Source organism: Nocardiopsis synnemataformans, assembly GCF_965343085.1.
Lineage (GTDB): Bacteria > Actinomycetota > Actinomycetes > Streptosporangiales > Streptosporangiaceae > Nocardiopsis > Nocardiopsis alborubida.
Genome location: NZ_CBDRFA010000049.1, coordinates 1 through 55,975, shown reverse-complemented (window position 1 = coordinate 55,975; position 55,975 = coordinate 1). Strand labels below are relative to the sequence as shown.

General features: G+C 71.8%; 50 protein-coding genes, 1 tRNA gene and 1 pseudogene (1 of these 52 cut by a window edge). 30 read left to right on the top strand and 22 right to left on the bottom strand.

What is annotated here, in order from left to right; genetic code table 11:
* Positions 1-91: the 5' end (the start) of a Fur family transcriptional regulator gene (locus tag ACSIH6_RS25335; RefSeq protein ID WP_435110817.1), read on the bottom strand. 305 nt of this gene lie to the left of the window's left edge; 91 of the gene's 396 nt are visible here — the first part of the coding sequence; its start codon is at positions 89-91; its stop codon lies beyond the left edge, outside the window.
* 351 nt (positions 92-442) lie between these two features.
* Here ACSIH6_RS25335 and ACSIH6_RS25330 point away from each other — a divergent pair, with 351 nt between their 5' ends.
* Entirely contained in the window at positions 443-871 is a 429-nt protein-coding gene (locus ACSIH6_RS25330; RefSeq protein WP_435110816.1) for a hypothetical protein, read from the top strand.
* A gap of 21 nt (positions 872-892) precedes the next feature.
* Here the strand turns inward: ACSIH6_RS25330 and ACSIH6_RS25325 are convergent, their stop codons facing one another.
* Positions 893-1,693 (bottom strand): TetR/AcrR family transcriptional regulator, encoded by an 801-nt coding sequence (locus tag ACSIH6_RS25325; protein WP_435110815.1) that lies wholly within the window; start codon positions 1,691-1,693, stop codon positions 893-895.
* Between the two features lie 100 nt (positions 1,694-1,793).
* Between ACSIH6_RS25325 and ACSIH6_RS25320 the strand changes: the two genes are divergently transcribed.
* The 4 genes from ACSIH6_RS25320 to ACSIH6_RS25305 all read left to right on the top strand — a co-directional run bounded on the left by ACSIH6_RS25320 (position 1,794) and on the right by ACSIH6_RS25305 (position 6,318).
* Positions 1,794-4,091, top strand: coding sequence for a glycoside hydrolase family 3 C-terminal domain-containing protein (locus tag ACSIH6_RS25320; RefSeq protein WP_435110814.1), 2,298 nt, complete (start codon positions 1,794-1,796; stop codon positions 4,089-4,091).
* A gap of 199 nt (positions 4,092-4,290) precedes the next feature.
* On the top strand, positions 4,291-5,154 hold the full coding sequence (locus tag ACSIH6_RS25315) for an alpha/beta fold hydrolase (RefSeq protein ID WP_435110813.1): 864 nt from the start codon (positions 4,291-4,293) through the stop codon (positions 5,152-5,154).
* A 115-nt stretch (positions 5,155-5,269) separates the two neighbouring features.
* On the top strand, positions 5,270-5,653 hold the full coding sequence (locus tag ACSIH6_RS25310) for a hypothetical protein (RefSeq protein ID WP_435110812.1): 384 nt from the start codon (positions 5,270-5,272) through the stop codon (positions 5,651-5,653).
* A gap of 194 nt (positions 5,654-5,847) precedes the next feature.
* The gene (locus tag ACSIH6_RS25305; protein ID WP_435110811.1) at positions 5,848-6,318 is read left to right on the top strand and encodes a hypothetical protein; all 471 of its coding nucleotides are present in this window, start codon (positions 5,848-5,850) and stop codon (positions 6,316-6,318) included.
* A 69-nt stretch (positions 6,319-6,387) separates the two neighbouring features.
* Here ACSIH6_RS25305 and ACSIH6_RS25300 read toward each other — a convergent pair whose 3' ends face one another.
* A complete protein-coding gene (locus ACSIH6_RS25300) occupies positions 6,388-7,167 on the bottom strand; it encodes an alpha/beta hydrolase (protein WP_435110810.1) in 780 nt (259 codons plus the stop codon).
* Positions 7,168-7,694: 527 nt separating this feature from the next.
* On the opposite strand from ACSIH6_RS25300, the gene ACSIH6_RS25295 reads away from it, so the two are divergent.
* A complete protein-coding gene (locus tag ACSIH6_RS25295; protein WP_435110809.1) occupies positions 7,695-7,922 on the top strand; it encodes a hypothetical protein in 228 nt (75 codons plus the stop codon).
* Between the two features lie 151 nt (positions 7,923-8,073).
* On the opposite strand, the gene ACSIH6_RS25290 is transcribed toward ACSIH6_RS25295, so the two are convergent.
* Positions 8,074-9,240, bottom strand: a complete 1,167-nt coding sequence (locus ACSIH6_RS25290) for a helix-turn-helix domain-containing protein (RefSeq protein ID WP_435110808.1) — start codon at positions 9,238-9,240, stop codon at positions 8,074-8,076.
* A 205-nt stretch (positions 9,241-9,445) separates the two neighbouring features.
* Between ACSIH6_RS25290 and ACSIH6_RS25285 the strand changes: the two genes are divergently transcribed.
* Complete coding sequence (locus ACSIH6_RS25285) at positions 9,446-10,747, top strand: M20 family metallo-hydrolase (protein WP_435110807.1); 1,302 nt, start codon at positions 9,446-9,448, stop codon at positions 10,745-10,747.
* A gap of 209 nt (positions 10,748-10,956) precedes the next feature.
* On the opposite strand, the gene ACSIH6_RS25280 is transcribed toward ACSIH6_RS25285, so the two are convergent.
* The gene (locus tag ACSIH6_RS25280) at positions 10,957-12,291 is read right to left on the bottom strand and encodes an MFS transporter (RefSeq protein ID WP_435110806.1); all 1,335 of its coding nucleotides are present in this window, start codon (positions 12,289-12,291) and stop codon (positions 10,957-10,959) included.
* Positions 12,292-12,410: 119 nt separating this feature from the next.
* Here ACSIH6_RS25280 and ACSIH6_RS25275 point away from each other — a divergent pair.
* Positions 12,411-13,685, top strand: a pseudogene (locus tag ACSIH6_RS25275) (RNA-guided endonuclease InsQ/TnpB family protein).
* 185 nt (positions 13,686-13,870) lie between these two features.
* Here ACSIH6_RS25275 and ACSIH6_RS25270 read toward each other — a convergent pair.
* Both ACSIH6_RS25270 and ACSIH6_RS25265 read right to left on the bottom strand, forming a co-directional pair.
* A complete protein-coding gene (locus ACSIH6_RS25270) occupies positions 13,871-15,517 on the bottom strand; it encodes an amidohydrolase (RefSeq protein ID WP_435110805.1) in 1,647 nt (548 codons plus the stop codon).
* 470 nt (positions 15,518-15,987) lie between these two features.
* Positions 15,988-17,004 carry a LacI family DNA-binding transcriptional regulator gene (locus ACSIH6_RS25265; protein WP_435110804.1) on the bottom strand — a complete coding sequence of 339 codons (1,017 nt, stop codon included), beginning with the start codon at positions 17,002-17,004 and terminating at the stop codon, positions 15,988-15,990.
* A 140-nt stretch (positions 17,005-17,144) separates the two neighbouring features.
* Here ACSIH6_RS25265 and ACSIH6_RS25260 point away from each other — a divergent pair, with 140 nt between their 5' ends.
* From ACSIH6_RS25260 to ACSIH6_RS25245, 4 genes are all read left to right on the top strand, one after another.
* Positions 17,145-18,284 (top strand): Gfo/Idh/MocA family protein, encoded by a 1,140-nt coding sequence (locus ACSIH6_RS25260; RefSeq protein ID WP_435110803.1) that lies wholly within the window; start codon positions 17,145-17,147, stop codon positions 18,282-18,284.
* Positions 18,277-19,197, top strand: coding sequence for a DUF6807 domain-containing protein (locus tag ACSIH6_RS25255; RefSeq protein WP_435110802.1), 921 nt, complete (start codon positions 18,277-18,279; stop codon positions 19,195-19,197). Before ACSIH6_RS25260 ends, ACSIH6_RS25255 begins: the two co-directional genes overlap by 8 nt.
* Positions 19,194-19,958 carry a cupin domain-containing protein gene (locus ACSIH6_RS25250; protein WP_435110801.1) on the top strand — a complete coding sequence of 255 codons (765 nt, stop codon included), beginning with the start codon at positions 19,194-19,196 and terminating at the stop codon, positions 19,956-19,958. The genes ACSIH6_RS25255 and ACSIH6_RS25250 overlap by 4 nt, the downstream gene beginning before the upstream one ends.
* A 776-nt stretch (positions 19,959-20,734) precedes the next feature.
* Positions 20,735-22,357 carry a right-handed parallel beta-helix repeat-containing protein gene (locus ACSIH6_RS25245; protein WP_435110800.1) on the top strand — a complete coding sequence of 541 codons (1,623 nt, stop codon included), beginning with the start codon at positions 20,735-20,737 and terminating at the stop codon, positions 22,355-22,357.
* 182 nt (positions 22,358-22,539) lie between these two features.
* Here the strand turns inward: ACSIH6_RS25245 and ACSIH6_RS25240 are convergent, their stop codons facing one another.
* The 3 genes from ACSIH6_RS25240 to ACSIH6_RS25230 form a co-directional block, all read right to left on the bottom strand.
* Positions 22,540-23,604, bottom strand: coding sequence for a fatty acid desaturase family protein (locus ACSIH6_RS25240; RefSeq protein ID WP_435110799.1), 1,065 nt, complete (start codon positions 23,602-23,604; stop codon positions 22,540-22,542).
* The gene (locus ACSIH6_RS25235; protein ID WP_435110798.1) at positions 23,591-23,860 is read right to left on the bottom strand and encodes an STAS domain-containing protein; all 270 of its coding nucleotides are present in this window, start codon (positions 23,858-23,860) and stop codon (positions 23,591-23,593) included. Before ACSIH6_RS25235 ends, ACSIH6_RS25240 begins: the two co-directional genes overlap by 14 nt.
* A 288-nt stretch (positions 23,861-24,148) precedes the next feature.
* Positions 24,149-25,123 carry an alpha/beta fold hydrolase gene (locus ACSIH6_RS25230; RefSeq protein WP_435110797.1) on the bottom strand — a complete coding sequence of 325 codons (975 nt, stop codon included), beginning with the start codon at positions 25,121-25,123 and terminating at the stop codon, positions 24,149-24,151.
* Positions 25,124-25,177: 54 nt separating this feature from the next.
* On the opposite strand from ACSIH6_RS25230, the gene ACSIH6_RS25225 reads away from it, so the two are divergent.
* The 3 genes from ACSIH6_RS25225 (at position 25,178) to ACSIH6_RS25215 (ending at position 27,740) form a co-directional block, all read left to right on the top strand.
* Positions 25,178-25,849, top strand: coding sequence for a TetR/AcrR family transcriptional regulator (locus ACSIH6_RS25225; protein WP_435110796.1), 672 nt, complete (start codon positions 25,178-25,180; stop codon positions 25,847-25,849).
* A 276-nt stretch (positions 25,850-26,125) separates the two neighbouring features.
* A complete protein-coding gene (locus ACSIH6_RS25220) occupies positions 26,126-27,196 on the top strand; it encodes a helix-turn-helix domain-containing protein (protein ID WP_435110795.1) in 1,071 nt (356 codons plus the stop codon).
* 4 nt (positions 27,197-27,200) lie between these two features.
* Entirely contained in the window at positions 27,201-27,740 is a 540-nt protein-coding gene (locus tag ACSIH6_RS25215; protein WP_435110794.1) for a PIN domain-containing protein, read from the top strand.
* Between the two features lie 78 nt (positions 27,741-27,818).
* On the opposite strand, the gene ACSIH6_RS25210 is transcribed toward ACSIH6_RS25215, so the two are convergent.
* Complete coding sequence (locus tag ACSIH6_RS25210; RefSeq protein ID WP_435110793.1) at positions 27,819-28,196, bottom strand: MerR family transcriptional regulator; 378 nt, start codon at positions 28,194-28,196, stop codon at positions 27,819-27,821.
* A 113-nt stretch (positions 28,197-28,309) separates the two neighbouring features.
* Here ACSIH6_RS25210 and ACSIH6_RS25205 point away from each other — a divergent pair, with 113 nt between their 5' ends.
* On the top strand, positions 28,310-29,383 hold the full coding sequence (locus ACSIH6_RS25205; RefSeq protein WP_435110792.1) for an alkene reductase: 1,074 nt from the start codon (positions 28,310-28,312) through the stop codon (positions 29,381-29,383).
* Between the two features lie 95 nt (positions 29,384-29,478).
* Here ACSIH6_RS25205 and ACSIH6_RS25200 read toward each other — a convergent pair whose 3' ends face one another.
* Both ACSIH6_RS25200 and ACSIH6_RS25195 read right to left on the bottom strand, forming a co-directional pair.
* Complete coding sequence (locus ACSIH6_RS25200) at positions 29,479-29,910, bottom strand: hypothetical protein (protein WP_435110791.1); 432 nt, start codon at positions 29,908-29,910, stop codon at positions 29,479-29,481.
* Between the two features lie 136 nt (positions 29,911-30,046).
* The gene (locus tag ACSIH6_RS25195) at positions 30,047-30,616 is read right to left on the bottom strand and encodes an ATP-binding protein (RefSeq protein WP_435110790.1); all 570 of its coding nucleotides are present in this window, start codon (positions 30,614-30,616) and stop codon (positions 30,047-30,049) included.
* Between the two features lie 226 nt (positions 30,617-30,842).
* Here ACSIH6_RS25195 and ACSIH6_RS25190 point away from each other — a divergent pair, with 226 nt between their 5' ends.
* The 3 genes from ACSIH6_RS25190 to ACSIH6_RS25180 all read left to right on the top strand — a co-directional run bounded on the left by ACSIH6_RS25190 (position 30,843) and on the right by ACSIH6_RS25180 (position 33,147).
* Positions 30,843-31,709 carry a helix-turn-helix domain-containing protein gene (locus ACSIH6_RS25190; protein WP_435110789.1) on the top strand — a complete coding sequence of 289 codons (867 nt, stop codon included), beginning with the start codon at positions 30,843-30,845 and terminating at the stop codon, positions 31,707-31,709.
* Complete coding sequence (locus ACSIH6_RS25185; protein WP_435110788.1) at positions 31,696-31,947, top strand: DUF397 domain-containing protein; 252 nt, start codon at positions 31,696-31,698, stop codon at positions 31,945-31,947. Before ACSIH6_RS25190 ends, ACSIH6_RS25185 begins: the two co-directional genes overlap by 14 nt.
* A gap of 264 nt (positions 31,948-32,211) precedes the next feature.
* Positions 32,212-33,147 carry an alpha/beta hydrolase gene (locus ACSIH6_RS25180; RefSeq protein ID WP_435110787.1) on the top strand — a complete coding sequence of 312 codons (936 nt, stop codon included), beginning with the start codon at positions 32,212-32,214 and terminating at the stop codon, positions 33,145-33,147.
* A 79-nt stretch (positions 33,148-33,226) separates the two neighbouring features.
* Here ACSIH6_RS25180 and ACSIH6_RS25175 read toward each other — a convergent pair whose 3' ends face one another.
* Both ACSIH6_RS25175 and ACSIH6_RS25170 read right to left on the bottom strand, forming a co-directional pair.
* On the bottom strand, positions 33,227-33,850 hold the full coding sequence (locus ACSIH6_RS25175) for a TetR-like C-terminal domain-containing protein (RefSeq protein ID WP_435110786.1): 624 nt from the start codon (positions 33,848-33,850) through the stop codon (positions 33,227-33,229).
* A gap of 149 nt (positions 33,851-33,999) precedes the next feature.
* Positions 34,000-34,824, bottom strand: coding sequence for an SDR family oxidoreductase (locus ACSIH6_RS25170; protein ID WP_435110785.1), 825 nt, complete (start codon positions 34,822-34,824; stop codon positions 34,000-34,002).
* Positions 34,825-35,059: 235 nt separating this feature from the next.
* On the opposite strand from ACSIH6_RS25170, the gene ACSIH6_RS25165 reads away from it, so the two are divergent.
* Positions 35,060-36,001: a GntR family transcriptional regulator gene (locus ACSIH6_RS25165; RefSeq protein WP_435110784.1), complete on the top strand. Its 942-nt coding sequence runs from the start codon at positions 35,060-35,062 to the stop codon at positions 35,999-36,001.
* Between the two features lie 109 nt (positions 36,002-36,110).
* Here the strand turns inward: ACSIH6_RS25165 and acnA are convergent, their stop codons facing one another.
* Complete coding sequence (gene acnA / locus ACSIH6_RS25160; protein ID WP_435110783.1) at positions 36,111-38,861, bottom strand: aconitate hydratase AcnA; 2,751 nt, start codon at positions 38,859-38,861, stop codon at positions 36,111-36,113.
* Positions 38,862-39,260: 399 nt separating this feature from the next.
* On the opposite strand from acnA, the gene ACSIH6_RS25155 reads away from it, so the two are divergent.
* From ACSIH6_RS25155 to ACSIH6_RS25135, 5 genes are all read left to right on the top strand, one after another.
* The gene (locus ACSIH6_RS25155; RefSeq protein WP_435110781.1) at positions 39,261-40,262 is read left to right on the top strand and encodes a Bug family tripartite tricarboxylate transporter substrate binding protein; all 1,002 of its coding nucleotides are present in this window, start codon (positions 39,261-39,263) and stop codon (positions 40,260-40,262) included.
* Positions 40,259-41,029: a tripartite tricarboxylate transporter TctB family protein gene (locus ACSIH6_RS25150; RefSeq protein ID WP_435110780.1), complete on the top strand. Its 771-nt coding sequence runs from the start codon at positions 40,259-40,261 to the stop codon at positions 41,027-41,029. Before ACSIH6_RS25155 ends, ACSIH6_RS25150 begins: the two co-directional genes overlap by 4 nt.
* A 4-nt stretch (positions 41,030-41,033) precedes the next feature.
* Positions 41,034-42,566, top strand: a complete 1,533-nt coding sequence (locus ACSIH6_RS25145) for a tripartite tricarboxylate transporter permease (RefSeq protein WP_435110779.1) — start codon at positions 41,034-41,036, stop codon at positions 42,564-42,566.
* A gap of 94 nt (positions 42,567-42,660) precedes the next feature.
* Positions 42,661-43,845: an MFS transporter gene (locus ACSIH6_RS25140; RefSeq protein ID WP_435110778.1), complete on the top strand. Its 1,185-nt coding sequence runs from the start codon at positions 42,661-42,663 to the stop codon at positions 43,843-43,845.
* 280 nt (positions 43,846-44,125) lie between these two features.
* Entirely contained in the window at positions 44,126-45,019 is an 894-nt protein-coding gene (locus ACSIH6_RS25135) for an alpha/beta fold hydrolase (protein WP_435110777.1), read from the top strand.
* A gap of 155 nt (positions 45,020-45,174) precedes the next feature.
* On the opposite strand, the gene ACSIH6_RS25130 is transcribed toward ACSIH6_RS25135, so the two are convergent.
* Together ACSIH6_RS25130 and ACSIH6_RS25125 are read right to left on the bottom strand one after the other, a co-directional pair.
* The gene (locus ACSIH6_RS25130) at positions 45,175-45,447 is read right to left on the bottom strand and encodes a hypothetical protein (RefSeq protein WP_435110776.1); all 273 of its coding nucleotides are present in this window, start codon (positions 45,445-45,447) and stop codon (positions 45,175-45,177) included.
* Between the two features lie 53 nt (positions 45,448-45,500).
* Entirely contained in the window at positions 45,501-47,183 is a 1,683-nt protein-coding gene (locus ACSIH6_RS25125) for a sodium:solute symporter family protein (protein ID WP_435110775.1), read from the bottom strand.
* A 569-nt stretch (positions 47,184-47,752) separates the two neighbouring features.
* On the opposite strand from ACSIH6_RS25125, the gene ACSIH6_RS25120 reads away from it, so the two are divergent.
* Entirely contained in the window at positions 47,753-48,316 is a 564-nt protein-coding gene (locus ACSIH6_RS25120) for a TOPRIM nucleotidyl transferase/hydrolase domain-containing protein (protein WP_435110774.1), read from the top strand.
* Positions 48,317-48,414: 98 nt separating this feature from the next.
* Here the strand turns inward: ACSIH6_RS25120 and ACSIH6_RS25115 are convergent.
* Positions 48,415-48,474, bottom strand: a tRNA-Leu gene (locus ACSIH6_RS25115).
* 295 nt (positions 48,475-48,769) lie between these two features.
* On the opposite strand from ACSIH6_RS25115, the gene ACSIH6_RS25110 reads away from it, so the two are divergent.
* Positions 48,770-49,147: a hypothetical protein gene (locus tag ACSIH6_RS25110; protein WP_435110773.1), complete on the top strand. Its 378-nt coding sequence runs from the start codon at positions 48,770-48,772 to the stop codon at positions 49,145-49,147.
* A gap of 191 nt (positions 49,148-49,338) precedes the next feature.
* Positions 49,339-50,025, top strand: a complete 687-nt coding sequence (locus ACSIH6_RS25105; RefSeq protein WP_435110772.1) for an integrase core domain-containing protein — start codon at positions 49,339-49,341, stop codon at positions 50,023-50,025.
* 243 nt (positions 50,026-50,268) lie between these two features.
* On the opposite strand, the gene ACSIH6_RS25100 is transcribed toward ACSIH6_RS25105, so the two are convergent.
* Positions 50,269-52,401: a HelD family protein gene (locus ACSIH6_RS25100; protein WP_435110771.1), complete on the bottom strand. Its 2,133-nt coding sequence runs from the start codon at positions 52,399-52,401 to the stop codon at positions 50,269-50,271.
* Between the two features lie 279 nt (positions 52,402-52,680).
* On the bottom strand, positions 52,681-53,646 hold the full coding sequence (locus ACSIH6_RS25095) for an ADP-ribosylglycohydrolase family protein (protein ID WP_435110770.1): 966 nt from the start codon (positions 53,644-53,646) through the stop codon (positions 52,681-52,683).
* Between the two features lie 271 nt (positions 53,647-53,917).
* On the opposite strand from ACSIH6_RS25095, the gene ACSIH6_RS25090 reads away from it, so the two are divergent.
* A complete protein-coding gene (locus tag ACSIH6_RS25090) occupies positions 53,918-54,121 on the top strand; it encodes a DUF2795 domain-containing protein (protein ID WP_435110769.1) in 204 nt (67 codons plus the stop codon).
* Between the two features lie 323 nt (positions 54,122-54,444).
* Here ACSIH6_RS25090 and ACSIH6_RS25085 read toward each other — a convergent pair whose 3' ends face one another.
* Complete coding sequence (locus ACSIH6_RS25085) at positions 54,445-54,687, bottom strand: hypothetical protein (RefSeq protein WP_435110768.1); 243 nt, start codon at positions 54,685-54,687, stop codon at positions 54,445-54,447.
* Positions 54,688-55,284: 597 nt separating this feature from the next.
* Between ACSIH6_RS25085 and ACSIH6_RS25080 the strand changes: the two genes are divergently transcribed.
* Complete coding sequence (locus tag ACSIH6_RS25080; protein ID WP_435110767.1) at positions 55,285-55,692, top strand: MerR family transcriptional regulator; 408 nt, start codon at positions 55,285-55,287, stop codon at positions 55,690-55,692.
* Positions 55,693-55,975 lie beyond the last annotated feature (283 nt).

Here is a 55,975-nt window from a genome sequence, read left to right as displayed (position 1 = left end):
GGGCGAGGTGGATCTCCTGGCAGCTGCGGAAGCGCGTGCTCCGCCCCAGGGTCTTGAGGACGACGTCGTCGTACTGGGACACCCGGGGCATCTCAGACAGCCGTCCGATCGGTCCTCACCGCGAACGGCGTGCCCGCCGCCCCCGGCGCTCGGCGCCGTCGCCTGCCTCCAGACACGTCACGGGCCTCCGGTCATGTGACACAGACTGCATGGAAATGATTTTCATAACCGTACCACGCTCGCGCCCGTATCACCTCAAAACCTCCCTAACCGCACCGGAACCCGCTCCCCCGGACCCCGCCGAAACCACCGCCCGACCGGACCCGGCACGCGTATCGCGGAATCCGCGAGGAACCCGGGGCCCGCCCCCGGAAACCGGGACGTCGGTGCACGGCCCTACGCTCGGTCCCGCACGTTTCCCTTCCACCGCAGAGGCAGGACCATGGGCGTCTCGCTCTACTACAGCGCCGCGCGCGCCACCCCCCTGGACGCGCGCGAGCACGCCCTGGCCGCCGAGGTGCTCGCGGAGGGCGAGAGGGCGCTCATGGAGGAGGCCGCCGCGCTGCTGCCCCGGTGGCACGCCGTGGGCGAGGTGCCCGGGTCCCACCAGCGGCCGGAGGAGGTGTTCGAGGGGCTCGGCCTGTACGACGGCCGCCACCTGTCGGAGGGCGAGGTACTGGCTGGCTCCAGCAAGCTTCCCCACCACACCTGCGGAGTCGAACCGCTCCTGTGCCAGCTGCGGCACTACCTGGGTGCGCTCACCCGGCTGCGCGGGGCCCTGCCAGACGCGCGCTGGAGCGTCCGGGTCGAGGACGCCGAGGTTCCCTGGACCGAGGAGGGCGGGTACGACATGGGCGGCGCGCCCGCCTGAGGCCGCGCCGCGGCCAGGCCCTCAGGGGCCGGTCCCCTCCCCCAGCGGGTTCGGCGCGGCGGGCCGCAGGCCGACGAGGCCGAGGAAGTAGGCCATGTGGTCGGCCATGTCGACGCCCGAGTCGTAGGCCCACTGCGCCTGTAAGCCGTCCATGAGGGCCACGCCCAGGACCGCCAGGCGGTCGGCGTCCTGCTCGGCCGGAAGCTCCCCCTTCCCCTGGAGGCGCCGGATCTCCTCCGCGATGGTCTCGCGGGCCGTGGCGTAGCGCTCCCGGAAGAAGTCGTGGGCGGGGTGCCCCTCCTCGGCGGCCTCCGTGGACAGGCGCGAGTACAGCTGCACGAGGCCGGGCACCTCGGCGTTGTGCCGGACCAGCCGGACTAGCGACTCCGCGATGCCGGGGCGCACGTCAGCGACCCCAGGACGCTCGCCAACGGCCTCGGGACGCCCGTCGTCGGCGCCGGAGCCCTGGCCGACGGCATCGGAACCCCGACCGGGAGCACCGGGGCGCTGGTCATCGGGGTACTGGCCATCAGGGAGCTGGTCAACGACGTCAGCCCCCTGGCCGACGGCGCCGGAGCGCTGCCGCACACCCTCCCCGTAGACCAGCAGGTCGAGCTCGTCGCGGTGGCGCAGGACCTCCACGAAGAGCCGCTCCTTGCTCCCGAAGTGGTGCAGCAGGCCGTTCTGGCTGAGTCCGACCGCGTCGGCGATCTCGCGCACCGTCGCGCGGCTGTACCCGTCACGCCCGATGACGGTGAGCGCCGCGTCGAGGATCTCCCCGCGCTTGGCCACGCCCTTCGCGTAGGAACCTCGTCGTGCCATGGCGCGACTCTAGCACTTGCCGCATGAAAACCGCATGACGTACTGTTTTCGCACGGACGCGCCACCGCCCTCCGTTTCCTCTGGACAGGAGCGAGCACCCATGACCCATGACCCGACCCCCGGCCCGAGCGGACTCACACTGGCGGAGAAGGCCTCGCTGAGCAGCGGCGCCGACTTCTGGACGACCAAGGCCGTGGGGGACGTCCCCTCGCTCGTGCTCACCGACGGGCCGCACGGCGTGCGCCGACAGGCCGGTGCCACCGACCACCTCGGCCTGTCCGAGAGCCTGCCCGCGACCTGCTTCCCGCCCGCCGTCGGCCTGTCCCAGAGCTGGGACCCCGACCTGGTCGGGCGGGTGGGCGCGGCCCTGGGCGCCGAGGCCGGGGCGCTGGGTGTCGACGTGCTCCTGGGCCCGGGGATCAACATCAAGCGCGACCCGCGCGGCGGGCGCAACTTCGAGTACTTCTCCGAGGACCCCCTCCTCACCGGCGTCCTGGGCGGCGCCTGGGTGAGCGGACTCCAGAGCACCGGCGTGGGCGCCTCGCTCAAGCACTTCGCCGCCAACAACGCCGAGCACGACCGGATGCGCTCCAGCTCCAACATCGATCCGCGCACGCTGCGCGAGATCTACCTGCGCGCCTTCCAGAAGGTCGTGCGCACGTCCGCCCCGTGGACCGTGATGTGCTCCTACAACCGCATCAACGGCGTCTACGCCTCGGAGGACCACTGGCTGCTCACCACGGTGCTGCGCCAGGAGTGGGGCTTCGACGGCGTGGTCGTGAGCGACTGGGGCGCGGTGCAGGACCGGCCCGCGGCGGTCGCCGCCGGGCTGGACCTGGAGATGCCCGGCGACGGCGGCGCGAGCGACGCGCGGCTCGTCGCGGCCGTGGAGGGCGGGGCCTGCTCGGCGGAGGACGTGGACACGGCCGCCTCCCGCGTGGCCGCCCTGGCCGCCAAGGCGCGCTCCTCCCGCCAGGACCGCGCGGCGGACTCCGCGCGAACCCTTGAGGTCGGCGCGCACGACGTCGAGGCCCACCACGCCCTCGCCCGCGAGGTGGCGGCGCGGTGCGTCGTCCTGCTCAGGAACGACGGCGCGCTCCTGCCGCTCGCGCCGGACGGGTCCGTCGCGGTGATCGGCGGGTTCGCCCAAAGCCCGCGCTACCAGGGCGGCGGCAGCTCCCACGTGAACCCCACGCGCGTGGACGTCCCGCTGGAGGAGATCCGCGCCCTGGCCGGTTCCGGCACGGTCACCTTCGCCCCCGGGTACACCACCGAGGCACAGGGCGGCGCGGAGTCGGGCGGTGCGGAACCGGGCGACGCGACGGGCCTGCGCGAGGAGGCGGTGCGCGCCGCGACCGCGGCGGACACCGCCGTGGTCTTCCTGGGCCTGGCCGAGCACCAGGAGTCCGAGGGCTTCGACCGGGAGCACATCGAACTCCCCGCCGAGCAGCTCGACCTGCTCGCGGCCGTCGTGCGGGCGCAGCCCCGGACGGTCGTCGTGCTCTCCCACGGCGGCGTGCTGCGGCTCGCCCCGGTCGCCGAGCTGGCCCCCGCGGTCCTGGACGGGGCCCTCCTGGGCCAGGCGGGCGGCGGCGCGATCGCCGACGTGCTGTTCGGCCGGGTCAACCCGTCCGGGCGGCTCGGCGAGACGGTGCCGGTCCGGTTGCAGGACACCCCCGCGTACCTGAACTTCCCCGGGGAGAACTCCGCGGTGCTCTACGGCGAGGGCCTGTACGTGGGCTACCGCTGGTACGACGCCCGCGACATGGAGGTGGCCTTCCCCTTCGGGCACGGCCTGTCGTACACGAGCTTCGCCTACTCCGACCTCGAACTGGAGCAGGACGGCACCGGCGTCACGGCGCACCTGACCGTCACCAACACCGGGGACCGGGCCGGGCGCGAGGTCGTGCAGTTCTACGTCGCCAAGCCCGACTCGGCCGTGTCGCGGGCCCCGCGTGAGCTGAAGGGCTTCACGGGCGTGACCCTGGAACCCGGACGGAGCGAGCGCGTCAGCGTCCTGCTGCCCCGCGAGGACCTGGCGTACTGGGAGGTGCGGGCCGACCGCTGGGTGGTCGAGGGCGGCGAGTACGTGGTGTCGGCGGGCGCTTCGAGCCGTGACCTGCGGGCCACGGCGGCGATCGCCGTCGAGGGCGACGCGCCGCGCCTGCCGGTGACGCTCGACTCCACGCTGGGCGAGGTGATGGCCGACCCCAGGGCCGTGGCCCTCCTCGCGGAGGCCTTCACGCCGCCGGTGGCGGCCGACGGCTCCGCCAACGCCATGGGGATGGACATGGTGCGCATGATGGCCTCGATCCCGATCCGCCGCCTGGCGAGCTTCGGCCCGGTGGGGCTGGACGACCTCGAAGAGCTCGTCGCGAAGGTCAACGCCGAGGACTGAGCGGCCGACCCGGCCGGGCGCGGGGCCCGGCCGGGCGACGGGTCCCACGGGCCGTCTCCGCGCGCGGCTGCGCGGGTCGGGTGCTGGCGCACGTACCCGCCCCAGAGGCGAGCCGTCTCCGCGCGGCTGCGCCCTCCCTCTTCCCCTCCCCTGCTCCGGGGCCCTGTACCGGCGGGGCGGCGGCGGGGATACTGGGGCGATGTTCGAGGGTTTCACCTCCCAGTCCGTCCCGCTCGGCGACGCGACCGTCTTCGTGCGCCACGGCGGCCGGGGCCCAGCCGTACTGCTGCTGCACGGTCACCCCCGCACCTCGGCGACCTGGCACCGCGTCGCTCCCCTCCTGGTCGAGCGGGGCTTCACCGTGGTCTGCGCCGACCTGCGGGGTTACGGGCGCTCCCGCGGCCCCGCGCCCTCACCGGACCACACCAACCACTCCAAACGCGCGGTCGCCGCCGACATGGTGGCGGTGATGCGTCTGCTGGGCCACGACCGGTTCGCGCTCGTCGGCCACGACCGGGGCAGCTACGTGGCCCTGCGGTTGGTCCTGGACCATCCCGACCTGGTCTCCCGGGTGGCGCTCATCGACTGCCTGCCCATCAGCGAGCACCTGTCCCGGATCACGCCCGAGTTCGCCACGCGGTGGTGGCACTGGTTCTTCTTCGCCCAGCCGGAGGTCCCCGAGCGCGTGATCAACGCCGATCCCGACCGCTGGTACACCGGTGACCCCGGGAGTATGGGGCGGGAGAACCACGAGGAGTGGCGGCGGGCGGTGCGCGACCCCGAGGTGGTGCGGGCGATGCTGGAGGACTACCGCGCCGGTCTGACCGTCGACAGGGCGCACGAGGAGGCCGACCGCGCCGCCGGGGGTCGGCGCGTCCGGTGCCCCACGCTGGTCCTGTGGTCGCTGCGGGACGACCTGGAGGAGCTGTACGGCGATCCGCTGCGTGTCTGGCGGACCTGGGCGGACGACGTCCGCGGCCACGGCATCGACTCGGGCCACCACGTCGCCGAGGAGGCCCCCGAGGAGCTGGCCGCGGCCCTGGGCGACTTCCTCACCGGGTGAGCCGCCCACGGGCTCCGCGCCCCGCCCAGCCGGGACGGACCCGCTGCCCCGGTGCCCCGCTGCCCCGTCCACGCGGATCGAACCGCCGAGCCGCCTGTTTCCAGAGAGGCCCCTGATGCGCACCCACATCGTCTGGTGGGACCTGTCCCGGTCCGCCCAGACCATCGAGTCCCTGCGCGCGTACCTGGTCGACCGGTCCGTCGCCGCGTTCGCCGACGTACCCGGGCTGCGGTTCAAGGTGTGGATCGCCGACCCGGAGACGAACCGGTGGGGCGCGGTCCTGGTGTGGGAGTCCGCCGAGGCGGCCGCGAGACCGGTTCCCAGTCGGGCCGCCGCCCTGATCGGCTACCCGCCAACCGAGTCGCACTCCTTCGACGTCGAGGCCACGATCGAGGGGCGCTACGAGGACGCCCGGCTGGCCCTGCGCGGGCTCGCCTTCATGGACGCCGCCCCCGGCGCCGACGGTGCTGCCGGAGCCGACGCGCACGACGAGGCGTAGGTCCCCGGCACGGGGATCGGTCCCGGAACACCACCCGCACGGCGTCCGCAGGAACCCGGCCCGAGTCCGGGTCGTTGCACCTCCGTAGTACCCGCCGGAGTTTTTCGACAAAAACGCGGGGAATGCGTTCGGGAAGTAACGGATGACTGGGTAGAGGGCTGGGGATGTGCCAAAGCAGACAGCCGGAGGTTGAGATGACGCAGGGTATCGGCGACCCCGGACCGATCGTGCGCGCGCTGACCGCTCTGGGTCTCCCTCCCGTGTTCGATCCCCAGCACCGCAGCGGCGGCGCGAGCGAGGAGGACGTGCCCGCGCTGACGCAGAGCCTGATCGCCGCGGCGGAGATCCAGGCCGGTCCGGATTCGGTGCGCCCCGGCGAGGGCGCACCGAACGCGTGGGCCCACGCGGTACAGGATCGGGAGGTGGGTCAGGCACTGCTGTACCGCAGGATGGAGCGGACCGTCAGCGACTGGCAGTGGGCGACCGACCCGGCCCCCTCGCGGCCGGGTGCGGCGGCGGAGGCGGCGATGTGCGCGGCGCACGCGCTCATCGCCGTGCACTCCGCCCCCGACGGGCACCATGTCCGGGCCGCGCTGGAGGAGGCGGAGGACGCCCTGTTGGCCGCCGTGGTGCTGGTACGCGGTTCCCGCTCCGCGGCCGCGTAAGGCGCACGTCCCCCTCGTGCCAGGAGTCCGTACCGCCTCGGGGGTACGGGCTCCTGGCACGTGCGGGTCCTACCGTTCCAGGAAGTCGGCCATCACCGCGGCGAGGCGGCGGTGGGCCTCGGCGTCGCCGATGTCGGCGGGGAGGTCTCCCGCCTGGGCCCCGTAGGCGCCGAACTGGGCGTGGTTCATCCCCTGGATCTGGTGCGTGTGCGCGCCGGGCGGCAGGTTCACGCGGTTCTCCTCGACCGTCGCCGGGTCGGACAGGCCGTCCCGGCTGCCCGAGACCGAGATGACCGCGAGGTCCTCGCGTTCGGCCAGGCCCGCGCCCTCCGTGGCGTAGGAGCCCCACAGGACCAGCCCGACGACCGTGTCGTCCGTGCGCCCGCCGAGGTGGGAGGCGGCCATCGCGCCGCCCAGCGAGTGCCCGCCCACGTACCACGTGTCGGCTCCGTCGCCGTGGTCGGCGATGGCGCGGTCGGCGCGGTCGGTGTCGAACACCGCGAAGTTCAGCGGCATCCGCGGGATGACCACCCGTACGGCGCTGTCGGCGGCGATCCGCGCCCAGGGCGCGACGTAGGCCTCGGGTGCGACGCGCGCGCCCGGGTAGAAGACGACTCCGGCCTCGGGTGGGGCGTGGGTGGAGGCGACGACCACGGCGTCGTCGGTCGCGGCCACCTCCACGCCGGGGGTGGCGACCGCCTCCCGCAGCGCCCGCGGCTGCGCCTGGTAGGGGTTGAGCGCCCAGACGGCGAAGCCGCCGACCGCGAGGACGAGCAGGAGCGTCAGGGCGAGCGCGGCGATCCCCAGCGCCTTCTTGGCGCGGCCGCGTTCCCGGTTCTTTTTCTTCACGCTTTCCAAGATACTTGTTTAATGAGGAAAGATCGGAGGTAGCGGTACGGGCACACGGGCCGGGCGCCCGCACCGACCAGACGCCGACCTCCGACCACGGGGATAAGCCATGACCGCCGCGACCGCCTCGCATACCCCGTCCACCCGCGCGTCCCTGCTGGGCCTGGACGGCGTTCGCGACCGCGCTCGACCTCTCCGTCCGGTGGCTCAACGCGGGCGGCTGAGGGCGGACACACCGCGGGCGCAACCACAGGACGGTTTTCGGTCGGAAAAGAAACCCCTTTGTGGCCCTGGGTAGATTGCCCGACTCGGGGCCCGGCCCCGACCCGACCGCGGCAGGGCGTTTCCGCAGTTCACATGCTCCTTTCGCCACGTTCACCCCGGTTCGGCGCACCCCCTCGGAGCGACACGGAGCACACGAAAATCGCTGTCCTGATTTTTATCGTTCCGTTATGGGGAATGACCTGGGCACCAGACGGAGAGTGCTGCCGTCACACAGGAGGAGTACCGAGCAAGAAAGAGGAAGCATGCGGATCACCCAGCCGAGCATGAAGCGCATCAAGCTGGTCGTCCCCGACACCGTCGACTTCGTCGGCATCCGCGACCTCGACGGGACCTTCACCAAGGTGGCCTCACCGAAGAAGAGCTACCGCTTCAAGCGTGAGGACGCCTCCTTCGACTTCGCCGCCACCGGCCGAACGGTGGACGAGGACGGGGACAAGGCCGAGATCTTCACGGCGGTGCGCGTGAACTGACGGCGTCCCCACCCGCCTTCCTCGAAGAGCCCCTCAGCGCACGGAGGCCGCCACGGGCGGCCCGGGACCACCTCCCGGGCCGCCCGTGCTGCACGCGGGGGCTTCAGGGGACCTCACCGACCTCAGGGGACCTCACCGACCTCAGGGGACCTCACCCGCGCCCGGCGCCGCCGCGGCCCGAGAACAGCACCAGGGCCTGGGCGGCCTCGGCCGGAACGGTCAGGTCCAGGCCCGTGGTCTCGCGGAACGCCTGGAGCCGGTTGACCACCGTGTTGCGGTGGCAGTACAGGGCCTCGGCGGTGGCCTTGACCGACCCCGTGGCGGCGTAGTGGGTCAGCGTCTCCAGCAGCCGCGCCCGGCTGTCCCCGTCGAGCCGCTCGAAGCGCTCCACGCGGTCGCGTCCGAAACCGGGGATCAGACCGCGCAGCTGGTCGTGGGCGATGGCGGACCAGACGTCCTCCTCCCGGACGAACCCGCCGCCGGTGTCGGCGTAGCCGGACAGGACGCGGGCCGCCTCGACGGAGGCGGGGACCGCGGCCAGCCCCCGCACCCGCGCGACCAGTCCCCCCGAGGCCCCCGGGGCCAGGTCCGGCCACGGCGTCCGGCCGCTCTCGCGCACCAGGGCGACGCCGTCGTCGAACTCCCACGCCAGGCCACCGCCGCGTTCGCGGACGCGGGCCGCGGACCGCTGCTCCCGCTCCGGGGGCGGCACGACGAAGGCCACGTCGAAGGTCCCGTGCTCAGGGAGCCCCAGGGTGCCCGCCACCTCGGACGCCACGGCGGCGGCCCGGCTCCCGGAGTTGAGCAGCCGGGAGAACGCCTGGGCCGCCGCGGCCCGGGAGTCGCGTTCCAGGGCGGCCCGCTCCTCCAGGAAGGCGGCCTGCACGTCGCTGATGTACTGCTCGACCGTGGTCAGGATCTCCTCGGCGTGCAGCACGAGGATCTGCGAGGAGCCGGGCCCGCCCGCGCGCACCAGGCCCGCCCAGAGCACGCGGAAGTCGAGCCGGACCGCCTCCAGCAGGTGCTCGCGCGCCACTCCCTGGCGGGCCCGGCGCACACCCAGGCGGGTGGAGAGGTCGCGCAGGTGGTCCGGTAGGGGCACTCCGGCGATCCGCCGGGTGAGCATGTCGAAGGTCTCCGTCGCGCTCTGGCGCAGGTCGGAGTCGGAAACCATGCCGTCGGTGTAGTTGCCCAGGGCCGCCAGGCGCTGGAGGAAGTCCTCGACGAGGTTCTCCCGGTCCTCGGCGAGCAGCTCGACCATGCCCGCCCAGGAGCGGGGCTCGTCGGCGGGCGGGGCCTGCTCCGCGGGGTCCGTCACGACCGCCTCCCTTCGTGCGTCTCGGCGGCGTTCGGCTTCCGGCGTCCGGCGCGCGACATGCGGCACCGAGTCTATGTGCACATGCACAGCACCCCGGGGGAATCTTGTGTGGATGACGATTGAGCGGCGCGGGGCGCGTGGCGAGGATGGACGTGGCCCACGCCCGACCCCCCGCGACCCGACGTTCTTCGAGAGGAACACCGCCATGACCGCACACGAACAGGGTCCGTCGCAGGACGCGTCGTCCGCCGACACCCGCTTCCTGGAGGACTTCCGGGCCATGAGCGCCTTCGGCGCCACGCCGTCGGGGGGCGTCGACCGGCAGGCCGCCACCGGGCCCGACATCGCCCAGCGGCGGTGGTTGGAGGGACTCCTGGTCGAGCGGGGGCTGCGGGTGGTCTACGACCGCGTCGGCAACCAGTTCGGCCTGCTGGAGCGGGTGCCGGGCGCCCCCTACGTGGTCGTCGGCTCGCACATGGACTCCCAGCCCACGGCGGGGCGCTACGACGGGGCCTACGGCGTGCTGGCCGCCGCCCACGCCGTCTTCCGGATCGCCGAGCAGGACTCCGCCGCCGGAGCTCCCGCGCCCGTGTACAACCTCGCGGTCGTGAACTGGTTCAACGAGGAGGGCTCGCGCTTCACGCCCTCCATGATGGGCAGCGCCGTCTACACCGGTTCGCTCCCGTTGGAGACGGCGCTGGCCGCGCGCGACGCGGACGGGGTCACGGTGGCCGAGGCCCTGGCCCCGACGGGTTTCCTGGGAGAGGGTGACGGCCCCGAGGCCGCCTTCTGCGCCGAGATCCACGTCGAGCAGGGGCGCGTCCTGGAAGAGTCCTCCACCACGATCGGCCTGGTCAGCGCCAGCTGGGCCGCGCGCAAGTACGCGGTCACCGTCCACGGGGAGCAGGCGCACTCGGGGGCGACCGTGATGGCCGACCGTCGGGACGCGCTCGTGGGCGCCTCCATGCTGGTCGTCGCCGCACGCGAGCTGGCCGACCGGTTCCCCGGGGTCCTGCACACGGCCGTGGGCCAGCTCGACGTCTACCCGAACTCGCCGGTGGTGGTGCCCTCGCGTGCCGAACTGCTGCTCGACCTGCGCTCGCACGACGAGGAGGTGCTCGCCGAGGCCGACCGGCTGCTCCAGGAGCAGGTCGCCCGCATCGAGGCGGCGGCCTCCGTCACCGTCGAGCAGACGCTCTCCCACTCCTGGGGCGTCAACCCCTACCAGCCCGAGGGCGTGGCCCTGGCCCGCGCCAGCGCCTGGAGCCTGGGCCTGAGCAGCGGCGAGGTCATGACCGTGGCCGGTCACGACTCCATCAACATGAAGGAGCGCGTGCCCACGGTCATGCTCTTCGTGCCCTCGGTCGGGGGCGTGTCCCACAACGAGGGCGAGTACACCGAGGACTCCGACCTGGTCGCGGGCCTGGCGGTGCTCACCGACGTGGTCCGGCGGCTCGGCGCGGGCGAGCTGGCCTCCGAAGGGTCCTACACCCCCGGGCGCGCGTGAGCGCACCGTCCGGCGTCTGAGCCGGAGAGCACCGAGGGGTCCGCGCGACGTGCGCGGGCCCCTCGGTGCGTCCGGGAGCGCGACCGCCCTCGCCGCCCGGCGACGCGGCACCCGCCGACCCCTCGTGCGCGTGTGGGCGAGCACGGAACGCCGAACGGGCGGTGACCGGAAGACTCCGGTCACCGCCCGTCGCGTTCTCCTCCCTGAGGTCAGCGCACCACCACGTCGTCGCGCACGCGCAGCCGCTCGCCGTAGAAACCGCCGACCGCCGTGACCAGGGCGATGCCCAGGAACAGCGCCGAGGCCACCCAGGACCGGCCGTCCGCGCTCTCCAGCAGGGCCGTCGCGATGAACGGCAGGAAGCCGCTCAGGGCACCGGCCAGGTTGTAGGCCAGCGCGACGCCGCTGTAGCGCAGGTGCGCCGGGAACAGCTCGGTGAGCAGCGCGCCGGAGACCGCGTAGGCGATGGACAGGAAGCCCACGCCCGCGGCCACCGCCAGCACCACCAGCACCGGCGAGGCGGTGTCGATCATCCAGAACACCGGGAAGGCGATCACCGCCGTGGCGATACCGCCCCACATGGTGACGCGGCCGGGGCCGAGCTTCTCGGCAAGGCGCCCGAAGTAGACGATCACGGCGATCTGCACCACCGCGGCGACCAGGGTGGCGTTGACCATGAGGCTGCGCGACAGCCCGAGGGTGTCGGTGCCGTAGCTGATGGCGAACGTCGTCATGACGTAGAAGCCGCCGACGCCCAGCATGGCGGAGGCGATCGCGATGAGGAGCCTGCCCCACGCGTGGCGGAACACGTCGATCGCGGGGACCTTGGAGCGCTTCTCCTGCTTCTCCATCTCCTCGAAGACCGGCGACTCCTCCACCTTCTGGCGGATGTAGACCGCGATCAGCAGCAGCGGGAACGCCGCCAGGAACGGCAGGCGCCAGCCCCAGGAGTCGAACTGCTCGGCGGGCAGGAGCAGGACCAGCGAGAAGGCGCCCGAGGAGAGCAGGGTGCCCACGGGCGACCCGATCTGCGGCAGCGCCGCGTAGCGCCCGCGCTTGTCCGGCGGGGCGTGCTCGACGGCGATGGTCACCGCGCCGCCCCACTCGCCGCCGACCGCGACGCCCTGCACGAGCCGGAGCAGGGCCAGCAGCAGCGGAGCGGCGATGCCGATCGAGGCGAAGTCGGGCAGCAGGCCGATGAGTCCGGTGGCCACACCGATGGAGACCACGGTGATCAGCAGCGCCGGTCGCCGTCCGATCCGGTCGCCCATCCAGCCGAACAGCACCGCGCCCAGCGGACGCGCGACGAAGCCGACGCCGAAGGTGGCGAACGCGGCCAGGGTGGCGGCCGTGGCGTCCAGCGTCGTGAAGTACAGCCGGTTGAACACGAGCGCGGCGGCCGTGCCGAAGAGGAAGTAGTCGTACCACTCCAGGGCGGTGCCGACGAAGGCCGCGAAGGCGATCCGGCCCGCGTCGCGACCGCTCACCTCCGGCCCGCCCCGGGCCGGGCGCTCCTCGGTCGCCTCTGGGTCGAGGTCACTCATCTGTTTGTCGGACGTGGATACCCCGTCCTTCAGGACGGGAAGAACACGCCCTCTCCTTTCTGTGACTTTCTGTTGGATTTTGCTCACGCGACCGCAGGGCGGCCGCTACGGTGTGTGCCATGGCCAGGAAGAGCGTGAAGCGGGCCTATCGGTACCGCTTCTATCCGACCGATGCGCAGGCGGCCGAGCTGTCGCGCACGTTCGGGTGCGTGCGCCTGGTCTACAACCGGACCCTGGCTGAACACACCGCCGTCTGACAGCAGCGCCGGGAACGGGTGGGCTACTCCCACACCTCGGCCATGCTCACCGCCTGGAAGAAGACCGAGGAGCTGTCCTTCCTCACCGAGGTCTCCTGCGTCCCCCTCCAGCAGACGCTGCGCCACCTGCACACCGCGTTCGGCAACTTCTTCGACCAGCGTGCGCGCTACCCGCGCTTCAAGTCGAAGAAGAAGTCCCGGGCCTCGGCGGAGTACACCGCGAGCGCGTTCCGCTACCGCGACGGCCAGCTCACCCTGGCCAAAATGACCGACCCGCTCGACGTGGTGTGGTCGCGGCCCCTGCCCGAAGGAGCGCGCCCCTCGACGGTGACGGTCTCGCGTGACGCGGCCGGGCGCTGGTTCGTCTCGCTGCTGTGCGAGGACACCGTCGAGTCGGCTCCGGCCGCCAACGACGCGGTGGGTGTGGACATGGGTGTGACGTCGCTGGTGGCGTTGTCCACGGGGGAGAAGATGGCCAACCCCCACCACGAGCGACGCGACCGCGCCAGGCTGGCCAAGGCACAGCGGGCGCTGTCGCGTAAGGCCCAGGGCAGCGCGAACCGGGACAGGGCGCGGCGCAGGGTGGCGCGGGCGCACACCCGCATCATGGACCGGCGTCGGGATTTCCTGCACAAGCTCTCTACTCGACTCGTCCGCGAGAACCAAGTGGTCGTGATCGAGGACCTGGCGGTGCGCAACCTGGTCAGGAACCGCAGACTCGCCCGGGCGATCTCGGATGCGGCCTGGCGTGAGCTGCGCACGATGTTGGAGTACGAGTGCGCCTGGTACGGGCGGGACCTGGTGGTCGTGGACCGGTTCTTTCCTTCCTCCAAGGCGTGCTCGACTCCCGGGTGCGGATACGTGCACGCGTCGTTGCCGCTGCACGTACGGACGTGGACATGCCCCCGGTGCGAGGTGGCCCATGATCGGGACGTGAACGCGGCGCTCAATCTCGAAGCCGCCGGGCTGGCGGTTGGGGTCGGGCCCCCGCTGTGTGATCATGGCGAAGCCCACACAGTAGGGGCGGGAGCTGGTGTGAGACCTCAACGGGAGTCCTCCCGGACGGGGCGACCGGCGACGAAGCAGGAAGGCCACGGGGCGACCCGTGACGAGGCCCTGGCCTCGAACCACCGGTAGGTGGTTCCGGATTCTCCTGCCTTCAGGCAGGAGAGGAAGTCAACGTTGGTTTCTCCTATTCGCTGGGGGATGGGGCGGGGCCGGGCGGACGTTCGCCCGGTGCCGCCCGTCGGGCACGGGTCGGGACGGACCGGTCCTGGTCGGATCAGCACGGCCCAGGTCGGAGCGGGCCGTGTCGGACCGGGTCAGGCCAGACCGTCGAGGTTCTCCGCACCGTGCACGCACTCCCCGCCGACGAGGGTCGCCAGGACGCGGATCGTGCCGATGCCCTCCTCCGCGGTGTCCACGGGGTCACGGTCCAGAACCACCAGGTCGGCGAGCTTGCCGGGGGTCAGGCTGCCCCTGCGGTGCTCGTCGTGGCTGGCCCAGGCCGCGTCCATGGTGTAGGCCCGCAGGGCCTGCTCGGCGCTGACACGCTCGTCGGCGGCCAGTACGGTTCCCGAGGCGGTCGCGCGCTCCACCATCGACTCCATGCCCAGGAGCGGCGCACCCGGGGCGACCGGCCGGTCCGAGCTGCCCGGAACGCGCAGCCCGTGGTCGAGGAAGGACCGGTGCCGGTAGAGCCAGGGCACGCGGTCCGGGCCCACGGCGGCGGCCATGCCGTCGCCCAGGGCGTACAGGAACCGGGGCTGGGGCACGGGGACCAGGCCCGCCTCGGCGATGCGGGGCAGCTGGTCCGGGCGCACCACGCCCGCGTGCTCGATGCGGTGGCGCACGTCGGGGCGCGGCAGCGCACGCTGCGCCTCGGCGAACGCCTCCAGGGCGACGTCGACGGCGTCGTCGCCGATGGCGTGCGCGGCCACGCGCCATCCCGCCCGGTGGGCGGCGACGACCAGCGCGCGCATCTCCTCCGGGGAGTTCTGGTACACGCCGTGGCCGTGCCCGCAGAGCGGTTCGGTGACGGCGGCGGTGCGGCCGATGAGGGATCCGTCGAGCCAGATCTTCATCGGCCCCAGGCGCAGCCGGTCGTCACCGAAGCCGGTGCGCAGCCCCAGGTCGATGCCGGTGTCGATACCGTCGTCGGCGTGCCCGCCCAGCGGGTGCATGTTGTCGGCGGCGACCATGAGCTCGACCCGGGGAAGCAGCTCGCCGCGGTCGCGGGCGAGCTGGTAGGCGGCGGCCTCCACGGGGGTGCGGCCGATCAGCCCGCGCCCGATGCCCGCCTCCACGACGTGGGTGAGGCCCTCGGAGGCGTAGACCCGGGAGGCGCGCGCGAGCGCGTCGGCGAGTTCGGTCACGGGGTAGGGCATGACCAGCGCGGTCACCAGTTCCTGCGCGCGCTCCTGGAGCAGACCGGTGGGGGCGCCCGCGCCGTCTCGGACGATCACTCCCCCGTCCGGGTCGGCCGCGGCGGTGTCGGACACGGCGGTGTCGATCCCGGCCTGGCGCAGGACCGCGCTGCTGACGGTGCACATGTGGCCGGAGCGGTGCTTGAGCCACACGGGTCGGCCGCTCCCGGCCCGGTCGAGGCCGTGGCGGTCGGGGTGGGCGCCGAGCAGGGCGTCGTCGTAGCCGGAGCCGACGATCCACGTGCCCTCGGGCAGCGTCGCGGCCGCGCGGGCGACCGCGTCGTAGAGGGCGTCCAGGGTGGACACCGTCTCCAGCTCCAGCTCGGCGAGCGACTGGCCGAACCACGCCATGTGGTTGTGCGCGTCCCCGAAGCCGGGGACGACCACGGCGCCGCCGCAGTCGACCGTCCTGCGCGCGGGCAGGTCGGCGACCTCCTCGTCCAGGCCGAGGACGCGCCCGGCGGCGATGCCGAGCACCGTGGCGCGGGGCCGGTCGTCGTCGACCGTGCGGATACGGGCGTTGGTCAGTTTGAGGTCGAGCATGCTGGAGGCGTTCTCCGTGGGGTGGAGCGGTTGGGACGGCTGCGGCGGTTGGGTCCCAGGCGGGGCGCGCGGCCGGACGGACCGGCGTGCCGGATCCGCCGGACGGGCAGACAGACCGGGCGTACCGGACCCGCCGGGCGAACCCGACGTGCCGCACGGACGTACCGGACCCGCCGGACGTACCGCGCGGGCGTTCGGCGGCGGGCGTGGACCCGCCCGCGCCGTGGAGGGCGCACGCGGTCCCACCCCTGATGGTGCCGCACGGTCCATGCCGTTCCCACCTGGGATTTCATTCCAGGTTGCAGCAACTGTGAGCTGGCGAACAATGGCGATTCGCAGCGGATTGGGCACGCGGCGATAGGCATGTGCACAACGACAGCCCGGTACGCGACACTTCCGAAACACGCACGTCATACGCCGTTACCTGTGCGGTGTCACATCGCACAGTCCCGCGCGGCACGCAGCCGCCGTCAGCGCCAGGGCCCCGGGCCGGTGGACTCGCGCCACAGGATCGTGTTGAGCGGCTCGTTCCCGACCTCCGCCACCGTGCCCCGCACAGCCGCGACCAGGCGGCGCATGGCGCTGCCGCCCAGCCGTTCGAGGTCCACGTCGACCGTCGTGAGCGAGGGCGACAGGTAGGCGCCCACCGGGTTGTTGTCCCACCCCGTCACGCTCAGGTCGCCCGGCACGCTCCACCCGCGTTCCATCGCCCCGCGGACCACGCCCGCCGCGACCACGTCGTTGCCCGCGATGACGGCGCTGACCCCGCTGTCCTCGGGCAGGGAGCGCACGGCCTCGGCGCCGGACCCGGCCGACCAGTCGCCGTCGACCACGCCGTGGGACTCCAGCCCCAGGCGTTCGACCGTCTCCAGGTAGGTCTGCCTGCGCCCCCGCGCCGAGGCGTACTGGAGGGGGCCGGACACGTGCAGGAAGCGCCGGTGCCCGGCCTTGGCCAGCCCCTCGACGAGGTCGGCGACGATCGACCCGTCGGCGATCTCGCCCAGGCCGCGCATCGCGTCGTCGTAGTCGGCGGAGACGACCACGGAGGCGCCCTCGCCCGCGCCCCGGAGGCTGTCGGGGGCGACGGGTGCCAGGGAGAGGATGCCCTCCACCTGGCCCGAGTCGGCGAGTTCGAGCATGCGCTCGGTCCGGGCCCCGATCCCGCCGTCCATGCTCAGCGCCTCGACGACGAAGCCCTCCGCGTGGGCGGTCGCGATGGCCCCGGCGAGCAACCGGCTCGGGCTGGCGGTGGGCACGCCGGGCAGGAGGATCGCCAGGCGCCCGGTCCGGCGCGTGCGCATCGACCGGGCCACGAGGTTGGGGCGGTAGTTGAGCTCGCGGACCGCGGCGTCGACGCGTTCGCGGGTCGCCTCCTTGAGCCCGCCCTCGAAGCGCAGGTAGCGCGAGACGGTCTGGTGGGAGACGCCCGCCAGGCGGGCGACCTCCATGATGGTCGGTCGACGCCTCGGCGGTTCGGGATCGGCCATCGACTCCTCCTTCGGCGGGGCCCGTCGGCGGCGTCCGTCGGCGGGATCGGTCTTGACTGCGGATGTGAACGATCACTATTTTAGACCCGGCCGCAGAAAGTGAACGTTCACCATGGGTTCGTGATCCGAGGGGTGTGCCAGTGCCGAGTACCAGTTCACCGATTCGCGTAGCCGTCGTCGGAAGCGGCGGCATCGCCCGCGGCAGGCACCTGCCCGCGCTCGCCGCCCTGGGCGACAGGGTCGACGTGGTCGCGTTGGCCGACCTCGACGCGTCCCTCGTGGCCGCGACCGCCGACGAGTGGGGCGTGCCCGGCCGCTACACCGACCTCGACGCCCTGCTGCGCGCGGAGTCCCCCGACCTCGTGATCGTGTGCACGCCGCCCGTCGCGCACAAGGACGCGGTGATCGCGAGCCTGGACGCCGGGTCCTGGGTGTGGTGTGAGAAGCCGCCCGCGCTCTCCCTCGCCGAGTACGACGAGGTCCGCGCCCACGAGGGAGGCGAGCACGGCCCCTTCGTCAGCTACGTGTTCCAGCACCGGTTCGGCTCCGGCGCCGAGCGCCTGCGCCGCCACCTCGCCGAGGGCACGCTCGGCCGCCCGCTCGTCGGCGTGTGCAACACCCTGTGGTTCCGCGCCCCGGACTACTTCGAGGTCCCCTGGCGCGGCCGGTGGGAGACCGAGGGAGGCGGCCCGAGCATGGGCCACGGCATCCACCAGATGGACCTCATGCTCTCCCTGCTCGGCGACTGGTCCGAGGTCACGGCCGTGATGTCCACGACCGCGCGGTCCACCGAGACCGAGGACGTGTCGATGGCGATCGTGCGCCTGGAGTCGGGCGCGACCGTCTCCGTGGCCAACAGCCTGCTCTCGCCCCGCGAGACCAGCTACCTGCGCTTCGACTTCGAGCACGCCACGGTCGAGCTGGAACACCTCTACGGCTACGACAACGCGCACTGGCGCTGGACCCCGGCGCCGCACGTGCGCGACACCGACGCGGTCGCGTCCTGGCCGCCGGTGGAGGACCAGCCGAGTTCGCACCGGGCCCAGCTCGCCGCGCTGCTCGACGCGATGGGACGCGGGGAGCGGCCCCGCGCCAGCGGCCGCGACGGGCGGCGCGCGCTCGAACTCGTCGCGGGGATGTACCGGTCGGCCCTGACCGGCACGACGGCGCGTCGGCGGGACCTGACCCCCGACGACGGCTTCTACCACGCGATGCACGGGGGCGACGCGGACACCGCCGCGGCCGTCCTCACTCGAACGGAGGCGACCACAGGTGTCTGAGACCCCCACCCTGACCGAAGACGGCGACGCGCTCACGGTGGCGGTGGGCGGGGTCGAGATCGCGCGCTACGTGCTGCGTCCCGACTCCCCCGCCACCGAGTCGCCCAAGCCCTACCTGCACCCCCTGCGCACCCTCAGCGGCGCGCCGCTGACCGCGTTCCGGCCGTGGGACCACCGGTGGCACAAGGGCCTACAGATGACCTGGTCCCACGTCTCGGGGCAGAACTTCTGGGGAGGGCCGACCTTCGTCCGCGGCGACGGCTACCAGTGGCTGGGCAACAACGGCGGCATCGGCCACGAGGGGTTCACCTCCGTCGCCCGGGACGGGGACGGCGTCTCGGTCACCGAGCGCCTGGCCTGGACGAGTTCGGGCGGCGAGCGGTGGATCGCCGAGGTGCGCACCCACCGGTTCCACTCGGTGGACCGCGAACGGGGGATCTGGGCGCTGGACTTCGCGACCTCGCTGACCAACGTGCGCGGGGAGGTGCTCGAGCTGGGCAGCCCCACCACCCATGGACGCGCCGCCGCGGGCTACACCGGGCTCTTCTGGCGCGGCCCCCGGTCGTGGACCGGCGGCGACGTGGTCAGCGCGACCGGCCTCACCGGCGCCGACGTCATGGGCACGGAGGCGAACTGGATCGCCTTCAGCGGCCAGCACGACGAGATCGACGGCGGCGCGACCGTCCTGGCCTACGCCGGGACCACGAGCGCCTCCGTCCCGATCAGGTGGTTCGTCCGGAGCGAGCCCTTCCCCGTGTTCAGCCCCTCCCCGTCCTTCGACGAGGAGATCGTCCTGGAGCCGGACCACACGCTGAACCTGCGCCACCGCCTGGTGTTCGTCGACCGGGTGTGCGCCGCCGACGAGGTCGGTGCGCTCGCGCGGGAGTACGCGCCCGGGGAGGAGGCGCCATGAGCACGCCCCGCTTCCCCGGCGGCACCGCCGTCAGCGGCCTGCGGGTCTACGACTGGGAGGCCCCCGACGGCCTGCACGGCGGCACGCCCCACGTCCACACCGCGTCGTCGGAGGCCTACGTGGTGGTCGCGGGCGAGGGCGAGGTGCACACGGTCACCCCGCGGGGCGTCGCGGCCGACCCGCTCGCGGCCGGCGCCGTGCTGTGGTTCGCCCCGGGCACGGTGCACCGGCTGGTGAACTCCGGCGGGCTGGAGATCACCGTGGTCATGCAGAACGCGGGCCTGCCCGAGGCGGGCGACGCGGTGTTCACCTTCCCGCGCGAGGTGCTGGCCGACCACGGAGCCTACGCCGCCGCGGCGGCCCTGCCCGCGGAGGGGCCCGAGGAGCTGCGCGCGGAGCGGGCGCGGGCCCGGCGCGACCTGGCCATGCGGGGCTACCTGGAGTTGGTCGCGTCGGTCCGGGAGGAGGGCGCGGGGGCGCTGGAGGAGTTCCACCGGCTCGCGGCGCGCATCGTGCGGCCGCGCGTGGAGGAGTGGCGGGAGATCTGGCGCGAGGGCGTGGAACGGGAGGTGGAGCGGACCCGGGATCAGCTCGCGGCGCTGGCCGGGGGCGACCCGGGGATCATGCGGGAGGCCGCCGTGGTGCGCACCGAGCCGAGGCCGGGGCCCCCGGCGTTCGGGATGTGCGGACGCCTGCGCACGCGGCGGGTCGCGAATGTCCCCGACCCCGACGAGGGCACGGGGGCCCCAGAGGCCCCCTAGGTTCCGAAGACCCGGGCCATATCGCAGGTCAGAACACCCCAGAGGGCCCAGAAGGCCCCGGAGGCCCGGGGCGTCTCGGAGGCCCCGGAGACCCCATAAGACCCCGGAGGCCCGGAACGGGACGCTGACCGTCCCGAAGGCCCGAACACCCTCCACACTCGGAAGGCCCCAGGCACCCCGGCACCCCGGAAGCCCCTGTCCGCCTCCTGGCGTCGCACGGCGCCAGTGTTCACCGATTGCTTGGTAAGGGCTTTCCGTACCGTCTGGTTCCGCATCTCCGACCATGCCGTCAGGCCAGGTCAGCACTCTCACAAAGCGCGCCGCCCGAACGCGACCGAAATACCATTCTTCACTTGCGTACCTCATTTCCCACTGGGCTCACAAACGGAAGCCCGCGCGCCCCGAACGCACAGCACCACCGCCGCACCCGAGCGTGACGAAGCTCGGCGCAGAGCAGTTTCGAAAAAACGAGCACCGCCCCGAACAGGAAGAACTCCGCCCCTTTAACACGAATCCACACAGAGAACAAGACCGTTGACGTGTTGGGAACGAACACTTAACTTCTCCGTTGAAAGCGCTTTCCGTACTACGGGTGCCACCGTTTCGTTGGCACGGCCGCCTCCCGCGGCACCGCCGCCGCACGACCGGCCGCACCGGCCCGCACCCGCCACGTCCCCGTCCCCCAGCCGACCTCCGGTCCCCGTCCCCCAGGACCACCGCCCCCTTCCGTTCACCGTCCCAATGGTCAGACGCACCAACCCCCCTGGAGACGAACGATGAAAACGAGACCCGCCCTCGCGTGCGCCGTCCTGCTGGCAGGCACGCTCGTCACGCTTTCCGGCACCACGGCGCACGCCGCCACCACCCGTTACGAGGCCGAGGGCTCCTCAGCCTCCTGCAACGGCAGCATCGAAACCGAGTGGCCGGGCTACTCCGGCGACGGGTTCTGCGACACCGAGAACGAGGAGGGCGCCCACGTGCAGTTCAGCGTGAACGCCTCCGCCCCGGGAACGGCCACGCTGACCGTGCACTTCGCCAACGGCACCTCCTCCGCCCGCCCCGCTGACGTCCTCGTGAACGGCTCCCGGGCGGCGTCGGTCTCCTTCGAGGGCACCGGCGACTGGGACGAGTGGGCGACCAAGACGCTCACCGTGCAGCTGGAGGAGGGCGACAACACGATCCGGTTCGACCCGACCGGCTCCCAGGGCATGCCCAACGTCGACTACCTCGACGTGGAGGTGAGCGGCGGTGGCGACGACGGCGGCGGTGACGACGGTGGTGGCGACGACGGCGGCGGTGACGACGACAACCCGCCGACGGCCTCCGCCCTGTACGTGGCTCCGGGCGGCAGCGCGGGCGCGGACGGCACCGAGTCCGACCCCACCACGCTCACCTCGGCCATCGACCGGATCGAGCCCGGCGGGACGATCCACATGCGCGGCGGCACCTACGGGCTCCCGGACACGGTCACCATCCCGCAGGGCAGCGACGGCACCGCGGGCGACCGCACGGAGCTGTCCGCCTACCCGGGTGAGACCCCGGTACTGAACTTCTCCGCCCAGAGCGAGGACTCCACCAACCGCGGCCTGGCGCTGGAGGCGTCCTACTGGCACATCGAGGGCATCGTCGTCGAGCACGCCGGGGACAACGGCATCTTCGTCAGCGGCAGCCACAACGTCATCGAGGGCACGGTGACCCGCTTCAACCGCGACACCGGCCTCCAGCTCTCGCGCCGCGTCTCCAGCACCCCCGAGAGCGAGTGGCCCGCCCACAACCTCATCCTGAGCGCGGAGTCGCACGACAACGCCGACTCCGACGGGGAGGACGCCGACGGCTTCGCCGCCAAGCTCACCTCCGGTCCCGGCAACGTGTTCCGCCACGCCGTGGCCCACAACAACATCGACGACGGCTGGGACCTCTACACCAAGAGCGAGACCGGCCCCATCGGCGCCGTGACCATCGAGGACTCCCTGGCCTACGAGAACGGCGTCCTCAGCGACGGCTCCCAGGCCGGGAACGGCGACCGCAACGGCTTCAAGCTCGGCGGCGAGGACATCGGGGTCGACCACGTCATCACGGGCAACATCGCCTACGACAACGGCAAGCACGGGTTCACCTACAACAGGAACACCGGCTCGATGACGGTCTCGGACAACGTCAGCATCGGCAACGAGGAGCGCAACTTCAACTTCGACGGAGGCTCCTCGGTGTTCCGGAACAACACCTCGTGCGACAGCGGGTCCAACGACCGGATCATCGGCAACTCGGACAGCTCGAACCAGTTCTGGTCCGGCTCGAACGGGTCGCGGTGCTCCTCCTACGACGGCGGCCTGGACTGGTCCTACGCCGCCGACGGCACCCTGGTCGTGACCTTCGGGGGCCAGCGGGTCACGCCGTAACCGCACCCGGACCCGCACCGAAAAAACAGGAGGCCCCGACCAGCGGGGAAGTCCGCTGGCCGGGGCCTTCGCGTGCCCGGGAGCCCGGGAGGACACCGAGCGTCCCACGGGGCGTGCGCGGACATGCGGGCCCGCACGTGTACCGGGTCACCGCCCGGCGCGAAGCCCTGCGGGAAAGGTGCTCAGTACTCCAGCTCCGGACGCAGCGGCCCGCCCACCCTGTGCAGGTGCCGCAGCACCTCGGCGTAGGAGTGCAGCAGGCCCGTCTCGTGGTAGGCCAGCCCGTACCGCTCACACGCGGCCCGGACCAGCGGCTGCACGCGGCGCAGGTTGGGCCTGGGCATCGACGGGAACAGGTGGTGCTCGATCTGGTAGTTCAGTCCGCCCAGGACCAGGTCGGTCAGCGGCCCGCCTCGGATGTTGCGGGAGGTCAGGACCTGGCGGCGCAGGAAGCCCGCCTTGGTCCCCTCCTCGAGGACGGGCATGCCCTTGTGGTTGGGCGCGAAGGAGCACCCCATGTACAGGCCGAACAGGCCCTGGTGCACCAGGACGAAGCACAGCGCCTGGAGTGGGGTGAGCGTGAGCAGGACGATCGTGAGGTAGCCGCCGAAGTGGAGCGCCAGGAGCGCACCCTCCAGGACGCGGGCCCGCACCGGCAGCGTGTCCCTGGCCAGCTCGCGCACCGAGGCGACGTGCAGGTGGAAGGCCTCCAGGAGCAGCATCGGGAAGAACAGCCACGCCTGGCTGCGTGCCAGCCACCGGGCCGGGCCCCGTCGGCGCAGCAGGGCCTGCTCCCGGCTGAAGGCCAGGGCGGCCCCGGCGATGTCGGGGTCCCTTCCCTCGTGGTTGGGGTGTGCGTGGTGGCGGTCGTGCTTGCCGACCCACCAGCCGAACCCCAGTCCCACCAACAGGTTGCCGTGGATCCGTCCGATCAGGCGGTTGACCCGCTGGCTGGCGGAGATCTGCTGGTGCCCGGCGTCGTGCCCGATGAAGGCCGTCTGGGTGAAGAGCACCGCGAGCACCGCGGCCGTCACCATCTGCCACCAGGAGGGCCCGATCAGCACGAAGGCCGTCCAGGTCGCGGCGAGCAGTGAGAGTGTGAGGGTGATCCGTAACGTGTAGTGGCCCGGTCTCTTTCTCAGCAGTCCGGACTCGTCGACGGTCCGGGAGAGGACGGCGAAGTCGCTTCCCCTCCGTTGTCGCGTTCGCGTGGCGTTGGCGGAATCCGTCTGGTCACCTTCGGTCATCAATCAGGGCCTCCTCCGTCGTCGCGTACACCGGCGGGAGATCCTGCGTCCCGACGGGTTCCTGGAGTCTGCGGACCCGAACCAGCGGGGACGCCAGCCGCGGCTCCACGCCCGGCGTTCGGGCCCGGATACAGGACCCGACCAGGAGGGATATACCCGCCGGGCTGAAAAAGGTCACACCGGACGGGTCAACGACGGCGGGAATCGAGGCAGGGGTGTCGGCGGCAGAGGGCGGACGGAGCGTGCAAGGAGCCATGAGTGGAGTGCTCCACCATCCCCGGGGCGGGCGGGTCGTGCCTGGGCCGCTCCGGACGAAGAGACGTGCGCGCGGTAGGCGCGTCACGGGTGCGCGGAAGACGGCACGGGTTCCCGGCCCGTACCGGGAGCGGGGTGGCCCGGGTCTCGCATGGTTGGAACGCGCGTCGGCGCACCCCCGGCCCGGCTGGCCGGACTCTCTCCGAACGGAACACCATCCCCGTTCGGTTTTCAGACTACACGCGCACCCCTCGCCCTTCCCTGGTGCGACGACGGCGGCCGAACGACCTCAGGGCCGGTCGGCCTCGTCCAGGAAGGCGGCGATGTCGGCGGCCAGCTCCCCGGGGTACTCGCCGTTGATCGCGTGCGAGGCCTCCGGGTAGACCCGCACCGTGCCGTGGGGCAGGGCACGCTCGGCGGTGGCCGCCGCGGTGTCGGGGTCGTGCATCACCGACCGTCCGGCGACGAACGCCAGCACGGGCATGTCCAGGTCCGCGAGGGCCTCCTCGCTGATCCGGCCGGGCGGGGGCAGCTTGAGCGCGTAGTTCTGCATGGCGGACTCGATCATCCGGGCGACCGGCACGTCCTCCACCGGCGCCCCGCCCGCGGTCCAGGAGTTGAACCCGTCGCGCCAGGAGCGCGGCAGCCAGGGCAGCGAGGCGGGCAGGGAGCGCAGGACTATCTCCAGGGGCATGTCGTCGAAGACGAACACCGGGTCCACCAGCGTCACCGAGGCCAGGAGGGCGGGTTCGCGCACGGCCAGGTTGGTCGCCGCCCAGCCGCCGATCGACAGCCCCACCAGGTGGAACTCCTCCTCGGGCAGGCCGTTGAGGGCCTGGTGCAGCCACGCCGCCTGGTCGGCGTCGTCCTCGATCGGCCGGTCCTGCACGCTCATGCCGGGTTCGCCCAGCAGGTCGACCGTGTAGACGTCGCCGACCTCCAGCAGGGAGGGCAGGTTGTCCGCCCAGACCGGCGAGGGCGCTGCCCGGCCGGGCAGCAGGACCAGCGGGCGCTCCCGGTCCCCCACGCCCTCGAAGCGGTACATCCGCACGACGCCGTAGTCGGTGCGCACGTCGATCTCGGCGTCGGGTCGGGGCAGGTCAGCCATCGCGGTCTCGTAGACGCGCATGAAGGCGTCCCGCCCCTCGGCCGAGCGCCAGTGCCCCACCGGGGAGGGCGTGCGCAGGGCGGTCGCGGCGAGGAGCACCCCGGCGACCGCGACGCACGACACGAGGATCCAGCGGTTCCGCTTCTTCTTGTCCATCACATCCCCTAACCGATTGGTAAGTAATCTGACCATACGGTAAGTTCTGGAGTCATGACAAGAGAGAACCCCCGGTCACGGGAGCATGAGCAGGAGCGGGCTCGGCAGCACGGGCAGGGGCCGGAGCCGGAGCCGGAGCCGCGCAAGCTCACCCTGACCGAGCAGGCGCGGCGCGCCCAGCTCATCGACGTGACGGTCCGGCTCATCGCCGAGCACGGGAACGCGGGAACCTCGCTGGCCCGCATCGCCGAGGCCGCCGGGATCACCAAGGCGGCGGTGCTGTACCACTTCCGCTCCAAGGACGCCCTGGTGCGCGCGGCGCACGAGAGCGCGCTCACCGACCTGGTCGAGCACGTGGGCCGGGCCGTGGAGAGCGCCGACGCAGAGCGGGCCCCCGCCGCCTACATCCGCTCGCTGGTCGGTTACCTGCGCGATCACCCCGGGCACACCCGGGTGGTCATCGCGGGGGTGAGCGACGACGACCGCCGCTCCAGCGAGCGCTGGCGCCCCCTGGCGGACCTGATGGCGGCCGCCCGACGGGCGCGCGGAACAGATCCGGGCACGGAGGTCCCGCACATGGAGGGCCCGGACCTGCGCACCACGGCGCTGATCGTCGGCGGCGGCATCGACGCGATCGTGGCCGAGCACCTGGACCACCCCGACTACGACCCGCTCGCGGCGGCCGAGGAACTCGTCGCCATGCTCGACGGCGTCCTCTTCCCCTGATCCGCAGGGTTTTCTCGATCCGTACGCCCCGACCGCGAAGTGCCCTCCGGGAACCAAGAACGGACGGCCGGACAGCGGCTTCGGGGCGGACAAACGAAAGACGGACCCAGGTGGCGCGTTCGAAAGCGGACGGACCCCGCGAACCAGGACGCACACGGCGGGCGGATTCGGTTTCCGAAAGGCATTCCGAGAAGTTGGCAAAGTATGCGTGAGAAGTACTGCCTCACCGGAAGATGATGTGCGATGATCGCACACATGACGGAGGCGCTGAGTTGGGTGGCAATCGGTGAACGGGTGCGGGAGAGCCGCGCCTCAGCGAGGCTTTCCCAACAGGAGCTCGCCGACAGGATCGGCCTGGAACGCAGCATGGTTTCCAAACTGGAAACGGGCGACCGTCGCATCGACGCGATGGAGCTGACCCTGATCGCCAGGGAGCTGGACTACCCCGTCAGCCACTTCCTCAGCCCCACTCCCGAACTCGTCTCCCGCAGGGCCTCCGCGGTGGCGGAGAGCGGGGAGGTCGGTGAGGCGGACACGACCCGGGCCGCCTACCGGACGGAGTCCCTGCTCGCCGCGTGGCTGCGGGACGTGCGCCAGCTCGTCGACACCGGCATGTTGGAGAACCGTCCGCTCCTGCGTTACGCGAGCACCGTCTCGGACAGGTCGGGAGGACGCGAGGCGGCCCTGTGGCTGCGGGCGGAACTCGGTCTCGGCCGGGAACCGGTCGAATCCGTCGCCGACGCCTGCGAGCGTTCCGGGCAGTTCGTCGCGGTGGTCCCCCTGGACACCGACGGCGCCTCCCTCATCGACGGCGACATATCGGTCGCGGTGGTCAACGCCCGTCTGGAACCCGGCCGCAAGCGCTCCACCGTCGCACACGAACTCGGCCACATGGTGCTGGGGGACGAGTTCTCCAGTGACCTGGGGGTACACGCATCACGCGACGAGAGGGAGGCCGTTATCGAGGCCTTCGCCGCCGAGTTCCTCCTGCCGCACGACCAGATGCGGACCGTCGAGGGCCGCAAGGGGCAGGAGGAGCGCAGGCAGGAGCTGATACGGCTCTCCGCGACCTACCGCGTCTCCTGGAGCCTGGCCTTGGCCCAGCTCCGCCAGACCGACACCGTGGACCGCGGCTTCCTCAACCGGATGCGCGCCCGTACACCCACCGTTGTCGAGTTCAAGGAGGCTCTTGGCTGGAAGCCCCTGCCCGACCTCGACAAGATCAGGGTCTCCCCCCGTTACGCCTCCGCAGTGATGGCGGCGGTCAGAGAGCACGGGATCACCAAGCACCGGGCCGTGGAGATGATGCGCGGCGAGATCACGCTCGAAGACCTCACGGAGGAGTAGCGGGTTGCCCCCCTCCCACGACCCTCTGTTGTTCGACGCCTCGCCGCTCCTGCATGCCGCCAAGGCGGACCGCCTCGATGTCTTCGGCAGTCTGGTCAACGGCACCCAGTGTCTGACCACACGATCGGTCCTGGACGAGATCCGGCGCAACAGCGCCGACGCCCATGCCGAGGTGGTCCAGGCACCGTGGATCACCGTCGTTTCCACCGACTCCCTGGACTTCCTCGTCGCGTTCGGAACGTGGAGCTCCAGAATGGGTCTGACCGACGACCACAACGTTGGCGAGACCATGCTGTGCGCCTATGCCGAACTCAACGGTGGAACGGTCGTCCTGGACGACAAGGACGCGCGCAGGGTGGCCACCCGACACGGTCTCCAAGTGCGGGGAACCGTGGGGCTGATCGCGGACGCCTGCAAACGGGGCGAGTGCACGGTCCCGGGGGCGTCGATGCTGGTGGACACGCTTCACGAGTCGGGGATGCGGCTCCCCTTCGCCAAGGGCGGCTTCGAAACCTGGGCACGGGAGAAGAAGCTGCTGGGATAGGGCTCCCCGGCGGCGCCGGAACGCGGGAGTGGACGAGTTCCGGAGCGGGCTGGGCGGACCAACGGCCTGCGGGCCGGGTCAGACGGGGGCTCCGGAGCGGAACCGCTCCCGGTAGGCGCGGGCCGCTTCCGTCAGGCTGTCGAGCGCGTCGCGCGTGCGCACCAGCTCGGCGATGTGCTCGGTGAGCCGGTCGCGCTCCTGGGCCATGCGCTCGATCGCCGCGTCGGAGTTCCCCTCGCTGGGCGCCTCGGCGCAGGGCAGCACTTCGGCGATGGTGCGGCTGGACAGCCCGGCGGTGTACAGCCGCTGGACGAAGGCGACGCGCTCGACGGCGGCCTCGGTGTAGTGCCGCTGCCCGCTGGCGCTACGGACGCTGGCGAGCAGTCCCTGCTCCTCGTAGTAGCGCAGGGACCGGACGCTCACACCCGTCCGTCTGGCCAGCTCTCCGATGCGCACGACTTCCTCCCTCGTGACCTGCGGCACAACCGCTTGCCTCTCACATCAATGTGAGGTTTTAGCGTAGTCGACGTGCCCGCCCGGGGCACACCGCCCACGGAGGAGAACCCGTCGTGACCAGCCTGTTCCAGCCCTACCAAATCGCCGACCTGTCCCTGCCCAACCGGGTGGTGATGGCGCCGATGAGCCGCGTCCGCGCCGCCGGGGGCGGACTGGCGACACCGTCCATGGCGGCGTACTACGCCCAGCGCGCGACCGCCGGGCTGATCGTCTCCGAGGGGGTGCAGCCGAGCCTGGTGGGGCAGTCCAACCCGGGAACGCCGGGGCTGTACACCGACGAGCAGGTCGCCTCCTGGAAGCCGGTGACCGAGGCGGTGCACGCCAACGGCGGCCGCGTCTTCGCCCAGATCATGCACGGCGGACGCGTCTCGCACCACGAGACCACCGGAACGCAGCCGGTCGGCCCCTCGGCCGTCGCGGCGGTGGGCAACGTGTTCACCCCAAGCGGCCCCCAGCCCGCTCCGCTGCCGCGTGCGATGGAGGAGGCCGAGATCCCCGAGCACGCCGAGTCCTACGCCCGAGCCGCACGCCGCGCGGTCGACGCCGGGTTCGACGGGGTCGAACTGCACGGGGCCAACGGCTACCTGATCTCGCAGTTCCTCTCAGACAACGCCAACCTGCGCACCGACTCCTACGGGGGCTCGGTGGCCAACCGGATCCGGTTCGCCGTCGAGGCGGCCGCCGCCACCGCCGACGCCGTGGGGGCGGAGCGCACCGGCATCCGCCTCTCCCCCGGCGGCGGGTTCTGGGGGGCCGAGGAGACGGGCGTGCACGAGCTGTACACCGCGCTGCTGGCCGAGCTGGCCCGGATCGGGGTGGCCTACGTCCACCTCGAAGCCACCACCGACGAGGAACTGCTGCTGGAACTGCGCCGCGCCTGGCCGGGCACCCTCATCATGAACCCGACGCTTCCCATGGGCCCCAAGCAGACCGACCGGGCCGAGGCCGACCGCTGGCTCGGGCTGGGGGCCGACCTCGTCAGCTTCGGCCGCGCGTTCATCGCCAACCCCGACCTGGTGGAGCGGCTGCGGACCGGGGTGCCGATCGCGCCGGTGGACGAGGCGACCTACTACCAGGGCGGCGACCGGGGTTACCTGACCTACCCGGCGTACCAGTACAGCGCGTAGGCCGGGGAACACAGCGGCCCTTCCGGGAAAGCTCCCCGGAAGGGCCGCACTGGATGGAAACCGGATGCAGATCTTGCAGCCGAAAACCGGAGCCCTCAGGCCGTGGCGGAAACGCGGGTGCCGCCGACCGCGTGTGACCAGGGACGGGCGGCGGGCGGGTCGGCGTCCAGGGTGCGGTGCGGCTGGGGCCACAGGGCGAGGAGGAGTGCGTCCACGTTCGGGGCTTCCAGAAGTCCGGTGGAAGTGATGGCCCAGAACGACTGGGTGGCCTCGCCGAAATAGATGATCAGGTGGCGGTGCCTGGTCTGGAGGGCGGCGGCCTGTGCATGTTCGCGGATGAATTCCGCGCGGTGGCCGCCCAGGCGTGGAAGCCGCTGGGCGCGGCGCACCCGGCAGGAGGGGTGGTCGCAGACCGGGCAGACCGGACCGATGAGCGGGGTGCGGCGCGGGAGCGGGCGGACGGGGTGGATCGGGCGAATCGGCCGAACATCGTCCGAACGCCTGGGCGAAGGGATAGGGTTCTCCATCAGATCCTCTTTCCTTGCATATGCTGTGTTTGGTTTCGGGGGTTCAGGGCCCAGGAGAAGCGTTGGCGCGCTTACCTGGGCCCGTCTCATGTCATCGACATGTCAGAACGTGAAGCTCAGTGGTCAGTTACCGGCGTCAGTTGTCGGTGGAGGCGTTCCACCGACTGCCGGTGAGGTCGTAGGCCAAGTAGAACCACACGGTGCGGAACTCCGCGTTGCCGTTGTCGCCCCACTCGGAGGCGAAGGCGTTGAGCATGGCCAGTCCCCGACCGGATTCGGCGTCCAGGTTCAGGCCGTTCGCCTTGGGTGCCAGGCGGGCGTCGTGATCGCGCAAGCCGCCCCGGTCGCGGCAGGCCAGGTGTAGGCCTTCCCTGTAGCGGTGAACCAGGAGGCTGTAGCTGCCCCCGGGACGCCCGGAGAGGCTGTGGCGGATCGCGTTGTTGGCGAGTTCGCTGCCCAGCAGGGTGAAGAGGTAGCGGTAGTCGGCGCAGCGGGCGGCGGCACAGGTGTCCAGGAACGCCCTGACCAGGGGCATCACCGCCGGAGTTCCCGCGAAGTGGTAGCGGCGCATCCGGTAGTTGGGCCGCTCGGGCTGCCGGGTGAAGTAGTGGCGGTGCGCGGGCTGGATGAAGCTGGACAGCGGCACAGTGGCCTCACCCAGTACGGGCACAGGCGCGGACATGGCCATCGGGGTTTTTGCAGGCATGACGAACACACTCCTTGGCATGGCAGGACATGAGCAGGGGTTTCGTAGGCCCGTCGGAGGAGTCTCACGGTTGACGTGATGCGCGGCACGGGCAAGGCGTAGCCTGACCGGCGTGAACCCTCTGTGATCCGCCGGTCACTGACCACACCTTCATAGTGCTCTACGAATTTCGAGACGTCAACCGATTCTCTTCGAATTTCGCATCGCCGCAGAGTAGGATCTTCCCATGCAGAGTCCCATCAGCCCTACCGTGCGCCGCCGAAGGTTGGCCCGTGAGCTGCGGCGACTGCGGGAGACACATGGCCTCAAGCTCTCCGCAGCAGCGAAACAGGCCAAGGTACCGCTCTCCACACTCAGCAACATCGAAAACGCCGAGGCTCGACGCATCAAAGCGCGTGACATCGATGCCCTCGCGGACCTGTACGGAGCACCGGGTGAAATTCGGGCAGCCCTCCATGAACTCTCCCGAGAGTCCAAGGAGCAAGGATGGTGGTCCAGCTACAAGGACGTTTTCGGCGGCAACGCACTACCGGACTTCGAAGTCGAGGCGTCCATGATCCGCTCCTATGAGTGCATGGTCATCCCTGGCCTCCTCCAGACTCCGGAGTACAGCGAAGCAGTGTTCCTGGGCGGAGGCGCCTACTCAGAAGCCGAAGCGAAACGCCATGTGGATGCCCGGATGCAGCGCCAACACATCCTGGGACGCCACAAGCCGCCTCGCCTCTGGGCAGTCATCGACGAAGCCGCGCTACACCGCGAACTGGACGACCCAAGCATCATGCGCGACCAACTCCAGCACCTACTGAACATGGCCACACGCCACAACATCGACATCCAGGTGCTCCCCTTCAGCGCAGGCATGCACGCCGGGATGTCCGGTTCGTTCGTCCTTCTAGACTTCCCTGGTGAACTCGACCCCAGCCTTGTGTACACCGAGACAGCGACCGATAGCCTCTTTGTCCAAGAATCAGATTCCGTGCAGCGCTTTGTGACGATTTTCTCGCATCTCAACGCAGCCGCTTTGAGAACCTCACGCACCATAGGTTTCATCCGCAACGTCCTGGAGTCGAACGAAAAACATGAGAACACCTGAGAACTTGAAGTTCTTCAAGTCCAGTTACAGCAGTGATCGTGTCAATTGTGTTGAGGTCGCTCACCTCCCCGCCGACTTCCGGAAGAGCAGCCACAGCGGGGCTAGCCAGAACTGCGTGGAGGTAGCCGACCTCCCCTGCGGCGCAGCCATCCGCGACTCCAAGCACCCCGACGCCGGACACCTCCCCTTCCCCGTCACCGAGTGGACCGGCTTCCTCAACGCCGCCCTCTCCCACTGACTCACCGACTCCCCGAGCAGAGCACCACCGCCCGGTCGTGTCCCACAGAGCCACGGCCGGGCACCCGCCGCCGAACCCTCCTTCCGGGGCGCGGGCCCCGGCCGCGTGCCCGGACGCACGACCAGGGCATCCACGCCACAACGCGTTCCGGTAAGCTCCGGACGGCATTCGCGCCGCCCGGCGGCGGGCGCGCGACGCCCTGCTCGCCCGCCCGCGAACCGAGGGAGGCCCCGTGCCGATGACCACCGCCTCTGGACCGCTGTCATGAAGCTGTCGAGGGTGGCACCGGAGCTGCGCGGCCCCCTGCTCCGTTCGCCGGAGATCCCCGTGCACCGCCCCTGGGCCCTGCACCTCACGCGCAAACTGATGGAGGACCTGGACGCCCAGCACCTGCCCGGCGTCACCATGGAACTCCCCGAGGAAGCGGCCCCCGGCGTCCGGGTCTACCGACCCGACGAGAAGCACTCGGACGGCGCTCTCCTCTGGATCCACGGCGGCGGCCTGGTCATGGGCCGTTCCGTGCAGGACGACCCGCTGTGCAACGCCACCGCCCGGGAACTGGGCATCACCGTCGTCTCCGCCGAGTACCGCATGGCCCCCGAGGACCCCTACCCCGCCGCCCTGGACGACTGCCACTCCGCCTGGACCTGGCTCCAGGACAACGCCGCCTCCCTGGGTGTGGACCCCGCGCGCGTGGCGATCGGCGGCCAGAGCGCGGGCGGCGGGCTCACCGCCGCACTCGTCCAGCGTCTGCACGACGAGAGCGGAACCCAGCCGATCGGGCAGTGGCTGCTGTGCCCCATGCTCGACGACCGCACCGCCGCCCGGCGCGACCTGGACAAGGTCCGCCACCGCATCTGGAACAACGAGGTCAACCGCTTCGGCTGGCGCTCCTACCTGGGCACCGAGCCTGGCGCGGCCACGCTTCCGCGCTACGCCGTGCCCGCGCGCCGGGAGGACCTCAGCGGCCTGCCGCCCGCCTGGATCGGCGTCGGCGACATCGACCTGTTCCACAACGAGTCCCGCGAGTACGCGCACAGGCTGCGCGACGCCGGCGTGGACACGACCTTCTACCTGGAACCCGGCGCTCCCCACGGGTTCGACTCCTGGGGTGCCAGGACCTCCGTCGCCCGCGACTACCTCACCACCGCCCGGACCTGGTTGGAGAAGGCCCTGGCCCGGGAGCTGGACGGCTCCTGAGACCGCACTCCTGGCACCCCGGTCCTGACACCCCGTTCCTGAGGCCCTGCTCCCAAAGCCCGATCCGATCCAGCCGGGTTCAGGCGGGGCGCGCCGTGGCGACGGCGAACAGGTGCGGCCGGATCGCGGCGCTGAGCTGTTCGGGGGTCTCCGGGCAGCCGCGGCGCAGCCAGTCGGTGATCGTGCCGACCAGCGCGCCCGCGACGAGGACCGCCAGCGCGCGGGAGGGTTCGGTCGCCCTCCCGCTCCTCTCATCCCTCTCGCCCCTCTCCCCCCGCTCGCCTCCGGACGCGGCCAGGCTCTCGCGCACCGACTCGGTGGTCCGTTCCAACAGGTGGTCGATCACCCGCGCGCTTCCGTCCGCGCCGAGAAGTGACCGGTAGAGGGTCTGGTGCGCGGCCACCTGGGCGAACACCTCGGTCAGCGCGTGGTGGGCGGCCTCCTCGGAGAGCCCTGCGGCGACGTTGAGCGCGGCCGCGGCGGCCATGAGCTGGTCGAACATCTGGGTGCACGCGGAGGCCGCGAGGTCGTGCACGTCGGTGTAGTGCTCGTAGAAGGTCGTGCGGTGCACGTCCGCGCGCCCGGTGACGTCGGAGACCGAGATCTGGGTCAGTTCCCGCTCGGTGATCAGGTCCAGGAGCGCGGCCTCCAGCGCCTGACGGGATCGGCGGGTGCGGCGGTCCATGGATCTCTGCGCGGTCACCGGGCCAGTCTAATGACTTCGACACCTGTTGTTCAGGCTGGGCGTGTCGCGCCCCACCAGCTCCGACGTCCTCGGGCACGGGTGCGCGCCCGTCATCAGCGCCACCCGTCATCAGCGCCACCCGTCATCAGCGCCACCCGTCGTCGGCGTCAGCCGAGGTGGCCGCTCCGGACCGCGGCGACGACACCGCCGTCGACGAGCAGGTCGGTGCCGGAGACGAAACCGGCGGCCGGGCTCAGCAGGAAGTCGGCGGCCGCGGCGATGTCGGCGGGCGTTCCCACGCGCCCGGCGTTGGAAGCCTTGACCATCGCCCGCATGGCGGCACCGCTCTCACCGTCAAGCTCGGACCGGCCCATGGGCGTGGAGATGACGCCAGGGCTGATCGAGTTGATCCGGGCGCCCCGGGCTCCCCAGACCGCGCTCGCGGCGCGTACCCGCAGCAGGTTCGCCTGCTTGGCGAAGGCGTAGGCGCTGCCGGGGTCCGCGAAGTTGCCCTCAGCGGCGACCGGCAGGGACAGCAGCTCGTCGGCCGGAGCGGTGGCCAGCTTCCGCGCGTCCTCGTCCTCGGGGCCGGGGTGGAAGTGCCCGGCCATGCTGGCGATGACCACACCGGCGCCGCCGTGGGCGACGACCCGGCCGAACTCCTCCAGCACCAGGGCGACCCCCAGCAGGTCGACCGCGAGGACGGCCGCGACCGGGGCCTGGACCGGGGACAGTCCGGCGGTGTGCACGACGCGGTGCACCTCCCCCAGCGAGGCGGCCCGCTCCGCGAGCGCGGCGACCGACTCCCGCGAGGAGACGTCCACCCGGGCCGGTGTCACGTCGTAGCCCTCGCCGTGCAGCTGTTCGGTCACCGCGTCCAGGAGTTCCTGGTCGAAGTCCGCGACGAGCAGCCGCGCTCCGACGCCCTGGCGGCGGGCGATGGCCTGCCCCATCCCGCCGACACCGATGACCGCCACCACGTTGTGCGCCATGTGCCTGTTCCTCCTCCGTGAGGCGTACCGGCCCCGGACGGCCGGTCCTTCGTCCGCAGATCCTATTCCTACAAGTGTAGGTTTTCCAACAGATGATGGAGAGTGCACCCGGACCACCCCGGGGAACGGTCCCGGGAACGGCCCTGAGGGTCGGCCTGGAGACGGGCACCCGCGCCCCCGGCCGGAGAGCACCGGCATCATAGGGAGGGGACGCAGCTACACGACGGGGATGTGCATGACCGGAGCAGTCGAGACGGGCGCCAGGAAGAGCGCGGACGGCCGGGCCTCCGCGCTCGCGCTCTCGCTCGCGACGCAGATCAGCGAGCTGGCGCGGACGGGCGGCCTGGACGAGGGCGCGCACCTGACCGAGCAGTGGATCGCCGACCGGCTCCAGGTGTCGCGGTCCCCGGTCCGGCGCGCGCTGGCGCTGCTGGACGAGATGGGGATCGTCGAGCACATCCCGAACCGGGGCTACTTCCTCACCCGGCCGGGCAGCGAACTGGCCTCCGTGGACGCCGCACCGGAACGGGATGGGCAGGAGGACCTGTACTTCCGCGTGGTGGACGACTTCCTCAACGACCGGCTGGAACGGGAGTTCACGGCCGCGGAGATCGCGCGCCGCCACGGGGTGGCGGCCCGGCACGTACAGCAGGTGCTGGTCCGGATGGAGGCCGAGGACCTGGTACGTCGGCGGGCGGGCCGGGGGTGGGAGTTCCAGGAGGTGCTGTCCACCGCGGAGGGGCACGACCACAGCTACCGGTTCCGGATGATCGTGGAGCCCGCCGCGCTGCTGGAGCCGGGGTTCGCGGTGGACGCGGAGGCCTTCGCCCTCCACCGGGAGCGCCAGGAGGGCCTGGTGCGGGGCAGGGCGCTGTCGTCCGCGCGCGGCACCCTGTTCCAGACGGGGGCGGAGTTCCACGAGATGCTCGTGGGGTGCGCGAACAACCCGGTCCTGCTCGACGCGGTGCGTCGGCAGAACCGGGTGCGCAGGCTCATCGAGTACCGCCACCAGGTGGACCGCACGCGGATGGTGCACCAGGCCCGCGAGCACCTGCTCCTGATGGACCTGCTGCGGGAGGGGCGGATCGAGGAGGCCTCCCGGGCCCTGCACGCGCACCTGGACCGGGTCCGGTGGATCAAGACCGGGATCGGCGCGGAGCCGCCCGCCCTGCTGTGACGGACGGCTGCCGCGCGAACGGCCACGGCCGGGGACCGCCGCGCTCCCGGTTCAGCGAGCCGAGCGCGCGGGCGTTCACCGGTTGGGGGCAGCCTCGGGCAGGACGGTCTCAGGCGGGGCGGCGGTCCGCGAAGCGGCGCGCCACGTAGGGCATCGTGCCCCCGTGCCGCAGGTAGGCGACCTCGTGCCCCGAGTCCAGGCGCAGCAGCACCGTGTGCTCCCGCGTGCTCCCGTCGGCCTTGGTGACCCTGAGGACGAGCGGCGTCACCCCGACCCCGATCCCGCCGAGCCCGAGGACGGTCAGCCGCTCGCTGCCGTCGAGTTCCAGGTCGGCCGCGGTGCTCCCCTCGGGGAACAGCAGCGGCAGGACTCCCATGCCGATGAGGTTGCTGCGGTGGATGCGCTCGAAGCTCTCCGCGATCACCGCCCGCACGCCCAGCAGGGCCTGGACCTTGGCCGCGACGTCGCGGCTCGACCCCGTTCCGTAGGACCGGCCCGCCACGACCACCAGGTCCACACCGGCCTCGCGGTAGGTCGCGGCGGCGTGGAAGACCGGTTCCACGCGCGAGCCGTCGAGGACGCGGGCGTGCCCTCCCCTGCCGCGTTCGTCCTCCGGCAGGAGCAGGTTGGCCACGGCCGGGTTGGTGAAGGCCCCGCGCAGCATCACCTCGGCGTTGCTGCGCCGGGTGGAGTACTGGTTGAGGTCGCGGGGTTCGGTGCCCAGTTCCCGCAGGTAGGCGCCCGCCAGGCTGTTCCGCGGGATGGCCCCGGCCGGTGAGATGTGGTCGGTGGTGACGTGGTCGCCCAGCCACAGCAGGACCCGGGCGTCCTCGACGCGGACCTCGCCGCCGGGTTCGGGGCGCACGCCGGTGAGGTAGGGCGGTCGGCGGATGTAGGTGGAGCGCCCGTTCCAGGGGAAGTGCGTGCTCCCGGCCGCGTCCAGCGCCCGCCACTGCTCGGTGCCCTCCCAGACCTCGGCGGCGTTCTCCCGGAAGGCCTGGGGGTCTACCGCCTTCTCCGCCACGCGCGCGACCTCCTCGTCGTCGGGCCACAGGTCCGCCAGGTGGACCGGGTTCCCGTCGCGGTCGTGGCCCAGGGGCTGGGCGGCGAAGTCGTGCAGGACCGTCCCGGCCAGGGCGTAGGCCACCACGAGGGGCGGCGAGGCCAGGTAGGCGTGCGAGACGCGCGGGTTGACCCTGCCGGGGAAGTTGCGGTTGCCGGACAGCACGGCCGCGGCCTCCAGCCCCTCCCCGGCCAGCTCCTCCAGTTCGGGGACGAGGGGACCGGAGTTGCCGATGCAGGTCATGCAACCGAAGCCGACGGTGTGGAAACCGGCCGCCTCCAGGGGTTCCATCAGCCCGGCCTTCTCCAGGTAGCCGACGACCACCCGCGAGCCCGGGGACAGGGTGGTCTTGACCCAGGGCTTGACGCGCAGGCCCCGTTCCATGGCCCGTGCCGCGAGCAGGCCCGCCTGGATCATCAGCGCGGGGTTGGCGGTGTTGGTGCAGCTGGTGATGGAGGCGATGCCCACCGGTCCGCGCGGGAGGGGTTCGCCGAAGGGGTCCTCCCCCTTCGCCGCCACGGCTTTCCCATCTTCCGTGTCCAGTGCCGGAACCGGGGCCGTGCCCGGGTCGGGAACCGCACCCGTGTCCGGGGCCGCGGCGTCCTCCACCGGAGCGGAGGCGGTCTCCAGGAAGGAGGCGGGCACCCGGGACAGCGGAACACGCTGGTCGGGGCGGTGCGGACCGGCCAGGCAGGGTTCCACCGTGTCCAGGTCGAACTCCACGAGCCGGTCGAAGCGCGGCTCCGGGGAATCCGCGCCGCGCGCCAGACCCTGGGCGCGCATGTAGGCGTCGACCGTCTCCACGTGCTCGTCCTCGCGCCCGGTCAGGAGCAGGTAGTCGCGGACCTCGCGGTCGTAGGGGAAGTAGGCGCACGTGGCGCCGTACTCGGGCGCCATGTTCGCCACGGCCGCGCGCGCCGACCAGGACAGGCCGTCGACCCCCGGCCCGCAGAACTCCACGAACGCGTCCACGACGCCCGTCGCGCGCAGCAGCTCGGTGAGCGTCAGCGCCAGGTCGGTGGCGGTGACGCCGCGCCGCAGGCCCCCGGTGAGCCGGACGCCGACGACCTCGGGGAAGTTGAGCATCACGGGTTCGCCGAGCATGGCGGCCTGCGCCTGGAGGCCGCCCACGCCCCAGCCCAGGACGCCGATCGCGTTGATCATCGGCGTGTGGCTGTCGGTGGCCACGAGGACGTCGGGGTGCAGGAGGTCGGGGCCCTCGCCGCCGTCCTCGCGCCAGACCACGCGGGCGAGGGTCTCCATGTTGACCTGGTGGATGATGCCCCGGCCCGGGGGGACCACGCGGAAGCCGCGTACGCTGCGCTCGGCCCACTTGACGAACTCGTACCGTTCGGCGTTGCGCCGGAAGTCGATGTCGAGGTTGCGGGCGAAGGCGGCGGCCGTACCGTGCGCCTCGGCGATCACGGAGTGGTCCACGACCAGGTCGGTGGCGATCACCGGGTTGACGTCCGCGGCGTCGCCGCCCAGTTCGGTGACCGTGTCGCGCAGGGCGGCCAGGTCGGTGAGCGTGGGCAGGCACGTGGTGTCGTGCAGCATCATCCGGTTGGGGTGGAAGGGGACCTCGCAGCCCCCGCGGCCCGAGCGCACGCGGGCGAGCACCGCGGGCAGGGCCTCGGGCTCCCGGCGGGCCACGTTCTCCACCAGGACGCGGACCGTGTAGGGCGTGCGGTCCAGCTCGTCGGGGGTGAGCAGCCGGTCGAGCGCGACGTAGCGGAACTCGCTTCCGGCCGCGTTGAGTACCGCTGTCGCGGCGTTTTTGGCCACGGAGTCGTCCATCGTCTCCCCACGGTGGTCCTCGGGTGCGCCGGTGTATCCGGCACACCCATGATTGTCCTAACAACGAGACTAGTACAAAGTGGCAACACTCGGCGGAGCCCACCCCCGGGAGCGGCCGCCCGGCCCTCCGAGGCGTCTTTCCAGGTCGCGACCGACCCGTCCCCTTGCCGCGAGGCCAGAACGCCGCACACCACACCGGCGACACCTCCGCCGCCTCCTGGCCCGACATGCGGACGAACTGGGAGGCTCCCAAGGGGCGTCGAGCGCTGATCTCGGGTTCCGCATATTGCACTCACGTTCATCTTGGTGCAATATCTCCAGGTGTGTGCCCCGCCTCACGAGGCACGCGTCACACAGGGACCGGGCCCGGCACCGGTCACGCGATCCGTGGGGGAAGCAATGCAGATAACGGCTCCGAGCCGGCGCGAGGCGATCGCGGGTGCGATCGGAGCGGTCGCCCTCGCCGGTGCCCTGGTGGAGGTCCGCGCTGGCGAGACCTCCCGTGAAGCGGGTACGGGCGGTGGGCGCCTGGAGGTCGTGGTCCCCGCCGCGGCGGGCGGCGGCTTCGACACCGTCGCCCGGCAGACGCAGTACGCGCTCCAGCAGAACAACCTGGCCAGCGGGGTCGAGGTGCTCAACCTGCCCGGCGGAGGCGGCACCGTGGGCCTCAACCACACGGCGCAGCAGCGCGGGCGCGGGGACGTGCTCATGGTGATGGGCAGTTCGATCCTGGGCGGGATCGAGATCACCGGTTCACGGACCACCCTCGCCGACATCACGCCGCTGGCCCGGCTGGCCGAGGACTACATCGTGGTCGCGGTCCGCCAGGACTCCCCGCTGCGGTCCCTGGAGGACCTGGCCGCGGCCTGGACCGAGGCGCCTCGCGACCTCGTGGTGGGCGGGGGCGCCATCGGCACCTCGGACCACCTGCTGGCCGCGCTGATGCTCGACGGACTCGGGATCTCGCCCTCCGAGCTCAACTACATCGTCTACTCGGGCGACGGCGAGGTGCTGACCTCGCTGCTCTCGCACACCTCCGACATCGCGGTGTCCAGCTACAACGGCTTCCAGTCCCAGATCGAGGCCGGGGAGGTGCGGGCGCTGGCGGTCTCCGCCGCCGAACCGCTGCCCGGCGTGGACGTCCCCACGCTGCGCGAGGCGGGCATGGACCTGGACCTGGCCAACTGGCGCGGCCTGGCGGCGCCGGGCGGGCTGGACGAGGACGAGCGCGAGGTCCTGCTGGACCTGGTCCACGCGCTGGTCGAGACGCCGGAGTGGCGGGACGCCGTGGAGCGCTTCGGGTGGCGGGAGGCGTTCGTCGCCGGGGAGGACTTCGACGCGTTCCTCACCGAGGAGACCGCGCGCCTGGAGCAAATCATCGAGGGATTGGGACTGGCATGACCCGAGAAAGACCCGCCGGGGTGCGGTCCCCGGACACCGACACGGAGACCGGGCCCGCGGCCGGGGGCGGGACCGCGACCGAGGACGGCGCCGGGAACGGAGCTGGGAACGACGCCGGTGCGGAACCCGAGGGCGCGCCCGGGGCCGACACCGGCACCCCGGAGCCCGAACCCGCGGCCGATTCCCCACCCGTCACCCTCGGCACGGCCCTGGCCGTACCCGCGGTGACCCTGGTGACGGCCCTCTTCCTGCTCGTAGGAGGCATGGCGATCCGAGCACCGGAGAGCAGCGGCTTCCTGGGCCCGCAGTTCTTCCCGCTGACCGTGGGCGCCCTCCTGGGCGTCACGGCGTGCGTGGCGGGGGTGCGCGCGTTTTTGACCGTGCGGCGGTCCCCGTCCGCCAGGACCGCCGAGACCGCGACCGCTCCGACCGCGACCGGCGCGGCCACCGACTCCGACGCCACCGACGCCACCGACGCCACCGACGCCACCACAGCGACCATCGATGACGCGAAGAGCGCACACGGCGACTGGCGCACCCTGGGCATCATGGCCGCGACCCTGACCGCCCACGTCCTCCTGCTCCAGCCGCTCGGCTGGCTGCTCTCGGGCACCCTGCTGTTCTGGGGCGTCAGCTTCGCCCTGGACCGGCGCTCACCGCTGCTGGACCTGTGCGTGGCCGTGGCCCTGGCCGCGATCGTGCAGATCTGCTTCTCCGGCCTGCTGGACGTGTCGCTGCCCAGCGGCCTGCTCGGAAAGGTCCTGTGACACCGTGGACACCTTCTCCCTCCTGATGTCGGGGTTCGCCGAGGCGCTGACCCCCGTGAACCTGCTGTGGTGCCTGCTCGGCGTGGTCCTGGGCACGGCCGTGGGCGTCCTGCCGGGTCTGGGCTCGTCCATGGCGGTCGCCCTCCTGCTCCCCCTGACCTTCCTGCTGGAGCCGACCGCGGCGTTCATCATGTTCGCGGGCATCTACTACGGCGGGCAGTTCGGCGGCGCGACCACGTCCATCCTGCTCAACACCCCCGGGCAGAGCTCCTCGATCGCCACCGCGTTCGAGGGCCACGCCATGGCACGGAGCGGCAGGGCCTCCCAGGCGCTGGCCGCGGCGGTGATCGGCTCCTTCATCGGCGGCATCGTGGCCACGACCGTGGTGGCCTTCTTCGCCCAACGCATGGTGGTCCTGGCGCTCGGGTTCGGACCGGCCGAGTACTTCGCGCTCGCCGTCCTGGCCTTCGTGTGCACCGCCGCCGTCGTGACCTCCTCCCCCCTGCGGGGCATCGCCGCGCTGGGCATCGGCCTGGCGATCAGCGTGGTCGGCATCGACGACCAGAGCGGCGCCATCCGCCTGACCCTGGGCGTCCCGCAGCTGCTGGACGGGGTCAGCATCGTCGTGATCACGGTCGGACTGCTGGCCGTGGGCGAGGTCCTGCACACCGGGTTCCGGCCCAAGCGTGCCTCCTCCGGGCAGCTGGTCGCGGCGGGCACACCGTGGCTGGGGCGCGCGGACCTGCGCCGCTCCTGGAAGCCCTGGCTGCGGGGCACGGCGCTGGGCCTGCCCTTCGGCGTGATCCCCGCGGGCGGCGCCGAGATCCCCACCTTCCTGTCCTACGGAACCGAGAAGGCGCTGGCCAGACGGCGCGGGAACAGCGAGTTCGGCCGGGGCGCGATCGAGGGCGTGGCCGGTCCGGAGGCGGCCAACAACGCGACCACGGCGACCGCGATGGTCCCCCTGCTCGGGCTCGGCCTGCCCACGTCCGCGACGGCCGCCGTGATGCTGGCGGCGTTCCAGCAGTACGGGATGCAGCCGGGGCCCCTGCTCTTCGAACAGGAGGGCGAGCTGGTCTGGGCCCTGCTGGCCAGCATGTTCATCGGCACCTTCCTGCTGCTGGTGATCAACCTGCCCTTCGCCCCGCTGTGGGCGCGGCTCCTGCGCCTGCCCCAGCGCCACCTGTTCGCGGGGCTGATGGTCTTCGCCGCGGTGGGCGTGTACTCGGTCAAGGGCTCGGTGTTCGACGTCGCCCTGCTGTTCGCGGTCGGCGCCCTCGGGCTGCTGATGCGCAGGTACGACATCCCCGTGGCGCCGGTCCTCATCGGCGTCATCCTGGGGCCGCTGGCCGAGAGCGAGCTGCGCCGGGCGATGGCCGCGAGCCAGGGCGACGTGTCGATCCTGTTCGACAGCGGCATCGCGGTCGGCATCTACACCATCCTCGTCGCGGTGGTGGCGGTCTTCGCGGTCAAGCGGGTGCGGGACCGGCGCCGGTCCGCGACCCCGGCCGACGAGCGCCGGGTGGACACCGTGTAGAACCAGATGGTCACGTCATCGGATGACCCCGGGGGCCCAGCTCCCGGGGCACCGTGGCGTCGGACGGGGAGTACACGGACGAGGGGGGAGAACGTTGGGAAGCGGCCGCGTCAGGGGGGCGTCGTGGCTCTGGCCACTGTTACTGAGCGTCATGTGCACCCACACCGCGCTCAACCTCGCCCGCCCCCTGGTCTCCTACCGGACGATCGCCCTGGGCGGTGACGCCGTGGCGGTCGGCCTGGTCACCGCCGCCTACGCGCTGCTGCCCCTGCTGGTGGCGGTCCCGCTGGGGCGGGCGACCGACCGGTCCCGGCGCACGGCGTGGATCGTCGGCCTGGGCGCGGCGGTGCTCGGCGCGGGCTCCCTGCTGCTCGCGTACGGCACGGGGCTGTTCGCGATCGCCGCGGCCAGCACGGTGCTGGGCATGGGCCACCTGCTGTGCATGGTCGCGGGCCAGGGGCTCATCGCGCGCCTGGCCGCACCGGGGAACCTGGACCGCGACTTCGGGTGGTTCACCGCGGCGGCCTCCCTCGGCCAGCTCGTGGGACCCCTGCTGTCGGGCGCGATGCTGGCCGACGCGTCGGGGGACGCGCTGCTGTCGGCGACCTCGTCCGCCCTGCTCGTCGCCGCGGTGACCGGCGGGCTGGGGCTGGTGCCGGTCCTGGCCTTCGCCCGGGTGCGCATGCCCGCGCCCGCGGGCAGGAAGGGTGCGGAGAGGACCCCCGCGCGGGAACTGCTGCGCAGGCCGGGCCTGCCCTCGGGGCTGTTCGCCAGCCTCGCGCTGCTCTCGGCCGTGGACATCCTCACCGCCTACCTGCCGCTGATCGCCGAGAACCGGGGCATCTCGCCGATGATGGTCGGCGTCCTGCTGAGCCTGCGGGCGGGGTTCTCGCTGCTGTCCCGCCTGGTGCTGTCCCGCCTGGTGCTCCGGTGGTCGCGCGAGACGCTGATCGCGGTCAGCGCCGGAGCCGCGGGCCTGTCGATGGCGGCGGTGGCGCTGCCGGTCAGCAACCTGTTCGTGCTGGGGTCGGTGCTGGCCGTCGGGGGGTTCCTGCTGGGCCTGGGCCAGCCGCTGACGATGTCGGCGGTGGCCACGGCCGCGCCGGAGGGCTCGCGGGGGGCCGCCCTGGCGCTGCGGATCTGGGGCAACCGGCTCGGACAGGTCGGGATCCCCGCCGTGGGCGCGGGGGTCGCGGGCGCGGTGGGCGCGCCCGGGGCGCTGTGGTTCGCGGCGGTGGTGCTCGTGGCGTCGGCGTTCACGGCGGCCCGGCGGATCTGATCCGCCGGGGCTCGTGAGGCGGGTGGGCACTGTGGGGAACCAGGTACGCGTGGGTCGCGTGAGGTGTACAGGCAACCCGGGGCGTACGAGACAGGCGCGCAGCGCAGGCGTCGCAACCGCGCGACCCCGGCGCGGAGCCGGATCCGGCGACCGCTCCGGCGCGAACGCACGGACCCCGCGCACTCCCCTGGTCGAACACCCCCCGGGGGCGTACGATGAGACGTTAGGTGTGTCGGCAGTCGGGTCCACCGGCCCCGGCGTCTCCACGGAACCAGGCAACGTGAACCACCCCGCCCCCTCCCCCGCACAGCGCGTCTACCGTTCCCGGGCCACCAGACAGGCCGTCCACGACTGGTGCTGGGACAGGCTCGACGCCCAGCCCCTGCTCACCCCGCTCGCGACCGTCCCCTGCTCCCTGGGCGTCACCCGCGTCTTCAGCGCCTCCGGAGGCCCCGGCACCCCGGTCCTCGTCCTGCCCGGATCGGTCCTGAGCACGGCCACGCTCCTGGACGCCGTCGGCGTCCTGTCCGAGGACCGCCCCGTCCTGGTCGCCGACCCGCCCGGGCAGCCCGGCCTCAGCGACGGCGACCGCCCCCTGGTCGAGCGCCCGGCGTACTACGGCGGCTGGCTGGACGAGGTGCTGCCGCAGGTCACCGACCGGCCCGTCCTGGTCCTGGGCCACGGCATCGGCGCGGCCATCGCGCTCTCGGCGACCCCCGGTCCCCTGGTGGCCGGGCTCTGCCTGGTCAACCCCGGCGGCCTGACACCGGCGACCGGCGGCACCGCCCTGGCCGCCGCCCTGGTGCGCTGGAGGTTCCACCCCGGCACCCGGTCCAGTTCCGCGCTGCTGCGCGCCATGTGCGGCCCCGGTGCGGCCGAACCCCGGGACACCACCATGCTGGAGTGGACGACCCTGGTCGGCCGGTCCTGCCGCGCGGTCAACGCGCTGCCGCCCCGGCCGCTGCGCGCGGAGGCCCTCCACCACTGGAGGCAGACCCCGGTCAGTATCGCCACCGGGTCGCACGACCCCTTCTTCTCCCCCGACCTGCTGTACAGCCCGGCCCTGCTCTTCCTGGACGCCGCCGTCCACACCATCCGGGGCGCGGGGCACCTCGCGCTACGCGAACGCCCCGACCTGGTGCGGGACCTGCTGCGGGGGCTCCCGGGCGCCTGAGGCCCCAGGCCGCCGGCGCGGCCCGGGGTCCGTGCGACCGCCCGACGCGCCACCGAACGCGGGCGCCCTCCGCGACGGGAACGGCCGTCCGGCGGGGAGGCCGGACGGCCGTGGGACGGAACTCGCGGCCGGGGCGGACCCTGGCCCGCCCGGAGTCAGGCCTCGGTGTCGGGGCCCGGCTCCTCGGGGGCCTTCAGCGGCTTGACCAGCGCCCAGCCGCCCATGAACACGGCGAAGGCGAGCATGCCCAGGCCCGACCACAGGTTCAGGTTCGTACCGCCCTGCTCGATCTGCTCCGGCGTGGTGAAGAACCCCATGACCGTGAGCACGACGCCGTAGATGGCGAACAGCAGCGCGATGATGGTCCGGATGTCGAAGACCCGGGAGGCGGTGCGGCCCTTCCTCTTTCCGGGACTGTCAGCACTCATCGGATGACCTCCTTGCCAGCTTGTCTCAGCACGGGTGCACCTCTCGGGGTCGCTCAGGCGAAGATGATGTTCAAGACGATGACGATCGCCAGGGCGATCCCGGCCAGCAGCCACGGTCGGCGGTACCAGCCGGAGTCCTCACCGGTGGTGGAGGCCCTGCGCGACTCGCGCGGGGTCAGCGAGTGCACCAGGCCCACCAGCTCGGAGTCGGGCTTGGGCCGGGTGAACATGGTGACGACGACACTGACGAGGATGTCGACCACGAAGGCCGCGCCCGCGCCGACGAAGCTCGCACCCTGCGAGGACAGGGCCAGCACGCCGGTCTCGGCGAGCAGGAACACGCCCACGGCCGCGAGGGTTCCCGCCGCCAGGCCGCTCCAACCGGCGTGGGGCGTCATCCGCTTCCAGTACATACCGAGGATGAACGTGGCGAACAGCGGCGCGTTGAAGAACGAGAACAGCTGTTGCAGGTAGTCCATCAGGTTGGAGTAGCCCGAGGCGATGAACGCCGTGCCCACGGCGCCGACGGTGGCGCCGACCGTGACCCACCTGCCCATGTTCAGGTAGTAGGAGTCGGGCCGGTTCTTGACGACGTAGGACTGCCAGATGTCGTAGGTGAACACGGTGTTGAAGGAGCTCAGGTTGGCGGCCATACCGGCCATGAACGACGCGAGCAGACCGGCCAGGGCCACGCCCAGCAGCCCGTTGGGGAGCACGTCGCGCATCAGCAGCAGGATCGCGTCGTTGTAGTCGACGCCGGGGTTCTCACCGGCCTTGAGCTGGACCATCTCCGAGACGCTCACGCCCGCGATCATGCCGGGGATGATGACGATGAACGGGATGAACAGCTTGGGGAAGGCGCCGATGATGGGGGTGCGCATCGCGGCCGACATGCTCTTGGAGGCCATGGCGCGCTGCACCTCGACGAAGTTCGTCGTCCAGTAGCCGAACGCGAGGACGAAGCCGAGGCCGAAGACGATGCCGAGGATGCTCAGGAAGCTGTCGCCGAAACCGGTCAGCGCGTTGCCCGGCCAGGCGGAGAGCTGTTCGGCGCCCTGCGGTGAGGCGGTGACCTCGTCCACCAGGCCCGACCAGCCGCCGACCCGGTTCAGCCCCGCCAGGGTCAGCGGCAGCAGCGCCGCGACGATGACGAAGAACTGGAGCACCTCGTTGTAGATCGCCGCGGAGAGCCCGCCCAGCGCGGTGTAGCTGAGGACGATCGCGGCGGCGACCAGGAGCGACAGCCACAGGGGCCAGCCCAGCAGCGCGTCGACGATGGTCGCCAACAGGAAGAGGTTGACTCCGGCGATCAGGATCTGGGCGACCGCGAAGCTGATCCCGTTGAGCAGGTGGGCGGCGGTGCCGAAGCGGCGGAGCATGAACTCGGGGACGCTGCGGACCTTGGAGCCGTAGTAGAACGGCATCATGACCAGGCCCAGGAACAGCATCGCCGGGACGGCGCCGATCCAGAAGTAGTGCATGGTCGGCATGCCGTAGTTGGCCCCGTTGGCCGACATGCCGATGATCTCGATGGCACCGAGGTTGGCCGCGATGAAGGCCAGACCCGTCACCCACGCGGGCAGGGAACGCCCCGACAGGAAGAAGTCGAGGCTGTTGGAGACCGAACGCCGGGCGATGAAGCCGATGCCCAGTACGAACAGGAAGTACACCGCGAGCAGGGTGTAGTCGACGGCGTTGGCGTCCAGCCGCAAGGAGTCCTGTGCTAGCACGGTCACGTCGGCTGGTCCTCTCTCGACGCGGTGGCTCCTCCGTGGCAGGCCTGGCCGCACCATCGGAAGTGACGCGCGCGAGCCACCACCGGATCGCGGGCGTCAGAGAACGCGGCGTCGCGAATCGGTACCCGTATCTCCACCTCAGGACGGGGTGCGCCCATGTTCTTACTCCGTTCACGCATGTGCGCCGTGCACACGAGGACCATTACCCACATTTTTCCACGGAACCAAACATTAACCATCAAGGTAAGCAACCATCTTGCACAAGTACCGGTGTGTCAAGGGACTGGCGTCGCCCTGTTCGGGGTGGTGTCCGAGGCCCCGCACCGGGTCGCGGGCACCGGAGAGAGCGGCGTCGCGGGAAGCCTTCCCCTCGGCGCCGGGGGGTTGGGGGCGCCTGTGCAACTACCCCGCCGGGACGGGCCTATCGTGTGCTTTTGGGGCTGTTTCTCATGAAACGCCGCCGTCGGAGGGCAGCCCGGAGGCTGCGGGGGAATCCGGAGGCGGACCGGCCCGGGGCGCGGCCCTTCCCCGGGCGGACCGAGGACGGGCCCGGTCGTAGAGTGACCCGTATGGAGCAGACAGAGGGGCTGGAGCGGGCTCGCGCGGTGATCCTCGTCGAGGGGGACAGTGACCGCGTCGCCCTGGAGACGCTCGCGCTGCGCCGGGGCCTCGACCTGGGCGCCGAGCGCACCGTGGTGGTGCCCCTCAGGGGCGCGACGAACATCGGGCGGTTCGTGGAACGGCTCGGTCCGCGCGGGCTCGGCCTGCGCCTCTCCGGGCTGTGCGACGCCGCGGAGCGGGGCTACTTCCTGCGTGCCCTCGAACGGGCCGGGCTCGGCTCGGACCTGGAGGCACGGGGCTTCCACGTGTGCGAAGCCGATCTGGAGGACGAGCTGGTCCGCGCCCTCGGCGTCCCCGGCGTGGAGGCCGTGGTGGAGTCGCTCGGCGACCTCCGGGCGTTCCGCACGTTCCAGAACCAGCCCGCCCAGCGCGGGCGCCCCGTCGACCGGCAGCTGCGCCGCTTCATCGGCACTCTCAGCGGCCGCAAGAGCCGGTACGCGCGTGCTCTGGTGCAGGCCCTGGACCCGGCCGCGGTTCCCCGGCCCCTGAGCGGGGTCCTGTCCCTCTCCTGACCTTTCGGCCCCGGCGCGACGACGGACTCCGACCCCGACGGGAACGCGACGAGGGGCCCGCCTCGCGGCGGCCCCCTCGCTGACCCGCTACTTCTCTGTCGGGACGGCGGGATTTGAACCCACGACCCCTTGACCCCCAGTCAAGCTGCACCAAGCCGCTGGGAGTCGGGGAAGGTCGCTCGACAACACGAAAAACCCGGCCAGGACGCGAGTTCCGGCCACCAGAGGGCGGGAACGGTCACCGAGGGGCGCCCACGGGCGCCCCTCGTTCAACCCCACCTCCACCCCACCAAGGACGCTCTTGTCCTCCACGTGGCGGGCAGGGGGCTTGATGGAGAGCCTCGTCATGCGGCGGGTAGAACAGTCAAGGCCGACCGAGTCCTCTCTGTCAGTCTCGGGTGAAACATCCCCGCATATCTGATTAGCCTGGCAGAGGCGAACAGGAGCACCCGTATGACCAGCAAGAACACCAACCCCGCGGCCAAACCCCAACGCCGCACCTTCACACCCGAGTACAAGCTGCGCATCGTCGCCGAGCACGACGCCTGCACCACCGGCACAGAACGCGCCGCCCTGCTGCGCCGCGAGCGCCTCTACTACTCCCACATCGCCGAGTGGCGCACCGCCCGCGACTCCGGCACCCTCGAGAAGCTGACCGACCGCCGCACCTCGCCCCAGCGCTCCAAGAAACACCCCGCCCAGGCCGAGGCCGAACAGATGCGCGCCCGCATCGCCCGGCTGGAGAAGGAGGTGGCCGAACGCGACCACGCCCTGGAAGTGATGGGAAAAGCGTCCGCGCTCTTGCAGGCTCTCTCCAAGAGCGCGGACTAAGCGAGCAGACCGATGGTGTCCTGCACCAGGCCGTTCAGGACCTGCGAGGCCACACCGGAGTCGTGAAGGCGTGCCGGCTCACCGGACGCTCCCGCGCCGCCCACCACCGGCGCCTCAACCCACCACAGCCAAAGGAGCCGTCCCCGCGCTCGGCGCACCCGGCAGCCCTGAGCGAGGAGGAACGGACAGCGGTGCTCGAGGTGATGAACAGCGAGGCCTACGCCGACCTGCCGCCCGCCCAGATCTGGGCCCGCGAGCTGGACGAGGGCCGCTACCACTGCTCGACCTCGACGATGTACCGGATCCTGCGCTCCCGCGACCAGGTCGGGGAGCGCCGCCGCACGGCCACTCACCCACCCAAGACGATCCCCGAGTTGCGTGCCGACGGCCCCGGGCAGGTGTTCACCTGGGACATCACCCGGCCCAAACAGTCCAACGACAACCCCTATTCGGAGGCGCAGTTCAAGACGCTCAAGTACGCATCGGATTACCCCGAACGGTTCGAGTCGCTGGCGCACGCCCGTGAGTGGATGGACGCCTTCACTGCCTACTACAACCACGACCACCGGCACTCAGGGATCGGTTACCACACCCCGGCCTCGGTGCACTTCGGCACCGCCGACCAGGTGCGCGACCAGCGGGCCGCGACCCTGGCCCGGGCCTACGCCGCTTATCCGGAGCGGTTCTCCCGCTCACCACGGCCGCGATCACGGCCAGCATCAGCACGGCGGCGATGGTCGTCCAGCGGGACCAGCGGGAGGAATTCATTACGGCTCACCGCCCGTCCAACGCCAGGTCCGCGGACAGGGTCAGCGGCATGTACGTATCTGTCGAGTCCGGCCTCGGACACGCGAAGCAGAGAACTCCCAGGTCACTGACCTGGGAGTTTTTCGTTGTCTCCGCGCGTTCGGCTCGGAGGCACCGCTAGTAACGCCTGGTCAGCGCTGTGGGGGTTCGACTCCCTCTCGGACACGAACCCCGTTCCCGCCCGCTTTCACGCCCAAGTGGCCTCCGTCCATCGGCATGTCCTGGTCAGGGTCCCAGCATGTGATCGGCGCACCCGGCAGAGGAGACGACGGGGACCGTGTTCAGAACCAGCACGGCGTGCAGGGGTGTGTCTCCTACTCGGAAGCCCTCTCCCACCACGGGGAGTCGACCAGGGACGCGGGCAGGGGTTCGGCATGCACGATGTGGAGGTGGCTGACCGCCCGGGTCAGGGCAACGTAGAGGCGGTGCAGGCCGCGTGGTTCGGCCGCGACGACGCGGGCGGGTTCGGCGACGACGACGGTGTCGAACTCCAGCCCCTTGGCGAGGGTGACGGGTACGCACACCAGCCGGGCGGAGTCCAGGGCGTCCTCGGTCTCCCCGATGAGCGCGTTCGGCAGCCCCTCCGCAGACAGCCGCTCGCGGAGGGCGGGGACGTCGGCGTCGGCGGCGAGCAGGCCGATCGACCCCTCCTCCTTGAGTGCCTCGCGGCAGGCCAGGACGAGGGCCTCGGACAGGCTGTCCGGTTCCGTGGCGGTGATCCGGAGGGCGCCGGGCACGTCGCGTACCCCGGTGGGGACGCCCAGGCCGGGAGCGATCCGGGGCAGCAGGCGGGCGGCGTAGTCGATGATCTGGGCGGGGGCGCGAAAGCCCCGGTCCAGCACGGCCAGTCGGGCGTCGGGCTCGCCCAGGTGCTCCAGCAGCTCCGACCAGTCGCCGACCGCCCACGGGCTGGTGCTCTGCGCGATGTCGCCGAGCACGGTGAGCGATCCCCGGCTGCAGCGCCGGGCGATCGCGCGGGCCTGCATGGGACTGAGGTCCTGCGCCTCGTCGATGACGATGTGGCCCAGGGTGGCGGGCCGCTCGATCAGGGCGGCGGCCTCGTCGATGAGCGCGAGGTCAACCTCGGACCACCGGGCACTCCCGGCCCCCCGGGGCCGCCCGGGCAGGCGCACCAGGTCCTGTTCCTCGGGGGTGAGCAGGCCCTCGGCCGCCCGGGACAGGCGGTCGGGGTCGGTGAGCAGGTTCAGGACCAGGCGCACGGGGTCGGCCTTGGGCCACATGGCGCGGACCGCGGCGGTGAGCGCGCGGTTGCGGCGCAGTTGGCTGAGGGTCGAGCCGTCACAGGCCTCCCCGGCGCCCTCGATCCGGCGCATGACCAGGTGGGCCAGGCGCTGGGACAGCAGGTTCGGCCCGGCGCCGTAGGCGATGCCCCGGCCGCGCAGTTCGGCCAGGGCCTCGGCCACCTCCTCCGGGGGCAGGCGCCACCGACGTGAGCCGCGCTCGACGACCAGGGTCTCCTGCAGGGGGCGCACCTGGTCCCACAGGGCGCGTTCGATGACCTGGGCCATGCGGGCCCCGCCCTTGACGCGCGCGGCGTCGGTCTCCTCGGTGCGGCGCACGGGCACCCTGCCGAGGAGTTCCTCGACGGTGGTCTGGCGCACTCCGACCTCGCCCAGGGCGGGAAGCACGTTGCGGATGTAGGACAGGAAGGAGCGGTTGGGTCCGATGATGGCCACCCCGCCGTCCTGGCGCAGCCGGTCGCGCTCGGTGAAGAGCAGGTAGGCGACGCGGTGCAGGCCCACGGCGGTCTTCCCGGTGCCCGGCGCCCCCTGCACGCACAGGGCGGGACGTAGCGGCGCGCGCACCAGTTCGTCCTGCTCGGGCTGGATGGTGGCGACGATGTCGCGCATGGGCCCTGACCGGGGGCGCTCGATCTCGGCGGCCAGCATCCTGTCGGCCGCTCCCGCGTCCGCGCCGCCGGGGCCGGTGAGCGGTTCGTCCTCGTAGGCGGTGAGCTCGGCGTCCTCGGAGAAGCCGTAGCGGCGCCGCAGGAGCACGCCCCGGGGGTTCTCGCGCGTGGCCCGGTAGAAGGCCGCCGAGATCGGTGCCCGCCAGTCCAGGACCATCGGGGTGCCGTCGGCGTCGTGGACGTGGCGGCGCCCGATGTGGACCCGGTCGGCTCCGTCCGCGCGGTTGTGGGCGGTCCGGTCGGCGGGGTCGGTCTCGAAGACGCTGCCGAGGGGGTAGTCGAGGCGGCCGAAGAACAGGGGCACGTCGGGCAGGTCGACGAGGGACTCGGCGCGCCGTTCGCGGTAGCGGACGAGCTGGCGGTTGGTGAAGGTGTAGTCGGCGTCCTCGGAGCTGTCCTGCACGGTCGGGGTGTTGACCATGTCCTGGTACATGCGCCCCAGAGCGGCGCGGGCCCTGGCGAGGTGGGTGCGTTCGGCCAGGATCTCGGGGTCGGCGGTGGGCGTGGGTTCTGCCATGGCGTGGACGACCTCGCGGTGGGAATGGCGGATCGGCGGGAAGCCGCCGTGGAGGAGGACAACAAACAACCCTACCCTCACGGGAGGGTAGAGTCGTTCGCTGCGGGGAGTCACCCAGGACGACCGCGTTCGATCCTTCTCTCTCGTGAGGGTAGGGTTGGGATCGGAGGGTTCGACCTGCTTCCTTCGCGCTCAGCGCCCCTCCCGTGGTGGTACGGGGCCGCCGACCCACCCCCGTCGGTGCCCGTGCCACCATGTTCAGGCTCGTGCGACCCGTTCCTAGACGCGCCCGTTCCCGTCTGAGGGAAACGGGGTGCGCATTGGGCCCGTCAGCCCCGGAACCTCCTCCAAACGCCCCAGCCAGGCACCGGGGATCGCACCCCTCCCCCTGCGCGCCCCCGCCAGGGCCGCGGCCATCGCGGCCACATTTCCGACACCGCCGCCGACGCGCACGGCGAAGCGCACCACCTCGGGCAGGTCGTCCGGAGACCGGAGGAAGGCGGCGAGCGCGGCCGGGACCGCCTCGACGGCGCTGGTACCTCCGCCCAGCGCACCGACCACGTCCCGCGGCGTGTAGCGGGTCCGGCCCAGGGCGCTCAACCGGGCCAGTTGGGCGCGAAACTCCGGGGCCGTGGCATAGCGGGCCATCGTCGACAGCAGGTGGAAGGCGGGCAGCGGCCGCTGCGGGTCGGCACGGCGAACGTAGGCCACCGCGCACGCCTGGAGCGCGACGCCGTCGAGGGCGAGCGGGTGGGCGTGGGTCACGTAGGCGCTCTCCCGGGCCAGGCGGACCAGCCTGTTCAGGGGGACGCGCAGGAGACCGACCGGGGCGACCCGTGCGGCGGCTCCCGCCCCGTAGGACCCGGTTCCACCGAAGGCCGAGGTCGATGCGCTCCGCCAGGGGATGTCGTTGACGATGGAGAGGAAGATCCTGATCTCTCCGCCGCCGAAACCCCGCTCGGGATCGTGCTGCCACACCTCGGCGAACTCCTGGACGAGCCGGTCCTGGTCGATGGCGGCCGTCTCCCCACTGTCCCGGGAGCGCAGGTGCGCGGCCAGCGCCGCCATGAGGAAGGTACCGCCGGTGGGACGCAGGGGCGCGGAGGACTCCAGGTGACCGGAAGGTGCATGGCTGAAGGCGTCTCCGCAGGCGGCCGCCAACAGGCAGCCCTCGTCCCGGCCGGAGGGAGGACTGTCCCCGGTCCGAGGGATCGCGGAGTCGGGTCCGGGGGGCGAGGAGATCATCGGGTCGTCTCCGTCTGTGGTGGGGGCGCCGAGCAACTCTAACCTTACGTGAGAATAGCTTTACACCATCGTCCGATCACCCCACCGCCCATCTCTAACCTTACGAGAGGGTAGAGTTCTACGTGGTCGGCGGCGGCCGCCTCAACTCCGTGTCCTCCGCCCCGGCCCCGCGGTGGTACCGCCGACGGCACGGCCGTCTTCCCCGGCGGTACCGCCGCGATCCCGACCGACGAGGCCCGCTCGGACGTCCGCCACTCCTGGAGGTGCAGTCATGGTCACCCGCGTCGACATCGCCGGCTCCCTGGAGGGAGCCTTCGACTCCGGTCCGCTGACCCGGGGCCAGGTCATCAGGGCCGCGGACCAACGCGGCGCGCACAAGGAGGTGATCGCCGCCCTGGACCAGCTTCCCGCCGGGTACTACTCCCACCTGCGCGAGCTGTGGAGGCACCTGGGCGACGTGCCGCGGAGTGCGTGATCGCCGCCTGGTTCTGCCGCCTGCCCCCCTCGTCGTGGCACTCGTCCACGAGCCCGGGGAAACGCGCCGGGGCGGGGTCGCGCGGGCGCACCTGCTCCTGGCCCGGCTGGGCGTCCACGTGCTGGAGGTGCGCGCACCCCGACGGACAGGCGTCCGGCGCCTAGCCCGCCGCCTGCGCGCCCACGGTGTGGCCGTGCTCGTCGGCTGCGGCGGCACCGGGGCGGATCGGGTGGGCCGCCTGGCGCGAGCGCTGGAGGTGCCCGCGCTGTCCCTGAGGTCGCTCGCGGACAGAGCGGGGGACGGCTCCGCGTCCGGCCCGCCGGTCAGTTCCAGCCGCGGACCCCGGTGGGCACCGGCAGCGGTTCGGTCAGCCAGGTCCACGTGCCGTCGTTCTCGGTGAAACGGCGCTGCACGGTCTCGACGTCGCCCAGCCGCCAGGACCGGACGACCCGCCACAACCCGGCGGAGCGGTCCTCCAGGTAGAGGGCGGAGGCGTCGGTGCGCAGGCGCAGCGCCTGGTGGGTCGTGGTGGATCCGTCGTTCGTGCGGACTCGGTAGTAGGCCATGGAAAGCTCCAACATCTCGGGGAAGTCCGGAGCGCGCGCCGCCCGACCCAGGAGCACGGGGGCCACGGAACCGGGGCGCGCGGCATCACCGGCACCTCAGACTCTACCCTCACGTGAGAGTAAATATCCTCTCGGGTCCTCACCTGGGCAGGATGAGGTTGTCTCCCTCTCCCGCGTCGCCGCGGCGGGCTGGTACTGACCCGGCACGGGCTTTTGCTGGTTGGCCCGGGCGAGCATGACCGCGTCACAGGCCCCGCACAGCGGGATGTAGTGCAGGGAGACGATCGAGAGCTGAGTGCCCCGGGAGTACTGGGTCAGCGCCTGCGGCCTCATGTGCACGTCCGCTCCCCCGCAGGTCGCACACGTGTAGGGGGTGTCCCTGGCCCAACTGGCACCGCACTCCCCGCACCGGACGCGAATTCCCTCCCCGGTGCGCTCACCGGTCAGTTCCTCCTCCTCGCCACAGGCCGGACAGGTCATCTGACGTGGCATGACGCCCTCCTCGTCCCCAGACGCGCTACGGTGGCGCGCTACGACAACCGACACCACGAAAACGAATCTAACGTTAGAGTAGGTTTAACGAGAAGGAGTGCCGCGATGCCTGAAGCGGGCCACATGCAGATCGGTGAGGTCGCCGAGCGGACCGGCTTGTCGCTGCGCACGATCCGCTACTACGGCGAGGTCAGCCTGGTCGAACCCTCGGCGCGCTCACGCGGGGGGTTTCGGCTCTACACCGAGCAGGACGTGGACCGGCTCCAGTTGGTCAAGCGGATGAAACCGCTGGACTTCAGCCTGGAGGAGACCCGCGAGCTGCTGAAGGCCCTGGACCGGCTCAGCTCCGACACCGCCTCCGGTGAGGAGCGCGCGACGCTGAGCGAGAGGCTCGACACCTTCGAGGCGGCCATCGTGGCCCGTTGCCAGGCCCTGCGGGACCAGTTGGCGATGGCCGAGGAGTTCGCCGGACGCCTGCGCGAGCAGCGCACCCGCAACAACGCGACCGCCTGAGGGCAAGAGGAGTGGACAGTGACCACGGCACCGGTTTCGGACAAGGTGACGGCCGAGGTGGTGAGCGAGGCCTCGCGTCGGCGTACGTTCGCGGTCATCTCCCATCCCGACGCCGGCAAGAGATTCTAACACAAGGTGCGTACTCGCCTGTACAAGATCATGCAGGCAGCCAGTTGGAGGAAGCCGTCGTGGATGTCGTCGCGGTGTTCCCAGCGCACTCTCAGGTGTCGGAAGCCGTGCAGCCAGGCCAGGGTGCGCTCGGCCACCCACCGGTAGTGCCCAG

What these genes read in the sequence shown, in the direction of transcription:
- ACSIH6_RS25330 (WP_435110816.1), top strand. Translation starts at nt 443, where the DNA reads ATGGGCGTCTCGCTCTACTACAGCGCCGCGCGCGCCACCCCCCTGGAC.
- ACSIH6_RS25325 (WP_435110815.1), bottom strand. Translation starts at nt 1,693, where the DNA reads ATGGCACGACGAGGTTCCTACGCGAAGGGCGTGGCCAAGCGCGGGGAG.
- ACSIH6_RS25320 (WP_435110814.1), top strand. Translation starts at nt 1,794, where the DNA reads ATGACCCATGACCCGACCCCCGGCCCGAGCGGACTCACACTGGCGGAG.
- ACSIH6_RS25315 (WP_435110813.1), top strand. Translation starts at nt 4,291, where the DNA reads ATGTTCGAGGGTTTCACCTCCCAGTCCGTCCCGCTCGGCGACGCGACC.
- ACSIH6_RS25310 (WP_435110812.1), top strand. Translation starts at nt 5,270, where the DNA reads ATGCGCACCCACATCGTCTGGTGGGACCTGTCCCGGTCCGCCCAGACC.
- ACSIH6_RS25305 (WP_435110811.1), top strand. Translation starts at nt 5,848, where the DNA reads ATGACGCAGGGTATCGGCGACCCCGGACCGATCGTGCGCGCGCTGACC.
- ACSIH6_RS25295 (WP_435110809.1), top strand. Translation starts at nt 7,695, where the DNA reads ATGCGGATCACCCAGCCGAGCATGAAGCGCATCAAGCTGGTCGTCCCC.
- ACSIH6_RS25285 (WP_435110807.1), top strand. Translation starts at nt 9,446, where the DNA reads ATGACCGCACACGAACAGGGTCCGTCGCAGGACGCGTCGTCCGCCGAC.
- ACSIH6_RS25280 (WP_435110806.1), bottom strand. Translation starts at nt 12,291, where the DNA reads ATGAGTGACCTCGACCCAGAGGCGACCGAGGAGCGCCCGGCCCGGGGC.
- ACSIH6_RS25270 (WP_435110805.1), bottom strand. Translation starts at nt 15,517, where the DNA reads ATGCTCGACCTCAAACTGACCAACGCCCGTATCCGCACGGTCGACGAC.
- ACSIH6_RS25265 (WP_435110804.1), bottom strand. Translation starts at nt 17,004, where the DNA reads ATGGCCGATCCCGAACCGCCGAGGCGTCGACCGACCATCATGGAGGTC.
- ACSIH6_RS25250 (WP_435110801.1), top strand. Translation starts at nt 19,194, where the DNA reads ATGAGCACGCCCCGCTTCCCCGGCGGCACCGCCGTCAGCGGCCTGCGG.
- ACSIH6_RS25245 (WP_435110800.1), top strand. Translation starts at nt 20,735, where the DNA reads ATGAAAACGAGACCCGCCCTCGCGTGCGCCGTCCTGCTGGCAGGCACG.
- ACSIH6_RS25240 (WP_435110799.1), bottom strand. Translation starts at nt 23,604, where the DNA reads ATGACCGAAGGTGACCAGACGGATTCCGCCAACGCCACGCGAACGCGA.
- ACSIH6_RS25235 (WP_435110798.1), bottom strand. Translation starts at nt 23,860, where the DNA reads ATGGCTCCTTGCACGCTCCGTCCGCCCTCTGCCGCCGACACCCCTGCC.
- ACSIH6_RS25230 (WP_435110797.1), bottom strand. Translation starts at nt 25,123, where the DNA reads ATGGACAAGAAGAAGCGGAACCGCTGGATCCTCGTGTCGTGCGTCGCG.
- ACSIH6_RS25225 (WP_435110796.1), top strand. Translation starts at nt 25,178, where the DNA reads ATGACAAGAGAGAACCCCCGGTCACGGGAGCATGAGCAGGAGCGGGCT.
- ACSIH6_RS25200 (WP_435110791.1), bottom strand. Translation starts at nt 29,910, where the DNA reads ATGGAGAACCCTATCCCTTCGCCCAGGCGTTCGGACGATGTTCGGCCG.
- ACSIH6_RS25195 (WP_435110790.1), bottom strand. Translation starts at nt 30,616, where the DNA reads ATGCCTGCAAAAACCCCGATGGCCATGTCCGCGCCTGTGCCCGTACTG.
- ACSIH6_RS25190 (WP_435110789.1), top strand. Translation starts at nt 30,843, where the DNA reads ATGCAGAGTCCCATCAGCCCTACCGTGCGCCGCCGAAGGTTGGCCCGT.
- ACSIH6_RS25185 (WP_435110788.1), top strand. Translation starts at nt 31,696, where the DNA reads ATGAGAACACCTGAGAACTTGAAGTTCTTCAAGTCCAGTTACAGCAGT.
- ACSIH6_RS25180 (WP_435110787.1), top strand. Translation starts at nt 32,212, where the DNA reads ATGAAGCTGTCGAGGGTGGCACCGGAGCTGCGCGGCCCCCTGCTCCGT.
- ACSIH6_RS25170 (WP_435110785.1), bottom strand. Translation starts at nt 34,824, where the DNA reads ATGGCGCACAACGTGGTGGCGGTCATCGGTGTCGGCGGGATGGGGCAG.
- ACSIH6_RS25165 (WP_435110784.1), top strand. Translation starts at nt 35,060, where the DNA reads ATGACCGGAGCAGTCGAGACGGGCGCCAGGAAGAGCGCGGACGGCCGG.
- acnA (WP_435110783.1), bottom strand. Translation starts at nt 38,861, where the DNA reads ATGGACGACTCCGTGGCCAAAAACGCCGCGACAGCGGTACTCAACGCG.
- ACSIH6_RS25155 (WP_435110781.1), top strand. Translation starts at nt 39,261, where the DNA reads ATGCAGATAACGGCTCCGAGCCGGCGCGAGGCGATCGCGGGTGCGATC.
- ACSIH6_RS25150 (WP_435110780.1), top strand. Translation starts at nt 40,259, where the DNA reads ATGACCCGAGAAAGACCCGCCGGGGTGCGGTCCCCGGACACCGACACG.
- ACSIH6_RS25130 (WP_435110776.1), bottom strand. Translation starts at nt 45,447, where the DNA reads ATGAGTGCTGACAGTCCCGGAAAGAGGAAGGGCCGCACCGCCTCCCGG.
- ACSIH6_RS25120 (WP_435110774.1), top strand. Translation starts at nt 47,753, where the DNA reads ATGGAGCAGACAGAGGGGCTGGAGCGGGCTCGCGCGGTGATCCTCGTC.
- ACSIH6_RS25110 (WP_435110773.1), top strand. Translation starts at nt 48,770, where the DNA reads ATGACCAGCAAGAACACCAACCCCGCGGCCAAACCCCAACGCCGCACC.
- ACSIH6_RS25100 (WP_435110771.1), bottom strand. Translation starts at nt 52,401, where the DNA reads ATGGCAGAACCCACGCCCACCGCCGACCCCGAGATCCTGGCCGAACGC.
- ACSIH6_RS25095 (WP_435110770.1), bottom strand. Translation starts at nt 53,646, where the DNA reads ATGATCTCCTCGCCCCCCGGACCCGACTCCGCGATCCCTCGGACCGGG.
- ACSIH6_RS25090 (WP_435110769.1), top strand. Translation starts at nt 53,918, where the DNA reads ATGGTCACCCGCGTCGACATCGCCGGCTCCCTGGAGGGAGCCTTCGAC.
- ACSIH6_RS25085 (WP_435110768.1), bottom strand. Translation starts at nt 54,687, where the DNA reads ATGGCCTACTACCGAGTCCGCACGAACGACGGATCCACCACGACCCAC.
- ACSIH6_RS25080 (WP_435110767.1), top strand. Translation starts at nt 55,285, where the DNA reads ATGCCTGAAGCGGGCCACATGCAGATCGGTGAGGTCGCCGAGCGGACC.